The sequence below is a fragment of the Streptomyces sp. 147326 genome, from assembly GCF_045000215.1.
Classification (GTDB): Bacteria; Actinomycetota; Actinomycetes; order Streptomycetales; family Streptomycetaceae; genus Streptomyces.
This window is the reverse complement of record NZ_CP134201.1, coordinates 222,636-277,511: the sequence shown is the minus strand read 5'-3', so window position 1 is coordinate 277,511 and position 54,876 is coordinate 222,636. Positions and strand designations below refer to the sequence as shown.

The 54,876-nt window shown below is 73.7% G+C and carries 56 protein-coding genes, 1 tRNA gene and 2 pseudogenes (2 of these 59 running past the window's edge); 37 read left to right on the top strand and 22 right to left on the bottom strand.

Annotated features, from left to right (window positions below; genetic code table 11):
- A protein-coding gene (locus RIU97_RS01410) for a UbiA family prenyltransferase (protein WP_404952873.1) crosses the window boundary here: on the top strand, window positions 1–644 show its 3' portion. 250 nt of this gene lie to the left of the window's left edge; the window shows 644 of its 894 coding nt (coding positions 251–894); the start codon falls outside the window, past its left edge; it ends in the stop codon at window positions 642–644.
- Window positions 645–685: 41 nt separating this feature from the next.
- Window positions 686–1,309, top strand: coding sequence for an NAD(P)/FAD-dependent oxidoreductase (locus tag RIU97_RS01405; RefSeq protein WP_404952872.1), 624 nt, complete (start codon window positions 686–688; stop codon window positions 1,307–1,309).
- A gap of 93 nt (window positions 1,310–1,402) precedes the next feature.
- On the opposite strand, the gene RIU97_RS01400 is transcribed toward RIU97_RS01405, so the two are convergent.
- The 3 genes from RIU97_RS01400 to RIU97_RS01390 form a co-directional block, all read right to left on the bottom strand.
- Window positions 1,403–3,211, bottom strand: a complete 1,809-nt coding sequence (locus RIU97_RS01400) for an Ig-like domain repeat protein (protein ID WP_404952871.1) — start codon at window positions 3,209–3,211, stop codon at window positions 1,403–1,405.
- 190 nt (window positions 3,212–3,401) lie between these two features.
- On the bottom strand, window positions 3,402–4,436 hold the full coding sequence (locus tag RIU97_RS01395) for a PHP domain-containing protein (RefSeq protein WP_404952870.1): 1,035 nt from the start codon (window positions 4,434–4,436) through the stop codon (window positions 3,402–3,404).
- Between the two features lie 66 nt (window positions 4,437–4,502).
- Entirely contained in the window at window positions 4,503–4,988 is a 486-nt protein-coding gene (locus RIU97_RS01390) for a MarR family transcriptional regulator (protein WP_319732452.1), read from the bottom strand.
- 127 nt (window positions 4,989–5,115) lie between these two features.
- On the opposite strand from RIU97_RS01390, the gene RIU97_RS01385 reads away from it, so the two are divergent.
- Both RIU97_RS01385 and RIU97_RS01380 read left to right on the top strand, forming a co-directional pair.
- Window positions 5,116–5,526 carry an organic hydroperoxide resistance protein gene (locus tag RIU97_RS01385; protein ID WP_030770995.1) on the top strand — a complete coding sequence of 137 codons (411 nt, stop codon included), beginning with the start codon at window positions 5,116–5,118 and terminating at the stop codon, window positions 5,524–5,526.
- A gap of 76 nt (window positions 5,527–5,602) precedes the next feature.
- Window positions 5,603–7,258, top strand: coding sequence for an FAD-dependent monooxygenase (locus RIU97_RS01380; RefSeq protein ID WP_404952869.1), 1,656 nt, complete (start codon window positions 5,603–5,605; stop codon window positions 7,256–7,258).
- Between the two features lie 33 nt (window positions 7,259–7,291).
- Here RIU97_RS01380 and RIU97_RS01375 read toward each other — a convergent pair whose 3' ends face one another.
- Window positions 7,292–7,657, bottom strand: coding sequence for a DUF6204 family protein (locus tag RIU97_RS01375; RefSeq protein ID WP_404952868.1), 366 nt, complete (start codon window positions 7,655–7,657; stop codon window positions 7,292–7,294).
- 173 nt (window positions 7,658–7,830) lie between these two features.
- On the opposite strand from RIU97_RS01375, the gene RIU97_RS01370 reads away from it, so the two are divergent.
- Both RIU97_RS01370 and RIU97_RS01365 read left to right on the top strand, forming a co-directional pair.
- Window positions 7,831–9,108, top strand: a complete 1,278-nt coding sequence (locus RIU97_RS01370) for a VWA domain-containing protein (RefSeq protein ID WP_404952867.1) — start codon at window positions 7,831–7,833, stop codon at window positions 9,106–9,108.
- Complete coding sequence (locus tag RIU97_RS01365) at window positions 9,108–9,914, top strand: hypothetical protein (protein WP_404952866.1); 807 nt, start codon at window positions 9,108–9,110, stop codon at window positions 9,912–9,914. Before RIU97_RS01370 ends, RIU97_RS01365 begins: the two co-directional genes overlap by 1 nt.
- 113 nt (window positions 9,915–10,027) lie before the next feature.
- On the opposite strand, the gene RIU97_RS01360 is transcribed toward RIU97_RS01365, so the two are convergent.
- Window positions 10,028–12,628, bottom strand: coding sequence for a D-alanyl-D-alanine carboxypeptidase family protein (locus RIU97_RS01360; RefSeq protein ID WP_404952865.1), 2,601 nt, complete (start codon window positions 12,626–12,628; stop codon window positions 10,028–10,030).
- 221 nt (window positions 12,629–12,849) lie between these two features.
- Between RIU97_RS01360 and RIU97_RS01355 the strand changes: the two genes are divergently transcribed.
- The gene (locus tag RIU97_RS01355; protein ID WP_404952864.1) at window positions 12,850–13,524 is read left to right on the top strand and encodes a lysophospholipid acyltransferase family protein; all 675 of its coding nucleotides are present in this window, start codon (window positions 12,850–12,852) and stop codon (window positions 13,522–13,524) included.
- Here RIU97_RS01355 and RIU97_RS01350 read toward each other — a convergent pair.
- Window positions 13,521–14,279: a hypothetical protein gene (locus RIU97_RS01350; protein WP_404952863.1), complete on the bottom strand. Its 759-nt coding sequence runs from the start codon at window positions 14,277–14,279 to the stop codon at window positions 13,521–13,523. The genes RIU97_RS01355 and RIU97_RS01350 overlap by 4 nt on opposite strands.
- Before the next feature lie 328 nt (window positions 14,280–14,607).
- Here RIU97_RS01350 and RIU97_RS01345 point away from each other — a divergent pair, with 328 nt between their 5' ends.
- From RIU97_RS01345 to RIU97_RS01330, 4 genes are all read left to right on the top strand, one after another.
- Window positions 14,608–15,024 carry a YciI family protein gene (locus tag RIU97_RS01345; protein WP_404952862.1) on the top strand — a complete coding sequence of 139 codons (417 nt, stop codon included), beginning with the start codon at window positions 14,608–14,610 and terminating at the stop codon, window positions 15,022–15,024.
- Window positions 15,021–16,298 carry an RNA polymerase sigma factor gene (locus RIU97_RS01340; RefSeq protein ID WP_404952861.1) on the top strand — a complete coding sequence of 426 codons (1,278 nt, stop codon included), beginning with the start codon at window positions 15,021–15,023 and terminating at the stop codon, window positions 16,296–16,298. The genes RIU97_RS01345 and RIU97_RS01340 overlap by 4 nt, the downstream gene beginning before the upstream one ends.
- A 63-nt stretch (window positions 16,299–16,361) precedes the next feature.
- Window positions 16,362–16,544, top strand: a complete 183-nt coding sequence (locus RIU97_RS01335) for a hypothetical protein (protein WP_404952860.1) — start codon at window positions 16,362–16,364, stop codon at window positions 16,542–16,544.
- Window positions 16,545–16,705: 161 nt separating this feature from the next.
- Window positions 16,706–17,866: a serine hydrolase domain-containing protein gene (locus tag RIU97_RS01330; protein ID WP_404952859.1), complete on the top strand. Its 1,161-nt coding sequence runs from the start codon at window positions 16,706–16,708 to the stop codon at window positions 17,864–17,866.
- 31 nt (window positions 17,867–17,897) lie between these two features.
- On the opposite strand, the gene RIU97_RS01325 is transcribed toward RIU97_RS01330, so the two are convergent.
- A complete protein-coding gene (locus tag RIU97_RS01325) occupies window positions 17,898–19,430 on the bottom strand; it encodes an AMP-binding protein (RefSeq protein ID WP_404952858.1) in 1,533 nt (510 codons plus the stop codon).
- 62 nt (window positions 19,431–19,492) lie between these two features.
- Between RIU97_RS01325 and RIU97_RS01320 the strand changes: the two genes are divergently transcribed.
- Window positions 19,493–20,254 carry a class I SAM-dependent methyltransferase gene (locus RIU97_RS01320; protein WP_404952857.1) on the top strand — a complete coding sequence of 254 codons (762 nt, stop codon included), beginning with the start codon at window positions 19,493–19,495 and terminating at the stop codon, window positions 20,252–20,254.
- 79 nt (window positions 20,255–20,333) lie between these two features.
- A complete protein-coding gene (locus RIU97_RS01315; protein ID WP_404952856.1) occupies window positions 20,334–20,744 on the top strand; it encodes a rodlin in 411 nt (136 codons plus the stop codon).
- Between the two features lie 203 nt (window positions 20,745–20,947).
- Here RIU97_RS01315 and cynS read toward each other — a convergent pair.
- A pseudogene (cynS, locus tag RIU97_RS01310) lies at window positions 20,948–21,229 on the bottom strand (cyanase); the annotation flags it as partial.
- Window positions 21,230–21,235: 6 nt separating this feature from the next.
- Here cynS and RIU97_RS01305 point away from each other — a divergent pair.
- Window positions 21,236–21,928: a LysR substrate-binding domain-containing protein gene (locus RIU97_RS01305; protein ID WP_404952855.1), complete on the top strand. Its 693-nt coding sequence runs from the start codon at window positions 21,236–21,238 to the stop codon at window positions 21,926–21,928.
- An 81-nt stretch (window positions 21,929–22,009) separates the two neighbouring features.
- On the opposite strand, the gene RIU97_RS01300 is transcribed toward RIU97_RS01305, so the two are convergent.
- On the bottom strand, window positions 22,010–22,660 hold the full coding sequence (locus tag RIU97_RS01300) for a DUF4360 domain-containing protein (RefSeq protein WP_404952854.1): 651 nt from the start codon (window positions 22,658–22,660) through the stop codon (window positions 22,010–22,012).
- Window positions 22,661–22,937: 277 nt separating this feature from the next.
- Window positions 22,938–23,333 carry a two-component system response regulator gene (locus tag RIU97_RS01295; RefSeq protein WP_404952853.1) on the bottom strand — a complete coding sequence of 132 codons (396 nt, stop codon included), beginning with the start codon at window positions 23,331–23,333 and terminating at the stop codon, window positions 22,938–22,940.
- Window positions 23,334–23,432: 99 nt separating this feature from the next.
- Here RIU97_RS01295 and RIU97_RS01290 point away from each other — a divergent pair, with 99 nt between their 5' ends.
- The 3 genes from RIU97_RS01290 to RIU97_RS01280 all read left to right on the top strand — a co-directional run bounded on the left by RIU97_RS01290 (window position 23,433) and on the right by RIU97_RS01280 (window position 25,669).
- The gene (locus tag RIU97_RS01290; protein ID WP_404952852.1) at window positions 23,433–23,717 is read left to right on the top strand and encodes a hypothetical protein; all 285 of its coding nucleotides are present in this window, start codon (window positions 23,433–23,435) and stop codon (window positions 23,715–23,717) included.
- Between the two features lie 205 nt (window positions 23,718–23,922).
- Window positions 23,923–25,032, top strand: a complete 1,110-nt coding sequence (locus RIU97_RS01285; RefSeq protein ID WP_404952851.1) for a serine hydrolase domain-containing protein — start codon at window positions 23,923–23,925, stop codon at window positions 25,030–25,032.
- A gap of 97 nt (window positions 25,033–25,129) precedes the next feature.
- The gene (locus RIU97_RS01280; protein WP_404952850.1) at window positions 25,130–25,669 is read left to right on the top strand and encodes a hypothetical protein; all 540 of its coding nucleotides are present in this window, start codon (window positions 25,130–25,132) and stop codon (window positions 25,667–25,669) included.
- A 96-nt stretch (window positions 25,670–25,765) separates the two neighbouring features.
- Here RIU97_RS01280 and RIU97_RS01275 read toward each other — a convergent pair whose 3' ends face one another.
- Window positions 25,766–29,239, bottom strand: coding sequence for a M28 family peptidase (locus RIU97_RS01275; protein ID WP_404962721.1), 3,474 nt, complete (start codon window positions 29,237–29,239; stop codon window positions 25,766–25,768).
- A 178-nt stretch (window positions 29,240–29,417) separates the two neighbouring features.
- Here RIU97_RS01275 and RIU97_RS01270 point away from each other — a divergent pair, with 178 nt between their 5' ends.
- A complete protein-coding gene (locus tag RIU97_RS01270) occupies window positions 29,418–30,377 on the top strand; it encodes a LysR family transcriptional regulator (RefSeq protein ID WP_404952849.1) in 960 nt (319 codons plus the stop codon).
- A gap of 80 nt (window positions 30,378–30,457) precedes the next feature.
- Here RIU97_RS01270 and RIU97_RS01265 read toward each other — a convergent pair whose 3' ends face one another.
- The 4 genes from RIU97_RS01265 to RIU97_RS01250 form a co-directional block, all read right to left on the bottom strand.
- The gene (locus RIU97_RS01265; RefSeq protein ID WP_404952848.1) at window positions 30,458–31,288 is read right to left on the bottom strand and encodes a class I SAM-dependent methyltransferase; all 831 of its coding nucleotides are present in this window, start codon (window positions 31,286–31,288) and stop codon (window positions 30,458–30,460) included.
- Between the two features lie 88 nt (window positions 31,289–31,376).
- Window positions 31,377–31,637: a hypothetical protein gene (locus RIU97_RS01260; RefSeq protein ID WP_404952847.1), complete on the bottom strand. Its 261-nt coding sequence runs from the start codon at window positions 31,635–31,637 to the stop codon at window positions 31,377–31,379.
- A complete protein-coding gene (locus tag RIU97_RS01255) occupies window positions 31,624–31,908 on the bottom strand; it encodes a DUF6400 family protein (RefSeq protein WP_404952846.1) in 285 nt (94 codons plus the stop codon). Before RIU97_RS01255 ends, RIU97_RS01260 begins: the two co-directional genes overlap by 14 nt.
- 88 nt (window positions 31,909–31,996) lie before the next feature.
- Entirely contained in the window at window positions 31,997–32,572 is a 576-nt protein-coding gene (locus tag RIU97_RS01250; protein WP_404952845.1) for a GNAT family N-acetyltransferase, read from the bottom strand.
- Between the two features lie 148 nt (window positions 32,573–32,720).
- Between RIU97_RS01250 and RIU97_RS01245 the strand changes: the two genes are divergently transcribed.
- From RIU97_RS01245 to RIU97_RS01200, 10 genes are read left to right on the top strand one after another with little or no spacing between them, the layout of a single operon-like run.
- Complete coding sequence (locus RIU97_RS01245; protein WP_404952844.1) at window positions 32,721–34,001, top strand: ATP-grasp domain-containing protein; 1,281 nt, start codon at window positions 32,721–32,723, stop codon at window positions 33,999–34,001.
- Window positions 33,998–34,843, top strand: coding sequence for a Rossmann-like domain-containing protein (locus tag RIU97_RS01240; protein ID WP_404952843.1), 846 nt, complete (start codon window positions 33,998–34,000; stop codon window positions 34,841–34,843). Before RIU97_RS01245 ends, RIU97_RS01240 begins: the two co-directional genes overlap by 4 nt.
- Window positions 34,840–35,928, top strand: a complete 1,089-nt coding sequence (locus tag RIU97_RS01235; protein ID WP_404952842.1) for a PLP-dependent cysteine synthase family protein — start codon at window positions 34,840–34,842, stop codon at window positions 35,926–35,928. The genes RIU97_RS01240 and RIU97_RS01235 overlap by 4 nt, the downstream gene beginning before the upstream one ends.
- Window positions 35,925–36,980, top strand: a complete 1,056-nt coding sequence (locus tag RIU97_RS01230) for an enolase C-terminal domain-like protein (protein WP_404952841.1) — start codon at window positions 35,925–35,927, stop codon at window positions 36,978–36,980. Before RIU97_RS01235 ends, RIU97_RS01230 begins: the two co-directional genes overlap by 4 nt.
- Complete coding sequence (locus RIU97_RS01225) at window positions 36,977–38,287, top strand: MFS transporter (RefSeq protein ID WP_404952840.1); 1,311 nt, start codon at window positions 36,977–36,979, stop codon at window positions 38,285–38,287. The genes RIU97_RS01230 and RIU97_RS01225 overlap by 4 nt, the downstream gene beginning before the upstream one ends.
- Window positions 38,284–39,123 carry a class I SAM-dependent DNA methyltransferase gene (locus tag RIU97_RS01220; RefSeq protein ID WP_404952839.1) on the top strand — a complete coding sequence of 280 codons (840 nt, stop codon included), beginning with the start codon at window positions 38,284–38,286 and terminating at the stop codon, window positions 39,121–39,123. Before RIU97_RS01225 ends, RIU97_RS01220 begins: the two co-directional genes overlap by 4 nt.
- Window positions 39,120–40,688: an ABC transporter substrate-binding protein gene (locus RIU97_RS01215; RefSeq protein ID WP_404952838.1), complete on the top strand. Its 1,569-nt coding sequence runs from the start codon at window positions 39,120–39,122 to the stop codon at window positions 40,686–40,688. Before RIU97_RS01220 ends, RIU97_RS01215 begins: the two co-directional genes overlap by 4 nt.
- Window positions 40,685–41,632 carry an ABC transporter permease gene (locus RIU97_RS01210; RefSeq protein WP_404952837.1) on the top strand — a complete coding sequence of 316 codons (948 nt, stop codon included), beginning with the start codon at window positions 40,685–40,687 and terminating at the stop codon, window positions 41,630–41,632. Before RIU97_RS01215 ends, RIU97_RS01210 begins: the two co-directional genes overlap by 4 nt.
- The gene (locus RIU97_RS01205; RefSeq protein WP_404952836.1) at window positions 41,629–42,456 is read left to right on the top strand and encodes an ABC transporter permease subunit; all 828 of its coding nucleotides are present in this window, start codon (window positions 41,629–41,631) and stop codon (window positions 42,454–42,456) included. The genes RIU97_RS01210 and RIU97_RS01205 overlap by 4 nt, the downstream gene beginning before the upstream one ends.
- Complete coding sequence (locus RIU97_RS01200; protein WP_404952835.1) at window positions 42,453–43,865, top strand: ABC transporter ATP-binding protein; 1,413 nt, start codon at window positions 42,453–42,455, stop codon at window positions 43,863–43,865. Before RIU97_RS01205 ends, RIU97_RS01200 begins: the two co-directional genes overlap by 4 nt.
- Before the next feature lie 2 nt (window positions 43,866–43,867).
- Here the strand turns inward: RIU97_RS01200 and RIU97_RS01195 are convergent, their stop codons facing one another.
- The 5 genes from RIU97_RS01195 to RIU97_RS01175 form a co-directional block, all read right to left on the bottom strand.
- A complete protein-coding gene (locus tag RIU97_RS01195; protein WP_404952834.1) occupies window positions 43,868–44,158 on the bottom strand; it encodes an antitoxin MazE7 in 291 nt (96 codons plus the stop codon).
- Between the two features lie 79 nt (window positions 44,159–44,237).
- Window positions 44,238–45,491, bottom strand: coding sequence for a mannosyltransferase family protein (locus RIU97_RS01190; protein WP_404952833.1), 1,254 nt, complete (start codon window positions 45,489–45,491; stop codon window positions 44,238–44,240).
- A gap of 96 nt (window positions 45,492–45,587) precedes the next feature.
- A complete protein-coding gene (locus RIU97_RS01185) occupies window positions 45,588–46,001 on the bottom strand; it encodes a hypothetical protein (protein ID WP_404952832.1) in 414 nt (137 codons plus the stop codon).
- On the bottom strand, window positions 45,994–46,491 hold the full coding sequence (locus tag RIU97_RS01180) for a SigE family RNA polymerase sigma factor (protein WP_319729357.1): 498 nt from the start codon (window positions 46,489–46,491) through the stop codon (window positions 45,994–45,996). The genes RIU97_RS01185 and RIU97_RS01180 overlap by 8 nt, the downstream gene beginning before the upstream one ends.
- A 363-nt stretch (window positions 46,492–46,854) precedes the next feature.
- A tRNA-Met gene (locus RIU97_RS01175) sits at window positions 46,855–46,928 on the bottom strand.
- A 287-nt stretch (window positions 46,929–47,215) separates the two neighbouring features.
- Between RIU97_RS01175 and RIU97_RS01170 the strand changes: the two genes are divergently transcribed.
- The 4 genes and pseudogenes from RIU97_RS01170 (at window position 47,216) to RIU97_RS01155 (ending at window position 48,516) form a co-directional block, all read left to right on the top strand.
- Entirely contained in the window at window positions 47,216–47,419 is a 204-nt protein-coding gene (locus RIU97_RS01170) for a cold-shock protein (protein WP_030384970.1), read from the top strand.
- 130 nt (window positions 47,420–47,549) lie between these two features.
- Window positions 47,550–47,813, top strand: a complete 264-nt coding sequence (locus RIU97_RS01165) for a serine hydrolase domain-containing protein (RefSeq protein ID WP_404952831.1) — start codon at window positions 47,550–47,552, stop codon at window positions 47,811–47,813.
- Window positions 47,720–48,211 (top strand): annotated as a pseudogene (locus RIU97_RS01160) (serine hydrolase); the annotation flags it as partial. The gene RIU97_RS01165 and the pseudogene RIU97_RS01160, both read left to right, overlap by 94 nt.
- 119 nt (window positions 48,212–48,330) lie before the next feature.
- Window positions 48,331–48,516 carry a hypothetical protein gene (locus tag RIU97_RS01155; protein WP_404963115.1) on the top strand — a complete coding sequence of 62 codons (186 nt, stop codon included), beginning with the start codon at window positions 48,331–48,333 and terminating at the stop codon, window positions 48,514–48,516.
- A 71-nt stretch (window positions 48,517–48,587) separates the two neighbouring features.
- Here RIU97_RS01155 and RIU97_RS01150 read toward each other — a convergent pair whose 3' ends face one another.
- On the bottom strand, window positions 48,588–49,862 hold the full coding sequence (locus tag RIU97_RS01150) for an MFS transporter (RefSeq protein WP_404952830.1): 1,275 nt from the start codon (window positions 49,860–49,862) through the stop codon (window positions 48,588–48,590).
- A 50-nt stretch (window positions 49,863–49,912) separates the two neighbouring features.
- Here RIU97_RS01150 and RIU97_RS01145 point away from each other — a divergent pair, with 50 nt between their 5' ends.
- Both RIU97_RS01145 and RIU97_RS01140 read left to right on the top strand, forming a co-directional pair.
- Window positions 49,913–50,305: a MerR family transcriptional regulator gene (locus tag RIU97_RS01145; protein WP_404952829.1), complete on the top strand. Its 393-nt coding sequence runs from the start codon at window positions 49,913–49,915 to the stop codon at window positions 50,303–50,305.
- 163 nt (window positions 50,306–50,468) lie between these two features.
- A complete protein-coding gene (locus RIU97_RS01140; protein WP_404952828.1) occupies window positions 50,469–51,134 on the top strand; it encodes a 2-phosphosulfolactate phosphatase in 666 nt (221 codons plus the stop codon).
- Here RIU97_RS01140 and RIU97_RS01135 read toward each other — a convergent pair.
- Entirely contained in the window at window positions 51,131–51,784 is a 654-nt protein-coding gene (locus RIU97_RS01135) for a response regulator (protein ID WP_404962720.1), read from the bottom strand. The two genes, RIU97_RS01140 and RIU97_RS01135, sit on opposite strands and share 4 nt — an antisense overlap.
- Before the next feature lie 160 nt (window positions 51,785–51,944).
- Here RIU97_RS01135 and RIU97_RS01130 point away from each other — a divergent pair, with 160 nt between their 5' ends.
- The 3 genes in view from RIU97_RS01130 to RIU97_RS01120 are tightly spaced (at most 57 nt apart) and all read left to right on the top strand, a layout consistent with a single transcriptional unit that may run on beyond the window.
- Entirely contained in the window at window positions 51,945–52,967 is a 1,023-nt protein-coding gene (locus RIU97_RS01130; RefSeq protein ID WP_404952827.1) for an ABC transporter ATP-binding protein, read from the top strand.
- Between the two features lie 5 nt (window positions 52,968–52,972).
- Window positions 52,973–53,782 carry an ABC transporter permease gene (locus tag RIU97_RS01125; RefSeq protein WP_404952826.1) on the top strand — a complete coding sequence of 270 codons (810 nt, stop codon included), beginning with the start codon at window positions 52,973–52,975 and terminating at the stop codon, window positions 53,780–53,782.
- A 57-nt stretch (window positions 53,783–53,839) separates the two neighbouring features.
- A protein-coding gene (locus RIU97_RS01120; protein WP_404952825.1) for a sensor histidine kinase crosses the window boundary here: on the top strand, window positions 53,840–54,876 show its 5' portion. It continues 640 nt past the right edge of the window; 1,037 of the gene's 1,677 nt are visible here — the first part of the coding sequence; its start codon is at window positions 53,840–53,842; the stop codon falls past the right edge of the window.

Here is a 54,876-nt window from a genome sequence, read left to right as displayed (position 1 = left end):
ACCGGGCCGACCTGCGCCGTGACCTGGCCACCGGCCGACGGGACAAACCCCTGGTCGCCGGTACGGTGTCGGCCGCCGCCGTGACCCGGGCGGCAGCCGTCGCGCTGCTGCTCTGCGTTCCGCTGTCGCTGGCCGGCGGCCTGCTCGCCGGCGCCGTGCACCTCGTCGGCGTCGCGGCCGCCTGGGGCTACAACCTCCGGCTGAAGCGCACGGCCGCCTCCTGGGCCCCATACGCCCTCGCCTTCGGCCTGCTGCCCGCCTTCGTCACCCTCGGGCTGCCCGGCACGCCCTGGCCACCGCCCTGGCTCACGGCCGCCGCGGCCCTGCTCGGGGCGGGCGCGCACTTCGCCAATGTGCTGCCCGACATCGAGGGCGACCTGGCCACCGGGGTCATGGGACTGCCCCAGCGGATCGGCGTACGGCGCTCCGCCGCGGCAGCCGCCCTGCTCGTCCTCGGCTCGACCGCGGCCCTGGTCGCCGGACCGCCGGGGCGGGTGACGGCGTACGGCTGGGCGCTGCTGGCCGCGACGGCGGCGGCCCTGCTCCTCGCGGCCCGCCGGCCCGCCGGGAGGCTCCCGTTCCTGACCACGATGGCGGTGGCCGCGGCCGATGTGGTCCTGCTGCTGGTCGAGCTCCGCCCCTGAGCCTGCCGCTCTTCCGGCGGCACCTCGGGGAGAATGGGGCCATGGAGCCAGCCGCAGCGCAGCGGTCCGCCGGAGCAGCACTGGCGCGCCACGCGTGGGGGGACGTGTTCGTGATCCTCTCGGAGGCCGACCGCCGGCGCCCGCTCGATCCCGAGGATCTCGAGCGGCTCGCCCTGGCCGCGCACCATCTGGCCACTCTGGGCCTGGTTCCGTCCTTCGCCGACCGGGTCGCGTCGGCCCGCCGCGTGGAGCGTCTCGTCGGCGCGGCCGTTCCGAACTTCCTGCGCCGGCCGTACGGACCGGGCTGGGCGCTCGTCGGCGACGCCGGGTACCTGAAGGACTTCATCACGGCCCAGGGCATCCAGGACGCCTTCCGCGACGCGGAACTGTGCGTGCGGGCGCTCGACCGGACGTTCACCGGCGAACGGACCTTCGACGCGGCCATGAAGGACTACCAGGAGGGCCGGGACGGTCAGGTCCTGCCGATGTACGAGTTCACCACCGAGCTCGCCACGCTGGACCCGCCCCCACCGCAGATGCTCCAGGTGCTCGGCGCCGTGTCGCGCAGCGGCCCGGCCATGGACGGCTTCGCACGGGTCGCCGCGGGAGTCACCTCGCCCGCGGACTTCTTCGCGCCCGAGAGCGTCGAGGCGCTGCTCGTGTGAGGACACCGGCCGAGGCGGGGGCGGCGGCGGGGGCCGGCCGTGTCGGTGGCGACCCCGGCGAGCGCGTTCTCGCCGGGGTCGGCCTGCCGGTGGTTACGGGCAGCCGGGTCCGTTTCCGGGGTGGGCGCAGGCGTCGTTGCCGGGGCCGCCGTCCAGGAGGTTGGTGCCCGCGCCGCCGTCGAGCGCGTCGTTGCCCGGGCCGCCGGTCAGGGTGTCGTCACCCGCGCCGCCGCGGAGCGCGTCGTTCCCTTCGCCGCCGGTCAGCTCGTCGTTGCCGTCGCCGCCGACCACGTTGTCGTTGCCGGGGCCGGCATCGAGTGTGTCGTTCCCTTCGCCGCCGTTCAGGTTGTCGTTCCCGGCGGCGCCGTCGAGCGTGTCGTCGCCTTCGCCGCCCGTCAGGCTGTCGTTGCCGGCGCCCCCGCAGATCAGGTCGTTCCCGCCGCGGCCGTCGACGAGGTCGTTCCCGCCGAGGGCGAAGATCACGTCGTCGCCCGGCGTGCCGGTCAGGCCGTCGTTGCCCTGGGTGCCGCTGATCGTGGGCGTGGCGTTGGAGCACGTCAGGGCCTGGACGGCCTGGTTGACCACGGGGGAGGCGCTGGGGAGGTAGGTGGTGCTGCCGCCGTAGAGGGCGGTGACGGGGTGCGTGCCCACGCTCAGGGTGGAGGTGGTGAACGCGGCTTGGCCGGAACCGTCCAGGGCGGAGGCGCCCAGGACGGTCGCGCCGTCCTTGAAGGTGACGGTTCCCGTCGGGGTGCCGGATCCGCCGGTCACGGTGGCCGTGAACGTCACGTTCTGACCGGCGACCGACGGATTGACCGAGGAGACCAGTGTCGTCCCCGACGCCGGCTTCACCCTGGCCACCGTCGCCGCGAGCGGGAGGCTGCCGACGCCGACCGTGGCGGTGACGGTCTTGGTCACGGTGTCGATCACCGATACGGAATTCACGTTGCCGTTGGTGGTGTAGGCGTGGGCCCCGTCCGGGGAGAGCGCCACGTCGCGAGGGCTCTGGCCGACGGGGATCGTGTCGGTGACGGTGCCGGACACGGTGTCGATCACCGACACCGAGGAGGAGGCGAGGCTGCCGTTGGCGGTGTAGGCACGCGTGCCGTCCGGAGAGACCGCCACCCCGTACGGTTCCTCGCCGACGTCGATCGTGCCGGTGACGGTGTTGCTCACGGCGTTGATCACCGACACCGAATCGCCGTCGGCGTTGGCGGTGTAGACGCGGCTGCCGTCCGGTGAGACCGCCAGCCCCAACGGGCCCGCGCCGACGTCGATCGTGGCGGTGACCGTCTTGGCCGCGGTGTCGATCACCGACACGGTGGAGGCGTTGATGCCCGCGTTGACGGTGTACGCGTGGGTGCCGTCCGGGGAGAACGCGACCGCGCGCGGGCCGGCGCCGACGCCGATGGTGTCCGTGACGGTGTTGGTCGCGGTGTCGATCACCGATACGGACGACGCGAGCTGGTTGGCGGTGTAGACCTGAGCGCCGTCCGGGGAGACGGCCACTCCCACCGGGGAGATCTGTCCGGTGTCGATCGTGGCGGTGACGGCGTGGGTCGCGGTGTCGATCACCGAGACTCCGTCGGAGCCGAAATTGTCGTGGGCGAGGTAGGCGTGGGTGCCGTCCGGGGAGACCGCCACGTCGCGCGGGCCGGCCGTGACGCCGATGGTGGCGGTGACGGTGTTGGTGGCGGTGTCGATCACCGACAGCGAACCGGTCCCGCCGTTGTTGACGACGAACGCGTACGTGCCCGGCGGCACCGCCACCGCCTCGCCGGCCGGTAGGGCGACCACCGCCAGAGCCGCCACCGCGAGGGACGACAGCGACCGCCCCGCGTACCGGTACGCCCGCCGCCCACCCCCTCGTACACGTTCACGACGCACAACGACAGGCCCCATACCGAAGGTTCCTTCCACGGGAACGGCGACACCGACAGCACCGGGCGCGCCCCTACCGCGAACAGAACCCGACACATCAGAGCAAATGATGATCAGATATACATCCCATGCACCGTCGCCCCGGGCCTTCGGCAAAGGCGTCGCCCCGCACGCCACCCGCCCGGCCCTGGCGGAATCCGCCGTGCGGACCTCACCCGGCGCGTCGGGTGTCGGTCCAGGTCAGGAGCTGGTCCGCGGTCCAGGTGTTGATGATCCGCTCGACCGGGACACCGCATTCAACGGCTCGTTCGCAGCCGAGCACCTGCCAGTCCAGCTGGCCCGGTGCGTGGGCGTCCGTGTCGATCGCGAAGAAGGTGCCGGCCGCCACGGCCAGGCGCAGCAGCCGCCGCGGCGGGTCCAGGCGCTCGGGCCGGCTGTTGATCTCCACGGCGGTACCGGACTCCGCGCAGGCCGCGAAGACGGTCTCGGCGTCGAACTGCGACTCCGGCCGGGTGCGGCCGGTGACCAGCCGCCCCGTGCAGTGGCCCAGTACGTCCATCAGTGGATTGCGCACGGCCGCCAGGAGCCGCCGGGTCATCGCGGGAGCGTCCATCCGCAGTTTCGAGTGCACCGAGCCGACGACGAGGTCGAGCCGTTCCAGCAGCTCCGGTTCCTGGTCCAGCGCCCCGTCGTCGAGGATGTCGCACTCGATTCCGGTGAGCAGCCGGAAGGGCGCCCACGTGTCGTTGAGCTCGGCCACCACCGCCAGCTGCTCGCGCAGCCGCTCCGGGGAGAGCCCCCGTGCGACGGTCAGCCGCGGCGAGTGGTCGGTCAGTACGGCCCAGTCGTGGCCCAGCGAGGCCGCCGCCCGGCCCATCGCCTCGATCGGGCTGCCGCCGTCCGACCAGTCCGAGTGCATGTGGCAGTCCCCGCGCAGGGCCGCCCGCAGTGCGGTGGCCGCAGGGGTGGCCGGGGGCCCCTCGGGGAGGGCGGCGGCCTCGTCTTCCAGGGTCCGCAGATAAGCCGGCACCGTCCCGTCGAGGGCTTCCCGTACGACCTGGGCCGTCTTGGGGCCGATGCCCTTGACGGCTTCCAGGGTGCCCGCCGCGGCCCGCTCGGCCACCTCCCGCCCGCCCATCCGCGTGAGGGCCGCGGACGCCGTGCGGAAGGCCCGTACCCGGTAGGTGGGGGCCTGTGCGCGCTCCAGCAGGAAGGCGATCCGGTCCAGCGCCGCCACCGGTTCCATCGAGTGCCTCCCGACTTCGGCCTCCCGCTTCCCGCTTTCCGGACCAGTGTCCGGGGCGGGCGGGGCCTACGCCTCTCCGGCCTCCCGCGGCACGGCCGCGTCGAGCGCGGCGGTCAGGCGGTTCAGACGGGTCTGGAGGTCGAGGACCTCGGCGAGCTCGAAGCCGGTCGCGGCCGCGATCCGCCGCGGCACCTCCGCGGCGCGGACGCGCAGCGCGGCGCCCTCCTCGGTCAGGTGGGCGTGGACGGAGCGCTCGTCCTCGGTGCTGCGTTCGCGGCGGACCAGCCCGGCCGTCTCCAGCCGCTTGAGCAGCGGGGACAGCGTGCCCGAATCCAGCCGGAGGTGCTGCCCGATCTCCTTGACCGGCAGCTCGCCGTGCTCCCAGAGCACCAGCATCACCAGGTACTGGGGGTAGGTGAGCCCCAGGTCCTTGAGGACGACGCGGTAGAGGCCGCCGAACGCGCGGCTCGCGGCGTTCAGCGCGAAGCAGATCTGGCCGTCCAGGCGCAGGAAGTCCTGGTCGGGGTGGGTCGCGGTCGGCTGCTCGGTCATGACGGCAGTGTACCCGGAGTGAGCTTGCGAGGCATTTAATTGCGCACAACTGAATTGCGTGCTCTACTGGTGGAGCGCGGCCGACCACCGGCCGCCGCCACGGTTCATTTCTGCGAGAGGAACTCTCATGGACGCGCTCTACACCGCTGTCGCCACCGCCAACGGCCGCGAGGGCCGCACCGTCAGCTCCGACGGCCAGATCGACCTCGCCCTCGCCATGCCCCCGGCGCTCGGCGGCAACGGGCAGGGCACCAACCCCGAGCAGCTCTTCGCGGCCGGCTACGCCGCCTGCTTCGCCAGCGCGCTCGGCCTCGTCGGCCGCCAGGCCAAGGCCGACACCAGCGAGGTCTCCGTCACCGCGGAGGTCTCCATCGGCAAGGACGGCGCCGGCTTCGGCCTGGGCGTCACCCTGCGCGTCGAGCTCCCCGAGTCCCTGGCCGGCGAGACGGGCGCCCTGCTCGTGAAGCAGGCCCACGAGGTCTGCCCGTACTCCCGGGCCACCCGCGGCAACATCGACGTCGACCTCGTGATCGAGTAAAGATGCCGGACACCCGGCGCGCGGCGACCATAGAGGGGCAACGACCCTGAGGGGGGCCGCACGCCGGGAGGTGCCAGTGGCGCGCACGTATGCAACGGACGTCCTGGTCGTCGGCGCCGGCCCGGTCGGGCTGACCGCCGCCGCCGAGCTCCGCAGGCGCGGAGTCTCCTGCCGGATCGTCGACCGGCTGCCGGCCCGGCTGCCGTTCGCGAAGGCCGTGGGCATCCAGCCGCGCACCCTGGAGCTCTGGGACCGCATGGGGCTGGTCCGCGCGGCCCTCGAGGCGGCCGTCCCGATGCGCGGACAGTGCATGTACGTCAACGGCATCGAGCAGCCGCGCCTCGACCTCGTCCTGCCGCCCGAAGTGCCCTACGGGTTCGCGGCGCTGCCGCAGTACGAGACCGAGCGCATCATCGACGAGTTCCTGGTCCGCTTCGGGACCACGGTCGAACGCGGCACCGAGCTGGTGTCGTTCAGGCAGGACGCCGACGGGGTGACCTCCCGGCTGCACACCCCTTCCGGCGCCGAGGAAGAAGTGCGGACCCGGTTCCTGGTGGGCTGCGACGGCGCGCACAGCATCGTCCGCAAGGGGCTCGGGCTCAGCTACGAGGGCGGCGCCTTCCCCGAGGAGTACATGCTCGCCGACGTGCGGGTCGACTGGGACGTGCCGCACGGCTACGGCGTGCGCTCCGTGCACCGGGATGGCGACGGCGCCGTCGACGACTTGCTGGTGTGCATCCCGCTGCCCGGCCCGGGCCGGTACCGGATGTCCATGATGGTGCCGCCCGAACTCTCCACCGCCCGGCAGGCCGAGGCCGCCTCCGACGGCATCGCCCACGGTCTGCAGAGCAGCCGGGCCCCCGGACTGGCGGACATCCAGGCCGTCCTGGACCGGCTCTCACCGCAGCCGACCACCGCCTCCGACATCCGCTGGTCCTCGGTGTTCCGCATCAGCCACCGGATCGTGGACCGGTACGGGGACGGCCGGGTCTTCGTCGCCGGGGACGCGGCGCACATCCACCCGCCGACCGGCGCCCAGGGCATGAACACGGGGATCCAGGACGCCTGGAACCTGGCCTGGAAACTCGCCCTCGCGGTCCGGGACGCGGCCCGCCCCGGACTCCTCGCCAGCTACGACGCCGAGCGCCGGCCCATCGGCGAGGAAGTCGTAGGCCGCACCGTGCGCCACGCCGTCCAGGGAATCGAGTCCGACCCGGACGACCCGGAGACCCTGATGCTGCGCGAGGCCCAACTCCTCGTCGGCTACCGGGGAAGCCCGGTCGTCGACCCGCCCGGGGAGGGCCACGGGCCCCGCCCCGGCGACCGGGCGCCGGACTGCGGCGGGCTCACCGGGCACATCGCCGCCTACCCGCTGCGGCTGTACGACCTCCTGCGGGAGCGCGAGCACCTCCTGCTGCTGTACGGGACCGGACCCGGCCTCGGCGAACTCGCGCGGACGGCGGGGGAGTCCTCCGGCGGGCGCATGGAGGTCTGCGTGGTGCTCCCCGCCGATGACCCGCCCGATGCCCAGCCCGACGGCCAGGCCGGCGCGACCCCGCTGCCGGTCTACCGCGACGGCCGCGGCGAGTTCGCCCGCCTCTACGCGGCCGACCGGCCGACGGCCTTCGTGATCCGCCCGGACGGCTACCTGGGCGCCCGCCTCACCCCGCCCGCCCCGCAGTCGCTGGCCGCACACCTCGGGGCCGTCTTCGCCACCAACGGCGAGGCCTGACAGACGAGGCGAGGCGCGGTCGGCGGGCCGCGGTCAGGCCCGGCCGTCGGCGCGGGCCGCCTCACGGCGCCCGCGCTTGCCCAGCGGAGCCTGCGACAGGTCCTGGGCCTGCGACTTCAACTGCTTGAAGCCGTACCCGCGCTCGGTCAGCCAGCCCTCAGCCGCCAGCTCCGCACGGGCCGTCGCATCGAGGATGTCCTCCTCGGTCTCGCCCGATTCGAGGAAGCGGAAGGTGAAGAAGGGACGGGCCGCGAGGTCGTACGTGAGGTGCCCCTCGGCGGTGAACTCGGCGCGCAGCATGTCGTGCTCGGGCGCGGCCGCGAGCAGCTCGGCCCGCTGGTCGTCGGTCAGACCGTCGAACGAGCCGCGGATGGTGATGCGGAAGGTACGGGTACTCATCCCGGCAGAGTAGATCGGGCACCGCGCCCCATGCACCCGGATATCCGCCGGTCCGCCCCCGTCCGTCGGCCCGGTCCGCCGCCGGGACGCCCGGCGGAAGGCCGCGCACACCCTGAAAGCCACGGCAGGGACCCGGTTTTGGATTGCCGGACGATCCTCAATACGATCCGGCGATGATCACTAGAAAACGGCTGGCGGCCGGGGCGTGCGGCCTGCTCGCCGCCCTGGCCGTCGGGCTCTTCCCGGCGAGCGCCACCGCCGCAGACGGACCGACGGCGAAGGAACCCCCCAAGGTCGACCTCGTCCTCGACGTCAGCGGCTCCATGCGGGCGACCGACATCGACGGCCAGTCCCGGATGGCCGCGGCGAAGCAGGCCTTCAACGAGGTCATCGACGCCGTACCCGCCGAGGTGCAACTCGGCATACGGACCCTGGGCGCGACCTACCCCGGCGAGGACAGGGCGCTCGGCTGCAAGGACACCAAGCAGCTCTACCCGGTCGGGCCGCTCGACCGGACCGAGGCGAAGACCGCCGTGGCGACCCTCGCCCCCACCGGCTGGACGCCGATCGGACCGGCCCTCCAGGGCGCGGCCCAGGACCTCGAGGGCGGCAACGCCACCAAGCGGATCGTGCTCATCACCGACGGCGAGGACACCTGCGCCCCGCTCGACCCCTGTGAAGTGGCGCGCGACATCGCCGCGAAGGGCATCCACCTGGTCATCGACACCCTCGGCCTGGTGCCCGACGCCAAGACGCGGGCCCAGCTGACCTGCATCGCCGAGGCCACCGGCGGTACCTACACCTCGGTGCAGCACAAGGCGGAACTCTCCAGCAGAGTGCGCCAACTGGTCGACCGGGCCGCGGACCCGGTCGTCAACCCGGTCGCGACCGAGGGCGCCAAGCAGTGCCAGGGCGCCCCGCAGCTGAAGGCCGGCCTCTACAGCGACCGCGAGACCTTCGGCGAGCACCGCTGGTACCGGGTGGACGTCCTCCCGGGCCAGGAACTGCGCGCCTCGGTGAGCATCGGCGCCGACCGGGCCGTCAACAAGGACTACGGAGTCCTGCTGCGCGCCACGACCGTCCACGGGCGCGAGATCGTGCGCGGCTCGGAGGCGGGCGACGGCCGCACCGACGTCCTCTCGACCGGCCTGCGGTACCCGAAGGCCGAGATCGACGACGGGGACGGGGACGCGAAGCCCGCGGCGGAGACCGTCTGCATCCAGGTCAGCAACTCCTTCTCCGCTCCCGCATCCGTCAAGACCACCCCGGGCATGCCCGTCGAGCTGACCATCGACCTGGTGGACGGACCCGACGGGGCCTCCGACGTGGCCGCGTTCGGCCTCGGCCGCGGCTGGTGGCTGCTGGCCGTGCTGACGCTCGCCGGACTGCTGGCCGGTCTGGTGTGGGGCTGGATCTCGCGCTGGCGCATCTCCGTCTGGAGGACCAACTGATGCGTACCGTACGCACACTGACCGCCGCCCTGCTCGCCGGAGCCGCCGCCCTCGCGGTGGCGGGTACGGCCGTGGGCACGGCGGTCGCGGACACGCCCTCGGCGAGCCCCACCGCCACCCCGGCCAAGGGCACGGCCGACTCCGCCCCGACCGAGGCGGGCACCAGCTTCCGTACCGCCGCGGCGTTCCGGCCGGGCCAGAAGGCCACGGCCGGCGCGTCCACCGGCGACTACCTCTACTGGGTGCTGCCGCTCGACGCGCAGCAGCGCGTCACCGTGAAGGCCGCCGTCACGCTGCCCGAAGCGGCGACCCGGCACGGAGCCTCGACCTGGCAGCTCGACGTGTACGACGGACTGCGCCGCCGGCAGGCGTGCATGTACGGCACGCAGAGCGCGACCGCGGCGAAGGAAGCCGCCACCGTCGAACTGTCCTGCACCCTGCGTACCGTCCGGTCCGGCGCCGAGCCGTGGGCCAACGACCCGTTGCCGGGCAGCTACTACGTCCGCCTGACGGTCGTGGGCCTGCCGGAGGAGGACCTGGGCCTGCCGGTGCGCACGGCCGTCGAGGCCGACGTGAAGGAGACCGGCGGCGCCCACGCGGTGGACGGCGCCCTCTCCACGCCCCTGGTCGCGGGCACCGTGACCGCGTCCCTGCGCGAGCCGGAGGACGGCTGGTCCGGCGGCTGGTGGTCGGACCGCTGGATCTGGACCGCGATGGGCGGGTTGCTCGGAGCTGCCGCGGGCATCTTCGGGTACTCCCTGACGCGCGGCTCGGGCCGTCCGTCCCGGGTGCCGCACGGTGCCTGACCTGTCTGACCTGCCTGACCTGCCTGACCTGCTTCAGCAGGCCTGAAGGGTCCTGAACGGCGGAGGCGGTCGCGGCCATGGGGCCGCGACCGCCTCCGCCCCGGGCGGCCGTTCTAGCCGAGGCGGCTCATGCGGGTGCCGAACGACGGCTCGGCCAGGTCCTTCTGAACCGCCACCGGAACGCTCTTGGCCCCTTCGCCCTCACCGACGGTCAGTACGGCGACCTCGGCGCCGGCCTTCGCGGTGTGCGGCAGCGGCGAGGCCCCGGCGACGAGCGACAGCTTCAGCTGCTGGCCCGGTACGCCGACCACGTTCAGGTCCTTGGTGGCCACGAGCGGCATGCGGCCGCCGAGACCGTCGTCCAGGTACCCCACCGGCTGGCCCTTGCGGATGACCGGGGCCGACGCCAGGGCCCCCCGTACCGCCTCGATGATCTTCTTGCTGTTCGCCTGCACCAGAGCCAGGCTGTTCGTGGCGTCGGGGTCCGGGCCGTCCACGCGCTGGTCCATCAACGTGCCGAGGATCAGCTGGTCCTTGTCGCCGACCGACTTGTACGCCGCCCACATCAGGGCCCCGCCGGCGGGCGTGCTGGAGCCGGTCTTGATGCCCCGGACGCTCAGGCTCTGCTCCGTGAGCAGGACGTTGTTGTTGGTGAGCGGCTGGGGCAGCCCCTTGATGGTGGCGCTGGGCAGGGCGACGATCGCGCGGAACGTCTCGTCCTTCATGACGGCCTCGGCGAGCTTGAGCTGGTCCGTGGCGGTGCTGACGGTGCCCGCGTCCAGACCGCTGGGGTCCGTGTACGTGGTGCTGTTCATCCCGAGCTCCCGGGCGGCGGCGTTCATCTTCTCGACGAACGCGGTTTCCGAGCTGCTGCCGGTGTCCCAACGGGCCAGCAGCCGGGCCACGTTGTTGCCCGAGGGGATCATCAGCATCTTGAGCATGTCCTGCTGGCTGAACTTCTGGCCGACGGTGAGTCCCGAGATCCGGGACTCGTGCTCGGAGGTGCCGTCCGCCACGGTCTTCTGGTCGACCGTGATGTCGGGACCGGGGTCGGTCTTGCGCAGCGGGTGGCCCTTGAGGATCACGTAGGCCGTCATCACCTTGGCGACGCTGGCCGTCGGGACGGGCTTCTGCTCGCCGAAGGTGCCGAGGTCGCCGGAGCCGGAGACGCGAACGGCCCCCTGGCCCTTGGCGGGCCAGGGTATGGAGAACTGCCCGTCGACGGTGCGGTCGGTTTCGGCGGCGACCATCTGCGGGGCGGGCAGGGGGCGCAGCATCTGGGCGCCGACGTAGGCGCCGGCGAGGACCAGCAGGATGGGCGTCCACACCTTGACGCGGCGCAGGGCGGTCCGGCGGGGGGTCTCCGGCGGGGGAGGGGTGTTGGTGAGCTCGGCGAGCAGATCGAGCGCGGGCAGCGGCTGCGCGGTTGCCCCCGGCGGCCGGGGCTGGACCCGCGGCGCCGGCTTCGCCTCCGGCGCGGCGGGCGGGGGGACGTCGAGGTCCTTGAGCGCCACGAACTCGCTCGTCCGCTCCGCGTCCGCCTTCGCCCGCGCCCAAGCGGGCACCCTCGGAGAGGCGCCCCCCTCCCCGCCCGACGGGACCCGCCGCGGCCTGGGCGCGACGATGACCTGCGTCGCCTCCGCCCCAGCCCCGCCTTCGGCCTTGGCCCCGGGCCCGGCCGCAACGTCGGCCTCGGCGGCAGCAGCCGGGGCGCCGGTCCCAGCCACGGCTCCGCGGCCAGCTTCACCCTCCGGTTCGGCCTCGGCCTCCGCCCCGCCTTCGGTGTCGGCCTCGGCGTGGGCTGCGGGTGCCGCCTTGGTGGTGGGCCCGGTTGCGGCTTCGCCGACTGCCTCGGCCTCGGGTTCGGCCTGCGGCTCCGGCACGGCTTCGGAGTCGGCTTTGGCCTCGGGTGCCGCCGTGGTTCCGGGCTCAGCCGCGGCTTCGCCCGCCGCCTCGGCCTCGGCCTGACGCTCCGCCCCGCCTTCGGCGTCGGCCCCGGCCACGGCCACGGCCACGGGTTCGGCCTCGGCCACGGCCACGGGTTCGGCCTCGGCCCTGGTCACGGGTTCGACCACCGCGTCGGCTTCGGGTTCCGCCTGGGCCCCGGGCCCGGCCGCAGGCTTGCCCTCCGGTGCGACCTCAGCGGCAGGCTCCGCCCCGGCTTCGGCGTCGGCCTCGGGGGCCGCCTGGGTTGCGGGCCCGGCGGCTTCGTCGGCATCCTCGGCCGCCGATTCGGCCTCGGCGTCGGCCTGAGGCTCAACCACAGCTTCAGTGTTGACCTTGGCCGCGGCCTCGGGTGCCGCCTGGGTTGCGGGCCCGGTTTCGGTTTCGCCCGCGGCGTCGACCTTCGCCTCGCCGTCGGCCTCGGCCGTGACGTCGGCTACGGGGTCGTCTTCACCCTCCACCTCGGCGTCGGCCTCAGGTGCAGCCGCGCCTTCCTGGGCGGGTTCGCCCACCGCCCCGACCTCGGCTTCGGCGTCGCCCCGGGGCGTGCCCCCGACTTCGGCCCCAGCCCCGGCTTCCGCCGCAGCCCCTGCCTTGCCCCGCTCCGGTTTTCCCTCGGGGCCGTCTGCCCTGGGCCGGGGGGTGTTGGCCTGTGCCTGGTCGTGGCCCCTGCTGTCGGGGGCGACATGGGGCTCCGTCTCCGGGACGGTGGTCCCCTGTTCGATCTCCGGGTCGTCCGAGGAACCGCCCGCCACCGTTACCGCCTTCATCCCAGCCCCGCCTTGCTGCTCACACCGTTCCGACACTGTGCGGCGGGGCCCCGAGGAGCCCCGCCGCACCGGTAGATGTCCGTCGCGGCCCCGCTCGTTCCGTGTGCTTGATCCTGTGACAGTTCGGTCACATTCGATTGAGTACGCCTACTCATGACCGTGCCTCCCCGCCCGTCGACCATGGACCGCACCACCACCGCCGCACTCGAACGGGGCCGTCCATGCTCAGCCGAATCGCCGCCGCCCTCGTCCCCGCCTTCGGAAGGCTGACCGTCACCGCCGACCCGGGCGCGCGGCCCGCCGCCCCCAGCATCCTCGTCGCCAACCACACCTCCCTCGCCGATCCGGCCGTCGTGGTCGCCGCGCTGCGCCGGTACGGGATCGAGCCGGTGATCCTGGCCACCGGCGGCCTGTGGCGCGTACCCCTGCTCGGCTCCGCGCTCCGGCGCGAGGGGCACATCGCCGTCCACCGCGGCACCGCCCGCGCCGCCGACTCCCTGGACGCCGCCGCCGTCGCCCTCGCCTCGGGCCGCAGCGTGCTGCTCTACGGCGAAGGCGGCCTGCCGTCGCGCCACGACGCGGGGGAGGCGGCACCCGGCCCCTTCCGCAGCGGCCTGGCCCGGCTCGCCGCCGCGACGGGAGCTCCCGTCGTTCCCGTCGGCCAGGCGGGCGCCCGCCGCCTGTGCTCCGGCAGCAGCGCCAAGCAGCTCGCCGGAGTGGTCACCGCCCCGCTGCGCAGGCCCTGCCTGCACGTTCACATCGGCTCGCCGCTGCACCTCCCCGACCGGGTGCCGGAGGCGACGGACCGGGCCCGACGGGCCGTCACGGCCGCCTGGCGGACCGCCGCGCTCGCAGCAGGGGAGGCGTGCTCGGGCGATCCGAAGGAGACGGCCTAACGGGTGGCGTGCCCGAGGACGGCATGGGCGGCGGCCTCCCGGTCGGCGTCCGTGTCGATGAAGGACACCACCACCGGGCTGCTGCCCGTCGGGCCGCCGGCGGTCGCGCGCAGCCGGTAGCGCTCTACGCGCACGGCCTCGAGGGCGAGCGGGCCGCCGCCCGTGAACAGGGACAGCGGCTTGACGTCGTTGGCGATGCGGAACTCGGCCGGGCGCCACGTGCCCGAGGCCTGGTCGAAACGTTCCAGCAGGAAACCCGGCCCGCTGCCCGGCCGGTCGCCGGGTTCGCCGACCAGGGACTCCATCTGGAAGGCGACCAGCAGATGCCGGTACTCGGCGGAGTTCCCGTTCCGCAGGGTCACGGTGAACTCCTGCGCGACGCCCCCGCGTACGAGGGCGAGCCGGCCGCCCCGGGTGTCGACCGCGACGGTCAGCCGGGTCGGCGCCGGGGGTGGTGTCGCCGCCCGGGTCGTGGGTGCGGCCGGTGGCGCGGAGGAACCGGAAGGAGAGGCCGAAACGGGCGCGGAGGAACCGGAAGGAGAGGCCGAAACGGGCGCGGAGGCAGGGGCCGAGGAGGATGCGGCGGCGGCCGGCTCCGACGCGGAAGCGGACGACGACACCTGGGCGGAGGCCGGGACCGGGGCCGCCGCCGGGTCCTCGGCGCCCTTGTCCCCGCACCCCGTGGAACCCGCCAGCAGGACGGCGGCCACGGCCGCGGCGTACAGGCCCCTGCGGGGGCCTCGGGTTGCGGGCATGAGATCGGTTCCCCCCAGGGTCGGTCGGCTTCCGCAGGAACCTAGCAACCACGTGACCGGCCGACGAGCCCGATCGGGCCTCGGGGCGGCGACGGTTCGGTCACGGCCAGCCGCTCGCGGCAGCAGAAGCGGTGCGCGTCGGTGCGCTGGGTGCCGGAGCCGAGCGTGAGGGCGTTGAAGGGCAGCCCCCGGCCGTGTCCCGCGGCAGGACACAGCCGTATCGCGCGGCACCGGCCGACGTGTCGAAATGGGAAGGACGGCTCCGACGTCCCGTGCGAGAGGCTCCCGATCCCGGAGCCCGTGAGTAGAACAGAAGGAGTGGCACCCCATGAAGTACATGCTGATGGTCCTCGGGAAGCAGGCCGACTACGACGCCATGTACGGCAAGGCGAACAGCGGCGGCCCGGCATGGTCCGAGACGGAGCTGAAGGCGATGTACGAACACATGGGCGCCCTGAACGCCGAGCTCGTCGAGTCGGGCGAGTGGGTCGACGGACAGGGCCTTACCGAACCCCGCCAGGCCCGCCTGGTGACCGTCGGCGCCGACGGTGCCCCCGTGATCTCCGACGGACCTTACGGAGAGGCCAAGGAGGTGCTCGCCGGCTACTGGATCGTCGACGTCCCCGATTTCGCCCGGGCCGCCGAGATCGCGGCCCGCGCGTACGCCTGCCCGGCCCCCGAGGGCGCGCCGAACTACCCGGTCGTGGTCCAACCCGTCGACGCCGCCTCGGGAACCGAGATGTGAAGACGGAATCCACCCCCGTGAACGAGGACCTGCTGCGCCGGCTGGCGCCGCAGGTCCTCGGCGCGCTCGTCCGCCGCTACGGCAACTTCGACACCGCCGAGGACGCCGTACAGGAGGCCCTGCTCGCCGCCGCCCGGCAGTGGCCGGAGGAAGGCCGCCCGGACAACCCGCGCGGCTGGCTGATCCGCGTGGCTTCCCGCCGCCTCACGGACCAGCTGCGCAGCGAGGACGCGCGCAGGCGCCGCGAGGAGACCGCCGCCGCGCTGACCCCGCGTGACGCGTTCGTCGAGCCTCCACCGGGGGAGAGCCGCGCCCCGGGCGAGGACGACACCCTCGCACTGCTCTTCCTCTGCTGCCACGCGGAGCTGTCCCCCGAAGCACGGATCGCCCTCACCCTGCGTGCCGTCGGCGGCCTCACCACCGCCGAGATCGCCCGCGCCTTCCTGGTGCCCGAGACCACGATGGGGCAGCGGATCAGCCGGGCGAAGCGGCGCATCAAGGCCTCGGAGGCGCCGTTCGGCATCCCGCACGACGGACGGGACCGGGGGCGGGACCTCGACCCGGACCACGCCGAGCGGCTCGCCGACGTGCTCCACGTGCTCTACCTGATCTTCAACGAGGGCTACACCGCCACCTCGGGCCGCGATCTGCAGCGCGCCGACCTCGCCGCCGAGGCCATCCGCCTCACGCGCGCCGTCCACGCGCAGCTGCCGGACGACGGCGAGGTGGCCGGACTGCTCGCCCTCATGCTGCTCACCGACGCCCGCCGAGCCGCCCGTACCGACCCCGACGGCAGCCTGATCCCCCTCGCCGAGCAGGACCGCTCCCGGTGGGACCGCGCCGCCGTCACCGAGGGGGTCGCCCTGGTCAGCGACGCCCTCACCCGCACCCCGCTCGGGCCGTACCAGCTGCGCGCCGCGATCGCGGCCGTCCACGACGAGGCGGCGAGCGACGCGGACACCGACTGGGCGGAGATCCTCGCCCTGTACGAGGTGCTGATGCGACTCGTCCCCGGCCCCGTGGAACGCCTGGGCCACGCCGTCGCGGTGGCCATGGTGCACGGGCCGCGGGAGGCCCTCGCACTGCTCGCCGCGCTGGACGAGGACAACCGCCTCGCGGGCCACCACCGCCTCGAAGCCGTACGGGCCCACCTGCTGGAGATGGCGGGCGACCGGGCCGCGGCGCGCGCTGCCTACGCGAAGGCCGCAGGACTCACCCTCAGCCTCCCGGAGCGCCGCTACCTCCGGTCCCGGGCCGCCCGGATCGCGGAATGAGCGGGGCGTCCGCATTGCGGACATGGTCCATGGCTGTCCCACCCCCCGATTACTCTTGATCACGTGAGCCCGACCCCTGACGACCACTCCGCGGCCGAACGTTCCCTCGCCGCGATCAACGCCGACATCCGCTGCCTCTTCGCCCGCGCCGAGGGCCGCCTCTGCGACGCGGAGCGGATCCGGCACGCCACCCTGCTGCAGGAGTGGGCCGCGGCCATAAGGGCCTCGGTGGTTCCGGCCGCCTAGCGATGGTGGTTCGCTAGTGACCGCGGTCGCGTCCGACCGATGCGTGCCGGACCGATGCGTGCCGGACCGGTGCGTGCCGGACCGGTGCGTGCCGCACCGATGAGTGCGCGGCCCGGCGGCAGTCCTCCCTACGAGCATCCGCACGTACGAGAAGGTGGACCATGAGCGTGAGCGACCTGCGCAGCCTCCTGGAGACCCATGTCGGTGACGGATCGCTGCCCGGCGCCGTGGGCCTGGTGGCCCGCGGAGAGGACGTCGAGTTCGCGGCCGCCGGCTCCCTCGACACCTCCGGCACCGCCCCCATGGCCCGCGACTCCCTCTTTCGGATCGCCTCGGTCACCAAACTGGTGACCGCAGCGGCGACCATGATGCTGATCGAGGAGGGTCCGCTCGGCCTCGACGCCCCCGTGGCACGCTGGCTGCCGGAGCTCGCGGCGCCGATGGTCGTCCGTACCCCGTCCTCACCCGTCGACGACGTGGTTCCCGCCGACCGCCCCCTCACCGTCGCCGACCTCCTCACCTTCCGCGCCGGTTACGGCTTCCCCGCCGACTTCTCGCTGCCCGCCGTGGCCCCGCTGTTCAGCGAGCTCAAGCAGGGGCCGCCGCACCCCGGGCAGGTCGCGGCGCCGGACGAGTGGACGGCGATCCTGGCGCGCATCCCGCTCCTGCACCAGCCGGGAGAGGCGTGGCTCTACAACACCTGCTCCGACATCCTCGGGGTGCTCGTCGCCCGCGCGAGCGGACAGCCCTTCGAGGAGTTCCTGGCCGAGCGCGTCTTCGCACCGCTGGGGATGCGCGACACCGCCTTCGCCGTGCCGCCGGCGCAGCGCCACCGGTTGACCAGCTCCTACCGCGCCGACCCCGACGGCGGAGCCCTGGAGCTGGTCGACGCGCCCGACGGCCAGTGGAGCAGCCTCCCCCCGTTCCCGTCCGGCGGCGGCGGGCTGGTCTCCACCGTCGACGACGTGCACGCCTTCGGCCGGATGCTGCTCGCGGAGGGCGCGTACGAGGGCGGGCGGCTGCTCTCGACGGAGTCCGTACGGCAGATGACCACCGATCACCTCACCGCGCGACAGCGCGAGGAGGCCGCCCTGTTCCTGGAGGGCCAGGGCTGGGGATTCGGCGGTTCGGTCGACGTGGCCCGCCTCGACCCGTGGAACGTCCCGGGCCGGTACGGCTGGATCGGCGGCACCGGCACCGCCGCCCACGTGGTCCCCGCCACCGGGACGGTCACCGTCCTCCTGACCCAGCGGGAACTGACCGGACCCACCCCGCCCCAGGTGATGCGGGACTTCTGGACCTACGCCGCCACCCGGCACTGAGAGGCCCCTGCCCGCCGGCTACGCCCGTCCGCTACACCTCTCCACGACCGTCGCCGCCGTCGTCCTCCTCGGCGATCGCGGCCGCGGCGGCGCGCTCCCGCAGTCGGCGCTTGTCCGGCTTGCCCCGCGCGGTCAGCGGGATCGTCCGTTCCCAGAACACCGCGGTGGGCCGGTGTGCCGGGGACAGCTCCTTCTCCACCAGGTCACAGGCTTCGGCGGCCGCCTCCGCCCCGGTGGAACACCCGGCCGCCGGCACCAGGAAGGCGCACACCTCCTCGCCGGTGAGCTCGCTGTGCCGGCCCACCACCACGGCCTGCGCCACGGCGGGATGCCGGGCGAGCGCCGCCTCGACCGGCACGCAGTACACGTTGTCCCCGTCGACCATCACCACGTCCTTGACCCGGTCGTCGAGGTACAGGTAGCCGTCCTCGCCGAGGTGTCCCAGGTCCCCCGTCCGCAGCCATCCCTCCCGCAGCACCCCGGCCGTCAGCCCGGGCCGGCCCCAGTACCCGGCCATCATCGCCGCCGACCGCATCCACACCTCGCCGGTGTCTCCGGCCGCCGACGCCGCGCCCCGCTCGTCCCGTACCTCGACCTCCACCCCCGCGACCGGCCGTCCGACCGACGCGAGCAGCTCGGGCCGCCCGGCCACCGCCGCCTCGTGGTCGGCGGGGGAGAGGCGGCAGATCACCGCCGCCTCGTTCATGCCGTACCCCTGCTGCCACCGGCCGCCCCAGCGGGTCACCGCCTCCCGCAGCCGTTCGGGGTGGACGGGCGAATCGCCGTACGAGACGCTCTCCAGCCCGGGCATCCCGTGGGCCGTCACCGGGTCGGCCAGCAGCCGGTACACCATCGAGGTCGTCAGGTACGTGGACACCGGCCCCAGCCGCAGACAGGCGGCCGCGAACTCCCGGGTGCCGAAGGGGTCGAGGATCTCCACCCGCCCCCCGGCCCGCAGCTGCTCCAGGCACCGTCCGCCCGACCGCTGCGCGAGCGACGTGACCGACAGATACACCGACTCCGCCCAGCCCTCGGCGTGTACGGCGTTCCGCGCGGCCATCGCGCCGAAGGTGGAGGCCACCCCCTTGGGCCGCCCCGTGGTCCCGCCGGTGTACGTCACCCGCGCCACGTCGTCCTCCCGCGCCCCTACGGACACCTCTGCGGCCTCGCGGTGGGCGGCCCGCCGGAGCACCTCGTCCAGGGCGAGCCGCGGAGCCCCGGTCCCGGGCACCGCGACATCGTGCACCACCAGGTCCGGCCGGCAGTCCCGCAGGATGAAGTCCAGCCCGTACAGGGCCGGTCCGGCGAGCACCTGGGTCAGCCGCGCGCCCAGCAGGTGCGCGGCGATCCGTACGAGCAGCACCTCCGGCCGGTTCGTGCCCGCCACACAGGCCAGCCCCGAGCCGCGCCCGATCCCCTCCTCGGAGAGCACCACGGCCAGCCGGCCGGCGGCGTCCAGCACCTCCTGGAATTCCAGGACGACCGGGCCGGTCCCGAGCGCGGGCCGCCCCGCGTACCGCTCCAACGCCCCGACCAGCTCCGTGACATACCGTGCCGCCACCACGCGCCGACCCGCCTCTCGTGCCCCGCTCCACAGCACCCGGGGCCACCGGCATCATGGACGGCATGACGACCGAATCCCGTGCTCGTTCATTCAGCGCCGCGGCCGCGCGCTACGCAGACCATCGCCCCTCGTATCCGCCCGAGCTCTTCGACACGCTGGCGGAACTGGCCGGCTTTCCGCTGGCCGGCGCCCGGGCCGCCGACGTCGGGGCGGGTACGGGGATCGCCACCGCCCTGCTGGAGGCGCGCGGGGCCCGCGTGATCGGGGTGGAGCCGGGCGAGGGCATGGCCGCCGAGTTCCGGCGCCGCAACCCCCGTACGCCGCTCGTCCGCGGCGACGGCAACCGGTTGCCGCTGGCCTCCGGCTGCCTGGACCTGCTGACGTACGCACAGTCCTGGCACTGGACCGACCCGGCCCGTTCCGTCCCGGAGGCGCTGCGCGTGCTGCGCCCCGGCGGGGCGCTGGCGGTCTGGCAGAACGACCCGGACGTCACCGTCGGATGGATCGCGGATCAGCAGGCGCGCATCGAAGAGCGGTTCGGCCCGGGCTGGTACATCAACGAGCGCGCCCGCTCGCAGGAGGGGCTGAGCTTCGCCGTCCGCCACCTGACGTGGTCGCGCCGCGTCCCCGTCGAGACCCACCTGGCCAAGCTGTCCACGCACTCCCTCTTCCTCGTCGGCAAGCCCGGCACGGACGCCTTCCTCGCCGACGAACGCGCCCTCCTCATGCGCCGTTTCCCGGACGGCCGGGTGGAGGAGCGCTACGCCGTCGAGCTGAGTCTGGCCGTACGCGGCCCCGATGTGCCGGAGCGGCCGATCGGGTGAAGCGGCGGAACCTGTCGCCGCCCCGTGCGTTGATCAAGGCGCTCACCCACCATGCACTCGTGCGACATAAGGACCCCTGATGCTGAAGAAGATTGTGGCCACCGCCGCCGCCACCGCGTCCATCGTCGGCGCAGGCGCCGCCATGGCCGCCCCGGCCATGGCCATCGGCAACGACCAGGGCGTCACCACCGTCAACGGCAACGGTTCCCAGCAGATCTACGGCAACCAGAAGACCCACGGTGACCTGAGCCCGCAGCTCGGCGTGGTCCAGGGCACCCTGAACAAGCCCTGCATCGGCCTGCCGGCGAAGCTCAACGCCCAGTCGATCCTTGCCTTCGTCAACATCGGTGTCCAGGACATCCCGATCGCGTCGAACCCGCAGAACCAGCAGTGCACCGAGAACTCCACCCAGGCCAAGGGCGACGAGACGCTCTCGCACATCCTGGACAACATCCCGGTCCTGTCGGGCAACATCTCGTCGGGTAGCTGACGCAGTCCCCTTGTGCGAGCCGGGGCCTCCGACGCCTGCGCGAGTGCCCACGGGGCCCCGGCTTGTTCCACCCGGATCCGCGGATCCACCGTTCAACCGGCGCGCGCCGGCCCGATGGCCGTCACCGTGGGCACCGAACCGCACCTCGAAGAGCCTCTCGCCCGACCGGGCGGGAGGCTCTTCGGCGTGTCGGAAGGGCTTCGTCAGAAGGGCTTCGTCGGGAGGTACTTGCCGTCCAGGGTGATGACGGCGCGCTCGCCGCCCTCGGGGTCGGCGACCTTCTTCACGTCCAGCCTGAAGTTGATCGCGCTGATGATGCCGTCGCCGAACTGCTCGTGGACCAGGGCCTTCAGGGTGGTCCCGTACACGTGGAGCATCTCGTGGAAGCGGTAGATCGTCGGATCGGCCGGGACACCACCGGTCACCGGGCCGCGGGCCGGGATCGTCTGCAGGAGCAGCGCCGCGTCCCCGTCGAGGCCGAGCACACGACGATGCCGGTGGACCTCGCGGCCGCCGAGCGGGCCGTCACGGACCTCGCCGACCTCTCGCGCGGCCACCTGCGCCTCGCCCTGAGCCCCACCTTCACCGCGTACCTCGTGGGCCCGCTCGTCGCCGCACTCCACGCCGCCCACCCCGGCATCACCCTGGAGCTCCGGGAGATGCCCCAGGACCTCATCGAGGCCGGCCTGCTCGCCGACGACCACGACCTCGGCCTCGCCTTCGAGGGCCCGCACCTGCCGGGCATCGCGGCGACCCCGCTGTTCACGGAGACCCTCGCCCTGGTCGCCGCCGCCGACGCGGATCCTGAGCCCCTTGCCGTACGCGACCTGGCGGCACGCCGGCTGGCCCTGCTCAGCGGGGACTTCGCCACCCGCGGGCACGTCGACGCCTACCTCGCCGCCCACGGAGTCCGGCCGCCCGTCGCGGTCGAGGCGAACTCCGTCCAGGCCCTCACCGAAATCGTCCGGCGCACCTCACTGGCGACCGTCCTGCCCGCCGCGGTCACCGACGACCACCCGTACCTGCGCCCCGTCCCGCTGGACCCCGCCCTCCCGTCCCGCACGGTCGCCCTGCTGCGCCGCGAGAACGCCTACGAGAGCGCCGCCTCCCGCGCCTTCACCGAGCTCATCGCCCACCTGGTCCGCACCCGCGGCTACCACCCCGCCGGGGCGGCCACCGCCTAGCCCGCGGGGAAGGCGGTCCGCCTCCCCGCCGCGCCCGGGAGCGCGGAGCGGGGAGGCGGACGGGAGGGGGAGCGGGCGGGGTCAGTTGCGGGTGCACTCCCTCCAGGCCAGGTGGTAGACGGTGTTGATGCTGCCGTCCGTGGAGTCCATGGTCATGTAGCTGGTGGACGAGGGGGCCGAGGTGCCTCTGCTGACCCGCAGCTCGGTGTTGATGTTGAAGTTGCGCTGCACGCCGCACGGCGCCCACACCAGCTGGGCCCAGTCGGTCACGTCGGTGGCCTGCCAGTTGTCCTCGAGCGGGCCGTTGAAGTTGTGCGTGCGGGCGGCCGTGTCCGGGGAGCCCTGGAAGTAGTACGAGGCCTTCTCGGTGCTCTTCGCGCCCGGCGCCAGGGAGGCGTAGCCGCGGTAGTCGGCACTGGCGACCGCGTAGGTGAAGCCGTGGGGCACGTGCACGATCAGGCTGAGCTGGCAGTTCTTGCGCGCCGCGGTGGGCGGTGCGCCACCGCCGACCTGAGCGAGGTACTGGCTGTAGGTCACGGTGAACGCGGTGTTGTCCTGGGACACCGCCACCTCCGCGGTGTCCTTCGGACACCCGGATCCGTTGACGGTCGCGACCTCGATCACGATCCGGTCGGGCGGCGGGTCCACGATGGTCGAGGGGGCGGGCTGCGCGGGCAGGGTGGCGGTGAGCAGGGCGCCGATCGCGCCGCTCACGAGGAATCCACCGGACATGTCTCTCCAATCCACTGCTTCGGTACGGGCGGCGCGCGGGGGCGCGCCTGAAGTGCCGCAGGGTGGGGGGATGCGTCCGGCCAGAGCGGGGCCGGGTCGTCACGGACCGGTGCAGGACGGAACGGAACGCGCACATGCATGGGGACGGGGATGGGGCATGCGCGACGGGCATCCGGTCCGTGAAGACCGGGTGCCCGAATCGTAGGAACCCTTGGCGGGGTGGAACAGCGCGATGTCCGGCCAATCGCGCCGCCCCGTCCGGACCGACCGGATCAGGTCACGCGCCCGCGGTGTCCGGACTGGCGAGGCGTTCGACGCGGGCCAGGAACTCGGTGGGGTGGAACGGCTTCGCGAGGCACTCGCTCACCCCGGCCTCCAGCGCGCGGACCGTGCACTCCGGGTCCGCGGGCGGCAGCGCGAGGATCGGCACGCGCCCGTGGTCGGGGTGCCGGCGGATCTCCTCGAACATGGCCACCTCGTCCAGACCCGGACCGGTGCGCTCGCAGATCACCAGGGCGATCGGGCCGGCGCTGCCCAGCAGGGCAACGGTGTCCACCCCGCTCCCGCCGTCGACCACGGCGAACCCCCGGCCGACGAGGAGCCGCTCCAGCAGGCTCCGGAGGGTGCGCTCCTTCGCCACAAGGAGGATCTTGCTCGGGGAATCGCCGCTCATGGTGTTGCCTCTTCGTTCGCGTCCGGGGGTCCTGGAGAGCGTACGAGGTGGGGCGTGTGAGCGCCCGCTCCGGGGCACCTGATCAGGTAGCTTCGAGCCATGACCAATGAGCCGCAGAGCTTCCAGATCCTGCTGGTGCCCGAGCACATCGAGAACCTGCGCGGGGCCTCCGCCGCCGACAGGGCCCTGCGCGTGGCCACGGTCGAGGCGACCGGCGAGACCGGCTCCTCCGGGTACCCCCACTACCGGGGTGAGGGCATGGAGGCCGACATCGACCCGCGTACGCGCTCGATCGAGGCGCTGCTCGTCGACGGCGCGGAGCTGGACCTCGGCCTGACCGCCATGATCGCCCCCGAGCGGGGCGGGAGCGGCACCTCCAAGTGACGACGGGCCGCCGGCCCCGGCCGCGCACGGAACGGCTGCCGGGCAACCTTCCCGGATACCTGCTGACGCCGTAGAAGGGAAGAGCGGCAATCCGGTTGTCCCGGTCTTCTCGATGTTGGCCGGGAGCGGGCCAGCGCCGAAGGGCCCCGCGGCGTAGCGTTTTTCACTCAGGGAAGAACGCCGGAGCCGCATCGAGGAGACCGAGATGACCAAGTCCGTTCCCCAGGAGACGAGTTCGCGTTCGGCAGTGCAGGAGGTCCTGGACCGGGCCGTGAGCGAGAGCGGCCTTCCCGGCATGGTCGCCGAGGTCCAGGACGGCGCGGGCCGCTGGTTCGGGGCGGCGGGGGTGGCGGACACGGCGACCGGGCGCGCGCGGCTGCCGCAGGAGCAGTTCCGCATCGGCAGCGCCACCAAGACGTTCACGGCCACCCTCCTCCTCCAGCTGGCGGCCGAGCGCAGGCTCGGCCTGGACGACACCGTCGAGCAGTGGCTGCCGGGCCTGGTCAGGGGGAACGGCAACGACGGCGGCGGGGTCACGCTCCGCCAGTTACTCGGGATGACCAGCGGCCTCTTCAACTACGCCCAGGACGAATCGCTGACGTCCAGGCACTACGGCCCCGCCTTCCTGGAGCACCGCTACGACCGGTTCCGCCCGGAGGAGCTGGTGGAGGTCGCCATGTCCCACGCCCCCGACTTCGCGCCGGGCGAGGGCTGGACCTACAGCAACACCGGCTACATCCTGAGCGGCCTCGTCATCGAGAAGGTGACCGGCCGGAGCTGCGCCGACGAGCTCGAGCAGCGCATCGTCCGCCCGCTCGGACTGACCGGAACCTACCTGCCGGGCGATGACCAGCACGAGCTGAGCGGACCGCACACCCGCCTCTACAGCAAGAACCACCTGCCCGCGCCCGATGCCGAGATCCACGACGTGACCGAGCTCAACGCGAGCTTCGCCTGGACGGCCGGCGGAATGGTCTCCACCGTCGGCGACCTGAACCGGTTCTTCGGCGCGCTGCTCGGCGGCCGGCTGCTGCCGCCCGCCCAGCAGGAGGAGATGTTCACCGTGTTCCCCACCCCCGAGGGCAAGTGGATCCCCCACACCTCCTACGGCCTCGCCGTGGCCTCGGTGGAGCTGTCCTGCGGCGAGCGGGTCTGGGGCATGGGCGGCGCCTTCACCGGATCGTTCTGCTACACCTTCGGCACCCGTGACGGCGGGCACCTCGTCTCCCAGAGCCTCAACGGCGACTGGAGCGACCCGATCGGCCTCTTCACCGAGGTGCTCGAAGCCGAGTTCGCCCGGGGCGGATCCGTGTGACGAGGACCCCGCCTGCGGTCCTCCTCCCCCGCGCGGGGGAGCGGCACCGTACGCGGGGAGGAGGCGGCGGCGCGGGCCCGCGCAACAGGATGGGGTCATGACCCGATCACCGAGGACCCAGCGGACCGGCGCGCTCATCGCTTGCGCCGGTGCGCTCGCCTACACCGTGAGCAAGATCGACCTCGCCCGGGACGGCGAGCTGGGCATGCCGGGCTTCCCCGCACCGCAGGAGGCCTACGCCCAGGTCGCCGATGTCACGGTTGCCCAGCTGGGCAACGCCGGCCTCGGTCTGCTGATGGCCCTCGTCGCCCTGCTGCTGGTCCGCCCGCTCGCCGCCCGGTACGTCCGGTGGGCCGCGGTCGCCGTCTCCTGGGTGGGCATCGCGATGGTCGGGGCCGGGGTCGTCGGCTTCGGCGCGCGGGCGGCGGGTGTGGCCCCGAGCCTCGGCGACACGCCCCCCGACATGGGCACGGCCCTCGCGGCGCTGACGGTCGGCGCCGTCTGGGTGGCGGGTTGGAGCGTGGCCGCGGTCGGCGCGGTACGGGGCCGCGACCGGATCAGTGCCGCGCCCACCAGCGCGTACGCCGCGTCCCGTTCGGCCGAGAGGCCGTGGTCGAAGCCGCGCACGGGCCCCTGATCGACCGATACGTCCACACGGGAACGGTACGGAAGGCGTCCGGCCCGGCCCCCGTCGTACGGGGGCCGGGCCGGACATCGGAGGGCCGGGCGGGCGTCAGCTCACCTGGAGGGCGACATCGTCCACGACGAAGGAGGTCTGGAGGGACTGGTCCTCCACGCCGTTGAACTTCAGGGTGACGGTCTGGCCGGCGAACGCGGAGAGGTCGTAGGACTTCTCGGCGTAACCGGAGTTCGCGTCGAGGTTGGAGAAGGACGCCAGCGTCTGGCTGCCCGCGGAGACGGTGAACCGGTCGTAGACGACGTTCTCGTCCTCGTCCGTGTCGATGTGGAGGAAGAACGACAGCCGGTACGAGGCGCAGCCCGACGGGATGGCCAGCGACTGCGAGGCGCTGTCGGTGTGGGTGGACCCGTACCCGTTCAGCCACGCCTTGTAGGTGCCGCCGTGCGGGGCCTGCCCGGACTGGTTGGTGATGACGCCCGCGGTCGCGCTCCACGGACTGGCGCCGTTCTCGAAGCCGCCGTTGACCACGAGCTGGCGCGGCGTGCAACTGCCGCCGCCGGTGACGGTCAGGGTGTAGGTGGTGGTGTGGCTGACGGTGCCGGAGCCGGTGACCGTCAGGGTGTAGGTGCCGGGCACGGTGCTCGCGCCGACCTGGACGGACAGGGTGGAGGAGCTGCCGGACTGTACGGACGCGGGGCTCAGCGTGGCGCTCACGCCGGCCGGCGCGCCGGTGACGGAGAGGACGATGGTCTGGGCGGCGCCGCTCACGGTGGTGGTGTTCACGGTGGCGGTGGTGGAACCGCCGGGGGCCGCGCTGCCCGCGGACGGGCTGACACCGATGGAGAAGTCCTGCGCGGGGGTCTCACCGCCGACGGCCTGCTTCCACACGGCGTAGGCGACGCCGTCGGCGCTGCGGTCCAGCACGGTGGCGTTGATGTTGTTCGTGGTGTCGCAGGAGCTGTGGTAGCAGGGGTCGTAGGCGGCGTTCGCCGTGCCGCCCCACTTCGCAGCCTGCGCCGAGGTCTTGCGGGCGCTGGCCCCGGCCGCGTAGCCGGACGTGGGGATGCCGCCCTGCTGGAAGGAGTAGTCGTCGCTGCGGCCCTGGCCCTCGGTGTTCTCCTCGGGTGCCAGGTTCAGCGAGGTCCAGTACGCCTTGAGCGGGGCCGCGGTGGCGGAGTTGACGTTGTTGATGAAGTAGCCGCCGTTGGTGGAGCCGACCATGTCGAAGTTGTAGTAGCCCTTGATGGCCGCGCGCTGGGCGCTGCTCAGCTGGTTGACGTAGAACTCGGACCCGTTCAGGCCCTGCTCCTCGTCCGTCCACCAGGCGAAGCGCACGTGCTTGGTCATGGTGGGGTTCTTCTGGGCGAGGACGAGCGCGTTCTCCAGGAGGGCCGCGGAGCCCGAGCCGTTGTCGTTGATGCCGGGGCCGGCCGAGACGCCGTCGAGGTGGGCGCCGAACATGACGGTCTGGTCGGCCGGGCCGCCCGGCCAGTCGGCGATCAGGTTGTTCGACGGGTAGGTGCAGGAGGAGCAGTTCTGCTCGGTGACGGTGTAGCCGGCGGCCTGCAGCTTGCCCTTCACGTAGGCCAGCGACTGGGTGTAGCCGGCGCTGCCCGCACGGCGGTGGCCGCCGTTCTGGGAGGCGATGGTGCCGAACTGGGCCAGGTGCGCCTGCACGTTGGCGACGCTGATGTCCGGCGGGTCGTTGCCGGGTTGGGTGCCGCCGACGTTGAGCGTGTAGTCGACGGTGTGGGAGAGGGCGGCGCCCTGTCCCCTGACGACGACGGTGGACGCGCCGGGCGCCGCGTTGGCGGTGGCGGTCAGGGTCAGTACGGAGGACTGGCCGGACTGCACGGTGGCCGGGTTGAAGGAGGCGCTCACCCCGGCCGGCAGGCCGCTCGCGGTCAGCGTCACCGACTGGGCGGTGCCGGTGGTGACGGTGGTGCCGACGGTCGTGGTGACCGTACCGCCCTGCTGGACGGTGCCCGACGAGGGGTTCAGCGCCATCGAGAAGTCGTTGTTCTGGCCGCTCGGGGTGCAGGTCGGGTCGGCGGGCTGGGCGGGCACGCTGATCGCGTCCCAGGCGCCCTTGGTCTTGTTGAAGAGGTCGCAGGTGGCGTCGAGCGACTTGGCGGAGCTCAGCGTCGCCGTGCGGTACTTCTTGTAGGACATGCTGCTGGTCTTGAGCAGCATGCCGCCGTAGAAGATCTTGCCGGCGTTCTGGACGCCCACCCCGGTGACCGTGGACTGGTTGCAGGTGGGGCTGCTCGGCTTGCCGCCGCCCGGGTTGCTGCCCTCGGCCAGCAGGTAGAACCAGTGGTTCAGCGGGCCGGCGGCCTTGTGCACCTCGGTGCCGGGTATCGCGGAGCTGTAGCAGGCCGGGTCGTTGTTGACGGCCGGCGGGTTGTACATGTTGCGGATCGGGCCGCGGCCCTGCAGGTTGATGACCTCGCCGACGGTGTAGTCCGGGGTGTCGTACGGGGCCGGCTGGTTGATGTACGCCTCGGTCAGCGCGCCGAAGATGTCGCCGGTGGCCTCGCCGAGACCGGACTCCTGGCCGCTGGTGCCGCCGGGGGTGTTGGAGTCGATCGCGTGGCCGTACTCGTGGGCCACCACGTCCACGCCGGCGATCCACTCGTTGGCGCTGTTGTGGCCGATGGTGACCGAGCTGCCGTCCCAGTAGGCGTTGAGGTCGTTCAGGCCGACCTTGCCGGGGAAGCTGCGGCCGTTGCCGCTGATGCCGTTGCGGCCGAGCCACTGGGAGAGCATGTCCCACTGCTTCTGCGCCGCGAACATCAGGTCGACGCAGCCGGTCTCCTTGCTCGTGGGGTTGCCGGTGCCCCAGGAGTCGGAGGACTTGGTGAAGACCGTGCCATTGCCGTAGTCGGCGCAGCTGAGGCCGGTCCGGTTCGGGTCGCGCAGCGTGTACGTGGAACCCGAGCTGGTGGTGTCGAGGGAGATCGGGCCCGGCCCGTTCCACTTGCTGTTGCCGGAGCCGGCCACCACGTCGTCGTAGCTGTCGACGAAGGCGCCGGTCCGCGCGTCCGTGAAGACGTGCAGTCTGCTGGGAGCGGTCCTGGTACGGCCGCTGAGCACGGTCTCCCAGGCCAGCACCGGCTTGTCGTCCTTGAGCCGGACGACGAGCCGGCTGCTCTCGACCTTGTCGACCGAGGCCAGCCTCGCCCGTGCGGTGGTCTCGGCGTCCTTCGCGGAGACCGACGCGCGGGTCGCCACGTCGATCCGTACGGAGGAGGCCGACTGGAGGGCGCGCACCTTGCCGGTGCCGTCGGCGAGCACGACCGCGTCGCCGCCGACGACCGGCAGGCCGCGGTAGCTGCGCTCGTACGAGACGGAGTAGAGGTCCTTCACCCAGGGGGTGACGAGGCGCCTTTCGTACTGTTCCTGCGAGGAGTTGACCAGGGAGTCGAGACCACTGTCGACGGCCTGGTCGGCCGCCGCGACCGCACGCGCGGCCGGTGTGTCCTTCTGGGACGGTGCGGGCTGCGCCTGCTGCGCCGCCGATGCCGTCCCGGCCAGGGTGCCGGCGAGACCTGCGGTCAGCGCCATCGCCGCCACGGCCGCCGTCCATCTTCTGGGCTGCAACGTCCACTCCGATCGTGGGGGGTCGGGGATGAGTGTTCGTTCGCGGCCGAGTATGAGCGTGGACATGACGAGAATGGGACATCCCGGCGGGCATAAGGCCCGCGTTATGGTGCCGGAACGGGCGGCTGCGTACGCTGCCCGGATGCAGCTGGAGTTGAGGCATCTGCAAGCCGTCTGCCGGATAGCGGAGGCGGGCAGCCTGGGGGGCGCGGCGCGGCGGCTCGGTGTTTCCCAGCCCGCACTCTCGGCGCAGCTGCGGCGCATCGAGCAGGTCACCGGCGGCGAGCTGTTCGTGCGCGGCCGGGGCGGGGTGGAACCCACCGCGCTGGGGCAGTTCGTCCTGGCCAGGGCGCGCCGCGTGCTCAGCGAGATGGACGCACTGGGAGCGGACGCGCGCGCCCTGTCCGCCGGCGGTCCGCTGCGCCTGGGCTGCATCCTGCTCGTGCTGCTCGACGGCCTCCTCGCCCAGACCGACCTGTCCATGTCCGGCCGGGAGATCGCCGTGGACCTGGAGGACTCGGTGACCGCGCTGGCCCGGATGCTCGGCGCGGGGCGCTACGACGCCATCGTGTACGGCGAGGTCAACGACCACGAGGTCCCGTTACCGGAGGGGACCCTGGCCAGGACGCTGATCCCGAAGGAGCCCTTCTGCATCCGGCTGTCGGCGAAGCACCCCCTCGCGGGCCTCGACCGCATCGACCTGGCCGACCTCGCCGACGAGCCGTGGCTGACCCTGGTCGAGGACGACGACGGCGGTCCGGAGGCCCTCGTCGCCGCCTGCGCGAAGGCCGGATTCAGCCCGTCACTGCGCTACCGGATCACCGATCGAAAGATGCAGCACGACCTGATCGCGGCGGGCCGCGCGGTCTCGCTCTGCCAGCCGACGGCCCCGCCGGGGGAGGGTACGGTGATGCGCCCGCTCGTCGGCACCCCCATCACGGGCCGCATCCGCGTGGCCTGGAACCGCTCGGCGCTGTCGGCCGGGCAGGCGGAACTCCTCTACCGGGCCGCGGCCCGCGCCTACCTGGCCAATGTGGACAACAACGCCTTCCACAAGGAGTGGTGGGACGCGCACCCCGAAGTGCATCCGGCCGTCGACTGACCGGAGGGGCACCACTACGGGCACGGCTGCGGGGCACGGCTACGCGGCACGGTTGCGCGGCCGGTCGCGGGGCGGGCGGATCAGCCGCGGCGGTGGGCGGTCAGCAGGAGGTACTCCCACTCCATGACCCCGTCCACGGTGTGCTCGGCGGCGAGGGCGTCGAGCGCGGCGTCCAGGGCGGCGACCCGGTCCGGATCGTCGGCGACGGCGCGGTAGACGGCGATCGTCGGCCCGTAGCAGGCCTTGAAGAACTCCCGGAAGCCCGCGGGCTCCCCGAAGCGGTCCACGCGGACCGTCTCGCGGCGGGCGTCGACGTCGGTCACCGCGTCGCCCAGCAGCTCGTGGACGTGTTCCTCGTCCCCCCACAGGGGCGGCGGCTGGGCGCCGGGCGGCGGCGGGGGAGCGAAGGGCTTCATCGTGGCGAACAGCCGGCCCACGAAGCCCTGCGGAGTCCAGTTGGCCATCCCGATCGTGCCGCCGGAGCGGCACACGCGCAGCATCTCCTCGGCGGCGGCCCGGTGGTGCGGGGCGAACATGACGCCGACGCAGGACATCACGATGTCGAACTCCCCGTCGGCGAACGGCAGGGCCTCGGCGTCCGCCTCCCGCCACTCCAGCCGGGCGCCGCGTACGGCGGCCAGGTGCCGCCCGATCTCCAGCAGCTCGGGGGTGAGGTCGGAGGCCACCACATCGGCCCCGGCCAAGGCGGCCGGTATGGCCGCGTTGCCGGAGCCCGCCGCGACGTCGAGCACCCGGTCGCCCTGCCGGACGCCGCACTCCTGCACGAGCCGGGCCCCGAGCTCCGGGATGACGTGGGAGACCACGGACGGGTAGTCGCCCAGCGCCCACATCGCGCGGTGCCGGGCCTTCAGGGTGCGGTCGGCCTGGACCGCTTCGCTCGCCTCGGTCATGACAGCCTTCCTCCAGGGCTCGGAGCAGCACCTTCTTCGAGGATAGGCACCTTCCGCGGGCCCGGCCCGTCGGCTGCGGCAGGGCGGGTCAGGGGCGCGACGGGCCGTCGGTGAGGCGGCTCCACAGCGAGGAGCGGGTGGCGCCGAAGCCGCTCTCGTGCACCCAGACATGGGTGCAGCCCGGGCACTGCAGGTGGAGCAGGCTGCCCGTGTTCGAGAGCAGGTAGCGCCAGTGCGCGGAGCACGCGCCGCGCTCCCCGCACGGCTCGCACCCACGGGTGTCCTCGCAGTTCGGGCAGGCCACCCAGGCCCGGCGGCCGATGTCGGCCTGCGGGTCAAGCGGCAGCACGGCCGTGTCCTCGCCGGGGGAGCACGCCTGCCGCGACCAGGTCGTCGTACATGCGCTGCTGTGCCTCGTCGAGCCCCGAGTAGAGCAGGTCGTACGCCGCCTCCTCGCCGCGCAGCACCTCGATCGGGTCCCAGTCGGGGCCGAGGGCTTCCATCACCTGGGCCCGCCGGAGGACCTCCTGGGAGGTGAGGTCGACGGTGAAGCCGACCAGCGCGGGCTCGGCGGCCGCGTCGTCCGGGCCGGTGGGGGGAGTGGGGGGCTGCGGGCTCATGATTCGAACTTAGGTAACCCTTCCTTGATCGGTCAAGGGAGGGTGGGCGGAGTCACAGCACGGCCCGGAGTCACGTCGGAGCCGGGAGTCACGGCAGCGCCCCGGGCGCCGGGATCTCGAAGTGGACCGTCCCGAATCCGCCGTGCTCGCCCGTCGTGCGGGCGTCCCAGACCTCGGTGGCCATGCTGCGCCAGAACCGCTCCGCGCCCGGGATGTCTACGTTCGTGTGCAGGTAGACGCGCTCGTAGCCCGGCACGCCGGCCGCGAACGCGCACGCCTCCCGGACCATGGCCCGCGCCAGCCCGTGCCTGCGGTGGGCGGGGCGTACGTAGACCCGCAGGAGCTGGGCGGTGCTGCCCGAGGGGTAGCGCTCGGCGAGCCAGCGCGGATGCGGCGGGTGGGCCGGCCCGCGGGAGTGCACGGCGCACGTGCCCACCACCTCCCCCTCCCGCACGGCCACGACGAGGGTGTGGCGCGGGTGGTCGAGGTAGGTGCCGCGGATGTCGACGACGTCGGAGTGCCACTCGGGCACGTACCCGTACGTGAACTCCCGGTAGAAGGTGTCGAGCATGACGCTGCGCGCCCCCCGGACGTCCTGCGGCCCGGCGTGACGTACCTCGTACGCCCCCACGCGCACTTCCTGATGCTGTCTCAGTTCTTCCATGCCTCCGTACCGTACCCGAAAATCGGCGTATTGGAAATGAAAACGATTTCGGATAACGTCTGCCGGGTTCGGTTCGGGCGCCTCCTGCCGGGCGCACCGTGCCGCCCGCGCGCCCAAGTGCTGTCATGCCGGTCTGAGAGGAACTCCTGTGGGACATCTGCTGGTTGTCGAAAGCTGGGTCGGATCGATGAGCAGGCTCCTGCCCAGGGCGATCGGTGAAGGCGGACACACCTTCAGCTTCCTGACCCGGGACCTGCACCACTACCTGCGCGCCGCGCCGGCCGACGGGCCGCACCCGCTGCTCGGCGCGCGCAACATCGTCACGGCGGACACCAACGACACGGACACGCTGCTCCCGCTCGTCGAGCGGCTGCACGACGTGCTCGCCTTCGACGGAGTGGTCTCCTCCTGCGACTACTACCTGCCCGCCGTCGCACGGACCGCCGAGCGTCTCGGCCTGCCCGGCCCCACCCCCGAAGCGGTCGGGAACGCCTGCCGCAAGGACCGCACCCGCCAGGTCCTGGCCGGGGCCGGGGTGGACGGCCCGCGCTTCGCCGTCTGCGCGGACACCGCCGCGGCACTCGCCGCCGCCCGCGACATCGGCTATCCGCTGGTCGTCAAGCCCGTCGACCTGTGCGCCGGAATGCTGGTCCGCCGGGTGGACGACGAGGGGGAACTGGAGCGGGCCTGCCGGGCGCTGGCCGAATTCCCCGTCAACGCCCGCGGCCAGCGGCGCGCCCCCGTCCTCCTCCTCGAAGAACTGCTCACCGGCCCGGAGATCAGCGTCGAGACCGTCTCCCACGGCGGTGCCACGCACGTCGTCGGCATCACCGACAAGAGCATCGGCGGCGCGCCCGCCTTCATCGAGACCGGCCACATGTTCCCGGCCGGACTGGCCCCGGACCTGGCGAAGGAGGCTGCCGAGAGCGCCGTACGGGCCGTCGGGGCACTCGGCCTGGACCACGTCGTCTGCCACACCGAGCTCAAACTGACCCCCGCCGGTCCGCGCCTGATCGAGGTCAACCCCCGCCCGGCCGGCAACCGCATCACCGAACTGGTCCGCCACGTCACCGGCGTCGACCTGGCGGCGGCCTGCGTGGACCTCGCGCTCGGCCGCGCGCCCGACCTCGCCGTCCGTCCCACGGGGGTGCACAGCGCCGCCATCGCCTTCCTGCTGCCCGACGGCGCCGGCACCCTCACCGGCATCGACGGCGCCGACGAGGTACGCCTCCGACCCGAGGTCCTGGAGCTCACCCTGGCCGGACCGGGCCGCGCCGTACTGCCCGCCACCAGCAACAACGAGTACCTCGGCCACGTCATGACCGCCGACACCGAAGGCGGCGGAGCCCGGGCGGCCGCCGAGCACCTGCTGGCCGGACTGCGCCCCTCCTACACCTGTCCCGAGCTGCCCGCGGCGGTGACCGCATGACCGCCCCCGTTTCCCTCCCCGACCTCCCCGCACCGGCCGTGCGGACCGTCGACGAGCTCCTCGCGCGCGTCCGTGCGGGAGCCTACGGGCCCGACCCCGCCGGGCAGCGCGTCGCGCTCGCCTTCACCACCGCCCAGGCCGTACGCCACGAAGGCCGCTCCGGCGGCTACCGCAACGAGGTGCTCAGCATCCGGCTGGCCGCCGCCGTGGGCTCCTGCGCCGTGGAACCCGGCGCCCTGCCCCCGGCCGCACTCGAAGACTGCGCCGGAGCCACCGTCGCCGAACTGCTCGAGCACCCGCTGGAGCCCGTACGGATCGCCGCCCTCGACGCCTACCTGATGCACGTACGCCCGCACACGCCCGACAACGGCGCCCGCCCCTACCCCATCCCGGCCGGCAGCTCACTGCACCGCTCCCGCGCCCGCGCCCGCGCGGTCGCCGACCTGCTCCCCGCGACCGGACCGGAGCGGGTCCTCGTCGTCGGCGTCGTCAACTCCCTGCTCGAGCAACTGCGCGAGCGCGGGACCGCGTACGCGCCCTGCGACCTCAAGGGCGGCACCACCGAATGGGGCGAGCCCGTCCTGACCGACGCCCTCGCCGAACTGGAGCGCTGCGACGCCGTCCTCGCCTCCGGCATGACCCTCGGCAACGGCACCTTCCAACCGCTGCTCGACCACGCCGCCGCGACCGGCAAACCCCTCGTCATGTTCGCCCAGACCGGCAGCGCCGTCCTGCCCCACTTCCTTGGAGCCGGGGTGAGCGCCGTCTCGGCCGAGCCCTACCCCTTCTTCTGGCTCGACGGCGGCCCCGGCGTCGTCCACCGCTACGGGGGCGCCCGGTGACCCTCGCCCCGATCCTGCCCCGTCCGGCGGCCCACACCGCCAACCCCGACCTCCTGCCCCTGCTCGGCGGCACCCCGCTCGCCCGGATCCGCACCGACCTGCCGCACCGCCACCCCGGCTTCTGGGCGAAGCTCGAATGCCTCGGCGCCGGCGGGATGAAGGCCCGCGCCGCCGTCTCGATGCTCACCGGCGCCCGCGAACGCGGCGAACTGCTGCCGGGTGCCCCCGTCGTGGAATCCACCTCCGGCACCCTGGGCGTCGGACTCGCCTTCGCCGGCCAGGCCCTCGGCCACCCCGTCGTCCTCGTCGGCGACACCGAACTCGAACCGTCCATGCGCCAGTTGCTGCGCACCTACGGAGCCGAGCTCGAACTCGTCGACCGCCCGGCGGCGGAAGGCGGCTGGCAGGCCGCCCGGATCGCCCGGCTGCACGAGGTGCTGCGGCGGACGCCGGGGGCCTACTGGCCCGACCAGTACAACAACCCCGACAGCGCCGCCGGTTACCTCACCCTCGCCGCCGAGCTGACCACCCAGCTCGACCACCTCGACGTCCTGGTGTGCAGCGTCGGCACCGGCGGTCACAGCGCCGGCCTGGCCGGCCCGCTGCGCCGCCGCTGGCCCCGGCTGAAGGTCATCGGCGTCGACTCCGTCGGCTCGGCCATCTTCGGCCAGCCCGCCCGGTCCCGCCTCATGCGCGGGCTCGGCAGCAGCATCCACCCGGCCAACGTCGCCTACGAGGCCTTCGACGAGGTGCACTGGGTGGGGGCCGCCGAGGCGGTCGACGCCTGCCGCCGGCTCGCCCGCTCCGCCTTCGTCAGCGGCGGCTGGAGCACCGGGGCGGTCGCCCTCGTCGCAGCCTGGGCGGCCCGTACGCAGCCGGGCGCGGTCGTCGCGACCGTCTTCCCGGACGGACCGCACCGCTACCTCGGCACCGTCTACGACGACGACTTCTGCCACACCCACGGCCTGGACACCTGCGCCCTCGCCGTCCGCCCCCTGCAGATCCCGCACCCCCACGCGGCCGAGGCCGCCGGCTGGGCCCGCTGCGCCACCGTGCTCGCCCCCGCCCGAGGGGGCGCCGCGTGAAGCTCACCCGGCACACCGCCGACCTCCGCCTCGCGGAACCCCTGCGCATCTCCCGCTCCGTGATGACCCGCCGCGACGCCGTGTGGACATCGGTCGAGCACGGCGGACTGCGCGGCTGGGGCGAGGCCGTCAGCAGCGACTACCTCGGGCTCCCCACCGACCGGATCCACCGCCACCTGGAATCGGTGCGCGCCGCCACCGAACGCTTCCCCGACCCGGAGACCGCCTGGGCGGAGACCGGCGCCGGACACCCGGCCTGGCACGGCCTGCCACCGGGGGTGCTGGCCGCGATCGAGGCCGCCGTACTGGACCTGGTGGGCAAGCGGGCCGGCGAGCCCGCCCACCGCCTGCTGGGCACGCCCGTGGCCCCCGCCGCCGCGACCACCCGTACGATCGGCATCACCGGGCCCGTGCCGGCCGCCGCGCAGGCCGCCCGGCTCGCCATGAGCGGCTTCACCGCCCTCAAGGTGAAGGCCGGCTCACCCGACCCGGCCGAGGACCTCGCGCGCGTGGCCGCCGTACGCACCGGAGCCCCCGGCGCGAGCCTGCTGCTCGACCCCAACGGGGCGTGGACCGAACGCCAAACCCTCGACCTGCTCCCGCGCTTCGCCGAACTCGGCGTCACCGCCGTGGAACAGCCGATCGCGCCCGGCCGCCCCGACGCGCTCGCCCGCGTGGCCCGGGAATCGCCGGTCCCCGTCATCGCCGACGAGGACGCCGTCTCCTACGAGGACGCCGTCGCTCTGGCCGGACGGGTCCACGGGGTCAACGTCAAACTCGCCAAGTGCGGCGGGGTCCGGGCCGCCCTGCGCATCCACGAGGCCCTGCGCGGCACCGGCACCGAGCTGATGCTCGGCTGCCTCACCGCCAGCTCCCTGGGCATCGCCCCCGCCGTGCACCTCGCCGACCGGGCCCGCTGGGTGGACCTCGACGGGCACCTGCTGCTCGCCGACGACCCCTGGACCGGAATCGGCGGAAGCGACGGCACCGTACGCGCCGCGGACCGGGCCGGCCTCGGGGTCAGACCCGCCGACGGGGGGACGGGCCGGTGAAGACCCTCGCCGCCGTCCGCGGCTTCCCGCTCGCCGTGCGCCTGCTCCTGGTCAACCAGCTCGGCGTCAACACCGGCTTCTACCTGCTCGTCCCCTACCTCGCCACCCACCTCTCCGAAGACCTCGGACTCTCCGCGGCCGTGGTCGGCGTGGTCCTGGGCCTGCGCAACCTCAGCCAGCAGGGCCTGTTCCTGATCGGCGGCTCGGCCGCCGACCGGCTCGGCGCGCGCGGGGTGATCACCGCCGGCTGCGCGCTGCGGACGGTGGGGTTCGCCCTGTTCGCCCTCGGCGACACGCTGCCGCTGCTGCTCACCGCCGCGATACTCAGCGGGCTCGCGGGGGCCCTGTTCAACCCCGCCGTACGGACCTACGTCGCCCAGGAGGCGGGCGAGCGCAAGGCCGAGGCCTTCGCGCTGTTCAACGTGTTCGCCACCGCCGGGGCGCTGCTCGGCCCGCTGCTGGGCACCCTGCTGCTCCTCGTGGACTTCCGGGCGGCCGCCGTCACCGCGGCCGCGGTCTTCGCCGTGCTCACCCTCGCGCAGCTCCTGGTGCTGCCCGCCCGGCGGATCCCCGCCCCGGACACCGGACTGCTCGGCGACTGGCGGGAGGCGGCGCGCAGCCGCGGGTTCCTCGCCTTCTCCGCCGCCATGACCGGCATGTACGGGCTGCAGAACCAGCTCTACCTGTTGCTGCCCCACGCGGCCGCGCGTGCCTCCGGCCGGGACGGGTCGATCGGCCTGCTGTTCCTCGCCGGCACCCTGGCCAACCTCCTCCTCCAACTGCGCATCACCCGAAGGCTGGAGTCCGCGGGCAGCCGCGGCCGCTGGATCGCCACCGGCCTGGCCGTCATGGGGCTGGGCTTCGTCCCGCCACTGCTCGTCGCCGGCGCCCCGGCCCCGCACCCGGCGGCCCTGCTCGCCGTCCTGGCCGGCGCCCTGCTCCTGCACGTCGGTGTGATGATCGCCCAGCCGTTCGTGATGGAGCTGATACCGGCCTTCGGCCGGGAGGGCCTCACCGGCACCTACTACGGGCTCTTCTACGCGGTGTCCGGCACCGCTGCCGCCCTCGGCAGCGCGGCGGTCGGCTGGGCGATGGACACCGCCGGGCAGACCGGCGCCGCCTGGCTGCCCTTCGCCTGCTGCCTCGTACTCGGGCTGGCCTCCGCGGCGGCCGTCGCACGGCTGGACCGAAGACGGGCCCTGCCCGCCGCATCCGCATCCGCACCCGCACCCGCATCCGGGCCCGGCCCGGACCCCGGCCCCGCGTGCCACCGCGACGGCACCCGCCCGAGAAGCGAGAACCGATGAGCGCCGGCAACCTCCTCACGGACCATCCCGAACTGTACGAAGAGCGCTTCCCCGACCCGGCCCACCTGGCCGCCCGCTGGGCCGAGGACGTCCTCGCGCGCCACGGCGCCGGCCCCCGCGTCCTCGACGTCGGCTGCGGCACCGGCCGCGACGCCGCCTGGCTGCACCACGAGGCCGGCCGCCAGGTCACCGGCATCGACACCTCCGAGGCCATGCTGGCGCACGCCCGCACCCGCCACCCCGGCCCCGCCTACCACCGGGCCGACATGCGCGACTTCGACCTCGGAGCCCGCTTCGACGCCGTCGTCTGCCTGGACAGCTCCCTCCTCTACTGCCACACGAACGAGGACCTCACCGCCTTCCTCGCCCGCTGCCGCACCCACCTCACCCCCGGCGGGCTGCTCGTCGCCGAGATGCGCAACGGCGCCTTCTTCCTCGGCAACACCGAACTGCTCGGCGGCCCGCGCACCGCCGGCTTCACCCGGCACGGGACCACGTACACCTCGCACACCACCCTCCACATCGACCACGCCGCCCAGCTCCTGCGCCGCCGCCGGGTCTGGACCGCCGACGACGGCTCACCCCCGGCCGTCCAGCACTCCGCCTGGCGCCTGCTCTTCCCCCAGGAGCTCCGCCACTTCCTGACCACCGCCGGCTTCGAGCCCCTGGACCTCTACGACCGGCCCGGCCCCCGCACCGAACCGCCCTGGAGCGAAGGGGACGCCCCGCTCCCCACGGCGAGTTCCGACCGCCTGCACCTCGTGGCCCGCCTGCAACGCCCCCACCACCTCCACCTTCAGCCCCCTCACCACACCAACGGAGAAAGCACGTCATGAACGACCGCCCCACCGGCCCCGCCCGGAGAAGCCTCCTCATCGCCGGCGGCGCGGCCACCCTCGCCCTCGCCGCCGGCTGCGGGACCGGCTCCGGCACCGCCACCGGCCCGGAGAACACCGCGGACGCCACCCCCAGGCCCGGCGGGCGACTGCGCGCCGCCTTCGCGGGCGGCGGCCCGGGCGAGACCCTCGACCCCCACGCGGCCAGCCTGTTCGCCGACGCGGCCCGCGCCAAGGCCCTCTTCGACAAGCTCGCCGACTTCGGCGCCGACCTCGCCCCCGTGCCGCGCCTCGCCGCAGGCTGGGAGCCCAACGAGACCCTCGACACCTGGCGGATCACCCTGCGCCGGGCCGCCTTCCACGACGGCCGGCCCGTCACGGCCGAGGACGTGCTCTACAGCTACCGCCGCATCGCCGACCCCAGGGGCACCTTCCGTGCCAAGGCCTCGCTGGAGCCGGTCGACCTCGCCGCGAGCCGGGCCGTGGACGCCGCCACCGTCGAGTTCAGGCTCAAGCGGCCGTACGCCGAATTCCCCAACACCCTCGCGGCCTTCGGCGCCTACATCGTCCCCGAGGACACCACCGCCTTCGACCGGCCCGTCGGCTCCGGCCCCTTCACCTTCGTCTCCTTCAAGCCCGGCGCGAGCCTCCTCGTCAAGCGCAACCCCGCCTACTGGGAGGGCGCCCCCCACCTCGAAGAACTCGAATTCGTCATCGCGGGCGAGGAGTCCGCCCGGGTCAACGCCCTCCTGGGCGGCCAGGTCGAGTACGCCCACGAACTGAACCCGGCCACCGCCCGCGCCCACGAGGGCAAGGGCCGCATCGACGTCGTACGGCTGCCCGGCAGCGCCATGCAGGGCTTCGTCATGAAGACCGACCGGCCGCCCTTCGACGACAAGCGGGTCCGCCAGGCCTTCTTCCTCATCGCCGACCGCCGGGAACTCGTCGACGGCGCACTCTCCGGCGCCGGGGAGATCGGCAACGACCTCTTCGGCAAGGGCTGCCAGTACTACGCGTCCGGTCTGCCCCAGCGCGTCCAGGACCTCGAACGGGCCCGGGCCCTGCTCAAGGAGGCCGGAGCCGAAGGACTCGAGGTCACCCTCGACACCGCGCCCGCCGCCACCGGCTTCATCGAGGCCGCCGGCATCTTCAAGGAGCAGGCGGCCAAGGCCGGAGTCACCGTCGAGGTCAAGGTCGGCAACAAGGAGACCTACTGGAAGGACATCCTCGACTCCGGAACCTTCGCCTCCTACCGGTCCGGCGCCATGCCCATCGAATCCCACGTCTCCCAGCGGCTGCTCACCGCCTCCACCACCAACGCCACCAAGTGGCGGCACAAGGACTTCGACGACCTGTACCAGCAGGCCCAGTCCACCCCGGACGAGAAGGAGCGCACCGCCCTCCACGAGCGGATGCAGCGCCGGCTCCACGACGAAGGAGGCTTCCTGATCTGGGGCTTCGCCGACTGGATCGTCGCCACCGCGCCCAAGGTCCGCGGCGTGTCCGAGGCCGCCCCCGCCAACACCCTCGACTGGGCCCGCTTCGACAAGCTCTGGCTCGCGTGACGGGCCGCCTCCCCTGGGCCGGCCGCCGTCTGCTCCTCGGCCTGGGGCAGACGGCGGCCGTCGTCCTGCTCGTCTTCGCCCTCACCGAGGCGCTGCCCGGCGACGCGGCCGTCGCCCTCGCCGGCGACCAGCCCGACCCCGAACGCATCGCCCGCATCCGCGAGGCCATGCGGCTGGACCGGCCCGCCGCCGAACGGCTCCTGGAGTGGGTCACCGGCATGCTCCACGGCGACCTCGGCACCTCCCTGGTCACCGGACGGCCCGTCAGTGACCGTCTCGCGGAAGGCCTCGGCCCCACCCTGCTGCTCGCCGCCGCCACCCTCACCGTGCTGGTCCCGCTCTCCGTGGGCCTCGGAGTCCTCGCCGCCCGCCGCGAGGGAGGCGTCGTGGACCGGACCGTCAGCGCCCTGACCCTGGCCGTGCACGCCGTACCGGAATTCGCCCTCGGCGTGCTGCTGGCCGCGCTGTTCGCCCTGCACCTGGGCTGGCTCCCGGCCACCGCCGTCGCAGCAGACCCCTTCGTACGGCCCGAAGTCCTGGTCCTGCCCGTCCTCGTGCTGACGGCCCGGCCCGTGTGCACCCTCAGCCGGCTGGTGCGTGCCGGGATGATCGAGGCGATGGCCTCGCCGTACGTGGCCCAGGCACGCCGCTGCGGACTGTCCGGCTCCCGCATCCGCTGGGCGCACGCCCTGCCCAACGCCCTGGCACCCGCCGCCCAGCAGCTCGCGCGCACCTGCGACTGGCTGCTGAGCGGAGTGATCGTCGTGGAGGCGCTGTTCGTCGTCCCCGGGCTCGGGACCGTCCTCATCGAGGCCGTCGCCGCCCGCGACGTGCCCATCGTCCAGGGCATGGCAGTCGTCTTCGGCGTCGTCACCGTCCTCGCCAACCTCGGCGCCGACCTCGTCGCACGCCGTTTCGCCCCCCGTTCGGAGGTGGCCGCGTGACCCGCACCCCGGCGCGCTACGCCCTCGGCATCGCGCTCGTCGCCGTACCGCTGCTGCTCGCACTGCTCGGACCCCTGGCCGCCGGCCCCGCCGGACCGAGGTCCGTCTCCTTCGCCACGGGCCAGGGCCACTGGCTCGGCACCGACTTCAGCGGCCGCGACGTCTGGCGCCAGATCCTGCTCGGCGGCCGGTCCGTGGTCCTCGTGGCGCTCGGCGCGACCCTGCTCGCCTACCTCCTCGCCCTGCCGCTCGGGCTCGCCGCCGCCCTCACCCGCCGGACCTGGCTGGAGGAGGCCCTGATGAGACCGCTGGACGTGCTGGTCGCCGTACCCTCGCTGCTCCTGGTGCTGCTCGTCGCGGCCACCCTCACGCCGGGCCCCGCCGGACTGACGGCTCTGGTCGCACTGGCGGCCGTACCCGATGCGGCCCGGGTCGTCCACGCGGCGGCGGTCGAGGTCTGCGCCCGGCCGGCCGTCGAAGCGCTGCGCATGCAGGGCGAATCCTGGTGGCGCACGGCCCTCGGCTACGTGGCCCGCTCCCTGCGGCGCACCCTCGCCGCGGACGCCGGGATCCGGCTGACCGGGGCCCTGTACCTGGTGGCCACGGCCGCGTTCCTCGGCGTCGGCACCGCTCCGGACGCCGCCGACTGGGCGGTGATGGTCGACCGCAACCGGACCGGGCTGGTCCTGCAGCCCTGGGCCGTGGTGGTGCCCGCCCTGCTCATCGCGGCGCTGTCGATGGGCGCCAACCTGCTGTGCGACGCGGCGCTGGACGCGGGAGCCCCCTCCCCGCGGGGACGCCGCCGGAAGGGAGCACGGGCATGACCACCGTGGCAGAGGTGCGGGACCTGAGGGTCGAGATCGGCGGCCGGGCCGTAGTCGACGGGGTGAGCCTCACCGCCCGCGCCGGCCGGGTCACCGCCGTCATCGGCCCCTCCGGCAGCGGCAAGACCACCACGGGCCTCGCGCTCCTCGGCGAGTACCCGTCGGGCGCCCGCGTCGAGGGCGCCGTGCTGACGGAACGGGCCGGTGCGGTGGGCTACGTACCCCAGCACCCCGCCGCCGTACTCAACCCCGCCCGGCGCGTCGGCGCCCTGCTGGGCGAGGTCGCCGCCCGCCGGGGAGGCGGCCGCCGGGAGGTCCGCCGACGGGTGCTCGAAGCCCTGGAGCTGGCCCGGCTCCCGGACCCCGCGCAGACGCTGCGCCGCTTCCCCCACCAGCTCTCCGGCGGCCAGCAGCAGCGCGTGGTGCTGGCCCAGGCGCTGCTCCTGGGGGCCCGCGTGATCGTCGCCGACGAACCGACCACCGGACAGGACGCGCTCACCAAGCGGGCGGTCGTGGCGGAGCTGGCCGCCCTCGCCGGACGGGGCATCGCCGTCGTCCTGCTCAGCCACGACATGGACGTGGTGCGCCGGCTGGCCGACGAGGTCGTCGTGATGCGCGCGGGCCGGGTCGTGGAACGCGGACCGGTCCGCGCCGTGCTCGGCGACCCGGTGCACGAGGTGCCCGCCGCCCCGCGCGCCCCGCGCCCCGCCGGGCCGGTCGTCCTGGAGGCGCGGGCCCTGACCGCCGGGCACCGCGCCGCGCGCGGCACGGCCGACGTGCTGCACGACGTCGCCCTCACGGTCGGGTCGGGCGAGTGCCTGGCCCTGGTCGGCCCCTCCGGAAGCGGCAAGACCACCCTGGGGCGGTGCCTGGCCGGGCTGCACGCCGCCCACCGGGGCCGGATCCTGCTCGACGGCGAACCGCTGCCGAAGAGCCTGCGCGCGCGCAGCCGCCCCCAACTGGCCGCCGTGCAGTACGTGTTCCAGGACGCGAAGGCGGCCTTCGACGAACACCGGCCGGTCCTCGACCAGGTGGCCCGCACGGCCGTACGACTGCGCGGCGCCGGCGTGCCGGGCGCACGCGCGGAGGCCGTCCGGGCGATGGAGGCGCTCGGCCTGGGCGCGGGCGCGGCCGGCCGCCGGCCGGGGGAGCTCTCCGGCGGGGAACTCCAGCGCGCCGCGCTGGCCCGGGCCCTGCTGGCGCGGCCGCGGGTGCTCGTCTGCGACGAGATCACCTCCGGCCTCGACCCCGCCACCCGCGGGGCCGTGCTCGCCCTGCTCGCCGGGCTGCGCGAACACGAGGACCTCGCCCTGGTGTTCATCACGCACGACCTGGCGGCCGCGGCCGCACTGGCCGACCGTACCGCCGTCCTGGAGGCGGGACGCCTCGCCGGCACGCCGGGGCCGTGACGTCAGGCCCGGTCCTCGCGGCCGGCGGCCGGGCCCAGCGGCGGCCGGTTCCGGGTCTCGGTGAGCCGGTGCGTCACGAGGCCGCCGAAGTCACGGGCGAACCCCTCGCGGAAACCGGGCCGTTCGAGGGCCTTCTCGAAGGCGCGCGCCGCGCGTGCGAGGGCGGCCTCGTTCTCCTGGGCGGCGGTGAGTTCGGCGAGGTACGCCCGCAGGCTCAGTCCGCGGTCCGCGGCGAGCACGGCGAGCCGGTCGTGCACATCGGTGTCGACCTCGACTGTGGTGGTGTCGGCCATGCACCGAGTATGCGCGCCCGCGGACCGGGCGGGGGCCCGTTCGCCGCACGGCACGGGTGGCAGCGCGTTGACCGGGTCCTCAGCCGGCCCAGTGGCCCGTGAGGAAGGTGAGGGCGACCGTGATGCCCAGCGGGCCGACGACGTACAGGTAGGCGGACTGCACCCGCGGGCGGCGCAGGCTCCAGGCGGCCAAGGCGGTCCACAGGGGCCACCACAGCAGCGTGGAACGGGGGACCGAGGTGTACCAGTAGGAGGTGCCCAGGGCCCACAGGGTGAGGGCGATGTAGAGCGCCTCGGGCCAGCGGCGGCCCCGTACCAGCACGACGATCAGGACGACACCGACCAGCATGGCCAGGAGTTCGGCCTGCCACATCAGCGCGTATCCGGTGGGCTGGGTGTGGTGGAAGGCGGCCTCCCAGGTGTTCGCCCAGGCCGCCCACGGCGTGTGGAAGTCCCGGTACCAGCCGCGTTCCTGGGCGTGCTTCCAGGCCATCCAGTCCCCGGTCCGCGTCTGCAGGTACCAGGAGTACAGCGCGGGAGCGAGGGCGGGCAGGCACAGCCAGGGCGCCGCGCGCCAGGCGCGGCCCCGGGTGGCGAGGACGAAGTGGAGCACGAGCGCGGCCACGAGGAACAGCCCGGTGACGCGCACCGAACAGGCCAGGCAGGCCAGGACCGAGGCCGCCGGCCAGTTCCGGCGCTGCGCCGCCAGCCAGGCGGGCAGGGCCAGGGCCAGGAAGAGCGCCTCGGTGTATCCGGCGGCGAGGAACACGGCGCAGGGCGAGAGCAGGAAGAAGAAGACCGTACGCCGGCCCGCATCCTGGTCGGGCAGCCGGAGGCGGGCGATGCGGGCGAGGGCCAGGACGGCGACGCCGCCCGCGAGGAACGAGATCAGAGCTCCGGCCGCGGCCCAGTCGGGGACGACCGCGTGGACGGCGCGCAGGGTGAGGGGGAAGCCGGGGAAGAAGGCCTCGCGGTTGTCCCATCCGGCCGTCCAGGGTCCGGCCCGGCCGGGGAAGTAGCCGTCCCTGGCTATGTGCATGTAGTGCGTCCAGTCCCACTGCTGCCAGGGAGCGAGCGGCGAGGCGGGCCGGCGGGCGTTCCCGTCGGAGGGGAACAGCCAGCCGACGGCTCCCGCGGTGGTCCAGATGCCGACGCGGGTCAGCAGGTAGAGCCACAGCACCTCGCGGTCGTCCGGACCGAGCCGCGGCAACGTCCGGCGGGCACGGCGGGCGCGGTGGGTGCGGTCGGTGCGGCCCTCGTCCTCGGGGACGCGCGGCCCGGCGGTGCGCGGGCCGGCGACCTCGGCCGGCCGGTGCGGGGCGGAAACGGGCATACGGGATCTCCTGACCCTGTGAGGGCATGCGGAACCACCGGCCGGGGTGCAAGGCCGGGTCCGCGAGCGGTGATCGGGGAGTGGCGCGGGCGGGGGTTACCCGGGCAGCCGCGAGGAGGTGGCGGACGCACCCGGGTACGCCGCCCCGGTGGGAGTGCCCGGCGGCGCCGTCGTACGGCGGGGCGGGGTCGGGCTGGAGGTCGGTGTGGAGGACGGCGGGGTCGTCGGTTCGGAGGACGGCGCGGGGGTCGGCCCGGAGGGCGGGGCCAGGGGAGAGGGCGTGCTCGCCGGGAGGACGGGGCCCGGGCCGCCCGGCAGGAACGAGGCCAGGGCCGCGCCGGATCCGGCGAGGACGAGGCAGCAGGCGACGGCGAGGCCGGCGATCCGGCGCCGCCGTACCCGTTCCCCACGGTGCTCGATGACGCTGACGGGCGGGAGCGCGGTGCGGGTCTCCGCGGCGGAGGCGGCTTCCCGGAACAGGGACCGCAGCGGGTCGTGGGAGTCAGGCATCGGGGGCCTCCTCGGTGCGGGGGTCCTGCAGACGGAGGGAGAGCGCGGCCCGGCCCCGGGACAGGTGGGTCTTGACCGTGCTCGCGGACAGCGAGGTCTCGGCGGCGATCTGCTCGACGGTCAGATCGCACACGTAGTGCAGCGCCATCGTCCGGCGCTGCTTCGGGGGCAGCTGCCGCAGCGCCTCCACGAGGGCGACCGCCTCCGGCCCCGGCCCCTCCACATGGGTCGCGGGGGCCGTGCGCTGCCAGGCGTCGGCGGTCCGCCGCCGCCCACGCCAGCGGCTGACCGCGAGCCGCCAGGCGACCGTGCGGATCCACGCCTCCGGCCTGCCCTCCCGGTCCAGCTGACGCCGGCGACCCCAGCCCCTGACGAAGGCCTCCTGCACCACGTCCTGAGCCTCGTGATGGTCACCGAGCATCACGTACAGCTGTCCTGTGAGCCGTCCCGCCGCCTGCGCGTAGAACTCCTCGAATTCCTCGACGGTCAAAAGATCGCTCCTGAATCCATGTGCACCTCTCACGGGGCATACGCCCGCCGCACCGCATCCGGTTGACACCGGACGGCAGGTCGTCATGTGAGTGCCGTCACACCCCGGACGGCTCGGTTCCCGGACGGTGCCCGCCCCGGAGCCGCGTCGTGGGCGAGGGCGACCTGGACCCCGATCGCGCCGACCACGGTAGCCAGGCCCGCACGAGGTGGCCCCGCCGGTCGGCCGTACCGCAGCGGGTCCCGGCCGGGACCGGGGGAGGGGATCTCTGATGGACGCGCCGCCGCCTCACCTGAGGAGCGGTCAGCCGCCCGAAATGACACAAGGGCCCGGATCCATGAGGATCCGGGCCCTTGTGAGCAGTAGCGGGGACAGGATTTGAACCTGCGACCTCTGGGTTATGAGCCCAGCGAGCTACCGAGCTGCTCCACCCCGCGTCGGTAGACCTCACCCTACGGCATTCCAGGGGCCTCACTCGACACATTTCGGGACGGCCGGGTCCTTACGGTCCGCGCACCGGCGCGATCTCGCCGTTAAGGCGAGATCATTCCCCCTGGTGACAGTGCGTGCAGGCGTGTACCTTCACGGGTAGCTGTCGTGGTTCCAAGTGCCTTGCCCGTGCCTTTCGGTGTGGGCAGTTTTGCTGTGTTGTGCCGTAGGACCAGGGCGATCACCTCCGTCTTCCACGCCGTGTGGAAGACGTACGTCAACGGAAGGCATGAACATGGCTACGGGAACTGTGAAGTGGTTCAACTCTGAGAAGGGCTTCGGCTTCATCGCCCAGGACGGTGGCGGCCCGGACGTCTTCGCCCACTACTCGGCGATCAACGCCTCGGGCTACCGCGAGCTCCAGGAGGGCCAGGCCGTGACGTTCGACATCACGCAGGGCCAGAAGGGCCCGCAGGCGGAGAACATCACCCCCGCCTAGTCCCAAGACTGCCGGAGAACCGTTTCATCGCTGACGTCGTCACCATGTGACACTGACGTGCTGAAACATCCGACATGCGACACCAGGGCCGTGCGGCGACCGCCGCACGGCCCTGGTGCATGATGCACGGGTGAATCGCAGGGTGAGCGCGGAGGTCCAGGCGCGGGTCGGCGGGATCCTCGAAGAGCTGGTGGAGTCCGGTCAGGAGAGCGGCCTCCAAGTGGCGGCCTACCTCGACGGCGAGCCGATCGTCGACGCGCACGCGGGATGGGCCGATCGGCCCGGTGGCCGCCGGCTCGGATCCGACACGCTGATCCCCGGCTTCTCGACCGGCAAGGGCTTCACCGCGACCCTGTTGCACGTGCTCGCCGAGCGCGGGCTGATCGCGGGCTGAGCGAGCCGGGCACCGCGAGCGGGTACCACGGCTGGACCTTCGGCTGGATCCTGGGCGAGACGGTACGCCGGATCACCGGCCTGACCCCGGCCGAGGCCCTGCGCACCTACGTGACCGAACCGCTGGGCGTGGCCGACGAGCTCTTCTTCGGCCTGCCCGAGACCGAACTCGCCCGTACCGCGCCGCCCGTGGAGGGCAACTGGGCGGCGTGGCTGAAGGGCCTTCCGCCCACCGCGCCGTTCCGCCGGTACGTGGCCCCCAACCGCGCCGTGTGGACCGTCGTCGAGCTCGCCAACCGCAGGGCGTACCTGCTCGCCGACCTGCCGGCCGGCGGCACCACGACCGCGCGGGCAGCAGCCCGGCTGTACGCGGCGTTGTCGGGTGAGGCCGACGGGGTACGGCTGCTGTCGCCGGAACGAGTGGCGCCGGCCGCAGAGGTGGCCGTCGAGGGCAAGGACCTGATGCTCCTCGGCAGGTACGGCAAGGGGGGCTGGGATACTTCGTCGGCCTGCCCGCGATGGGCGGCGAACCCACGGCCTTCGGACACCACGGCAGCGGCGGCAGCATCGCCTTCGCCGACCGCGCGCGAGGCCTCGCCTTCCGCCTCACCCGAACCCGCCTGGTGGCCGGCGCGGCGGACACCGCGGCCCGGCTGCTGGCCGACCAGATCAGATCCGCCGTCACCCCGCCGAGCCCGCCCTGACGCGTCGGCCAAGGTGCACTGGTCACGGCTCGCGGCTCGCGGCTCACGGCTCGCGGCTCACGGCTCGCGGCTCACACGAGCCGGGACGCCGCCCGGCGACTGGTCCATGCCCGCATCACGGCCGCGACGAGGGCCAGTACGACGGTCGCGATTCCCGATGCCGCCAGCACCCCCCGCGGCCCCATGAGGGCGATGAGGGGCCCGCCGAGCGCGGTGCCCACCGGCCCGGCGGTGAGGAGTGCGGCGCTGCGGGCCGCGAGGACCGTGGTCAGCCAGGCGGCCGGCGTCCGGTCCTGGAACAGGGTGTAGGACAGCGCCGTGAACGGTCCGTAGATCAACCCGCCGAGCGTGAAGCAGGCGAGCGTGACGGCCGCGGGCGCGCCGAGGCCGAAGGGCACCAGAGCCAGCCCCCAGCCGGCGACGATGGTCAGGGTGACCGGCCAGAGCGGGAACCTGCGCAGGGCGCCCGCCGCCAGGCCGCCCAGCACGGCGCCCGCTCCGAACAGCGCCCAGTACAGGCCGAGAAGGCCCGCCCCCGCGTGCAGGTCATCGGTGACGTGCAGGGGCAGCGCGACCTCCGCCGGTCCGTACAGGAAGTTGAAGAACCAGGTCAGGGCGAGGACACCGAGGAGTTCGGGCTGCTTGCGCAGCAAGTGCAGGCCTGCGGCCGGCCGGTCGGCGTCGACGGGCGTCGTGCCCGCAGCGCCGTCCGGCCCCGCCTCGCCGAAAGCGCCCCGCACCCGGCCCACCTGGGCGGCGAGCACGGCGAACGACAACGCGTCCAGACCGATCAGCCAGGCAGGGCTGATCGCCGCCGCCAGGAATCCGGCGAGCCCGGGGCCGATGACGATCGAGGCCGAGGTACTGGAACTCACCAGTGCGTTGGCGGCCAGCCGCTGCTCCGGCGGCAGCAGCCCCGCGAGCAGCGAGTACTTCCCCGCGTTGCCCCAGGCGTGCAGGACCGACGAGCCCGCGAGCAGGGATACGTACAGCACGGGGTGCAGCACGTCCAAGACCCAGGCCAGCGGCACGCAGCCCAGGAGCACCGCGCGGATCCTGCTGTCGGCCGCCAGCAGCCGTGCGGCGGGAAGGCGGCGCAGCCACCGTCCGAAGAGCAGCGCACCGGCCGCCCCGGGCAGGGCGTACGCGGCGAGCGCGGCTCCCAGCAGCATCCCGGACCGGCCGGGAGGCGCGATCTCGATGGCCAGCCATGCCACCGCGACCACGCTCATCCCGTCACCGAGATCGGAGGCCGCCAGAGCGGGCAGGAGCCGCCGGAACGGGGGATGGGCGAACAGCGGCCGGTAGGCCTGCGGCAGCAGGCGAGTTGTCTGTGCGGAAGTCACCAGGTCAGACTCCTGGTTCAAGCGCGCTTGAAGTCAAGGGGGAATGACAGGTGCGAAAGCTCGGAATAGGGGAGCTCGCACGGCAGGTCGGGATGCGGCCGTCGGCCCTGCGCTACTACGAGAGCGTCGGTCTGCTGCCGTACGCCGAGCGGGCCGGGGGCCGGCGCGTCTATCCGGCCGGCACCGTGCGGCGGATCGCGCTGATCAAGATGGCCCAGCGGGCCGGGTTCACCCTGGCCGAGATCCGCGCCCTGCTGGATACCGACACCGACCGCGGAGCGACCCGTCAGTGGCGCGCGCTCGCGGAGCGCAAGCTCCCCGAACTGGACCTGTTCATCCGGCAGACGCAGCGCCTGCGCGACGCGGTCGCCGACTGCCTCGCCTGCGGATGCATGAACTTCGACAAGTGCCGCCTGCTCTCCGACGCCGCGCCCGGCTCCTGAGCCGTGACCCGTGAGCCCCGCCGGTGTGGACGTCCTGACGCCATGGCAGGCTCGTCACCATGGACGACTCGTTTGTGCAGCACGGCAGCGGGGCGCGCTTCGACTGGGTCCCGTCGGCGCGCAGCGGCTCGCGGCGGACGTCGCGTGTCTCGTGGTGGTCGACGTGCTGTCGTTCACGACCTCGGTGACGGTGGCGGTGGAACGCGGGACGCGCGTCTTCCCCTACGCCTGGCATGACGAGTCCGCGGCGGTGTTCGCGGAGGCGAGGGGCGCGCGGCTGGCCGTCGGACGGCGCGCGGCCACGCCGGAATCCCCGTGGTCCCTCTCACCGGCGGCGCTGAAGAGCGCCCCCGTCGCCCCGCGGCTGGTCCTGCCCTCGCCCAACGGCTCCTCGATCGCGGCCGCCGCCGGCGGGTCGACGGTGGTCGCGGGGTGCCTGCGCAACGCAACCGCGGTGGGCCACTGGCTCGCCCGGCACGGCTACGGAACCCCCGACCGCCCGGTCGCCGTCATCGCCTCGGGCGAACGCTGGCCCGACGGCAGCCTGCGCCCCGCGCTGGAGGACCTCCTCGGTGCCGGGGCGGCCCTCGCGGCACTGCGGAAGCTGGGCTGCGGCCCGCTCTCGCCCGAGGCGGCGGCCGCAGCAGACTGCTTCGAAGCGACGCCCGATGCCGTCGCCGCGGTCACCGACAGCGCTTCCGGCCAGGAACTCGCGGACGGCGGCTTCGCCTGCGACGTGGCCGTCGCGACCGAACTGGACGCCTGCGACCGCGTCCCGGTCCTCGTCGACGGCGCCTTCACGGCAGCGGAACCACACGCCGGGGCCTAACCGCCGGGCCTGTCGGCCAGGCCCGCCTCGTGGGCGGCGATCGCCGCCTCCACCCGGTTCCGTACGCCTAGTTTCCCGAGGATCGCGCTGACGTGGGCCTTCACCGTGCCCTCGACCAGGCACAGGCGAGAGGCGATCTCGGCGTTGGACAGCCCGACGCCGAGCAGCGCCAGGACCTCGTTCTCCCGCTCCGTCAGCCGCTCCACGGCGGCCCGCGGCGGCGCTCCGCCCGCCATCCGCCCGGTGCGCAGCCCCGCGACGACGCGGGCGGCGACCTTCGGCGAGAGGTACGCGCCGCCCGCGGCCACCGCGTGCACGCCCGTCAGCAGCTCCCTCGGGTCGTCCGCCTTGAGCAGGAAGCCGCTCGCCCCCTCGCGCAGGGCCCGCCCGATGAACTCGTCCTCGCCGAAGGTGGTCAGCATGATCACCGCCGTGCCGGGCAGCTCGCGGTGGATCCGGGCGGCCGCCGCGATCCCGTCGAGCCGGGGCATCTGGATGTCGAGCAGGGCCACCGCCGGCCGGAGCCTGCGCACGGCGTCGACGGCCTCGTGCCCGTCGGCCGCCTCGGCGACGACCTCGATCCCCGGATCCCTCGCCAGGATCGCGCGTACGCCCGCCCGGACCATCGCCTCGTCGTCTGCCACCAGCACCTGAACCACCGGCGCAGTCTAACGGGGGGCAGCGGCCCGGCCGTTCGGCGGGGACACCCGACGAAAGTAGGGGGGCGGATCGCCGACCTGCGGCCGATGCGCGGCGCACCTGGCGATTCCTACGGTCGTGGCAGTACCGCGAACACCGAAGGGACACCCTGTGATCACCCTGCGAGGCCTGACCAAACGCTACGGCGACACCGTCGCCGTGGACGGACTGACCCTGGACATCGAGGAGGGACGCGTCACCGGCTTCCTCGGCCCCAACGGCTCGGGAAAGTCCACCACGATGCGCATGATCCTCGGCCTGGACCATCCCACCGCCGGCCGGGCGCTCATCGACGGCAGGCCGTACGCCTCGATGCGCCACCCGGTCCGCGAGGTCGGGGCGCTCCTCGACGCGAAGGCCCTGCACCCGGCCCGCTCCGCGCGCAGCCACCTGATCGCGCAGGCCCGCAGCAACGGCATCCCCGTCCGCCGCGTCGACGAGGTCCTGGAGACGGTGGGCCTGGCCAAGGTGGCGCGCCGGCGCGCCGGGGCCTTCTCGCTCGGCATGTACCAGCGGCTCGGCATCGCGGGCGCCCTGCTCGGCGATCCGAAGGTGCTCGTCCTCGACGAGCCGGTCAACGGCCTCGATCCCGACGGGGTGCGCTGGGTGCGCGAACTCGTCCGCGCCCAGGCCGCCCAGGGCCGTACGGTCTTCCTCTCCAGCCACCTGATGAGCGAGATGCAGCTGACGGCCGACCGGCTCGTCGTCATCGGCAGGGGCCGGCTGCTGGCCGACACCCCCATGGCGGACTTCCTCGCGGCCAGCGCCTCGGCCTCGGTACGCGTGCGCACCGCCGACCCCGGCGATCTCGAGAGCCTGGCCGGCCACCTGCGCACGTACGACGGGGTGTCCGTCGAGTCCCCGGGCTCCCCGGGCTCCCCGGGCTCCCCGGGCTCCCCGGGCTCCCCGGGCGGTGAGCGGAACGAGATCGTCGTCCGGGGCCGGACCGCGGCGGAGATCGGCGACCTCGCCCACCGCCTGGGCGTCCGGCTGCACCAACTGCACAGTGTCTCGGCCTCATTGGAACAGGCCTACATGGAACTGACCGAGCACAGCGTCGAGTACGGGACGGCGGCGCGACCGCGGCCGCCCGTGTCCGCCGACTCCGTCCCGACCGCGACGACCGAGGTGTGAAACCCATGTCAGCCACGTCAGCCAAGTCACCCACGTCGGCCACATCCCCCACCACCCGTACCGGGACGTCCGGCGGCGGATTCGCCGGCGCGGTCGGCGCCGAGTGGACCAAGCTGTGGTCCGTCCGCGCGCCGTACGCCTGCCTGCTCGCCGGCGTCCTGCTGACGGGGGTCTTCACCTTCTACTACGGTTCGATCGCCCGGCTCAACGACAGACCGGTCCAGCCGCTCGGCAACGCCCCGGTCTCCTCCGTGGCCCTCGGACAGTTCGTCATCGTCGTCCTGGCGATGAGCACGGTCACCGCCGAGTACGCCACGGGCAGCGTCCGCACCTCGCTCCAGTGGGTGCCGGTCCGCCACCGCATGCAGCTGGCCAAGGCGGTCGTGGCGGCCGCGGTGGCCTTCACCGCCGGAGTCCTGTTCGCCGTCCTCGGCATGGCCGTGGCCTGGGCGCCCTTCCGCGGCCACGCCGTCTTCGAGCCGGCCGAGGCGCTCTCCCAGGTCCTGGCGATGGGCCTGTACTGCGCCCTGACCGCCGTACTCACGGTGGGGCTGTCCTTCACCCTGCGGACCGCGGCCGGCACGCTGTCGGCCGCCTTCGTCCTGATCTCCGTCCTCCCGAGCATGTGCACCGCACTCGGCGGCCCCTTCCTCCTGACGGTGTACGACTACCTTCCGCAGAGCGCCGGCGGCCACTTCATGCGGGCCGGCGACGACGCCCCCTACCCGACCGCGGCCGGGTTCCTGATCGTGCTGGCCTGGACGGCCGCCGCCCACCTGGCCGGCCGGGCCGTCCTGCGGCGCCGCGACGGATGACGTGAACTAGCCTCGGCCGGTGAGGTGGGGGAACACGAGAGGAAGGCTGGGGCACGCGTGAGGACGCCGAGGGCTCTGGTGGCCCGGGGGACCGGGCCGGCCGTGCGCGACGCCGCGCTGTGGGCGGCTCTCGCGGGCGCCGGCGTCTTCGCCTACCGGGAGCGCGTCGCCGAAGCCTCCCCGGTACTCGGCCTGGTCCTGCCCCTGTCGATCCTGGCGGTGGCGGTTCCCGGCAGCCGGAAACGGCCCGGCGCGGCCGTGTTCCTCGCCAACGCGGTGTGCGCGCTGGGTCTGGCCGAGCCGGCCGAGACGGCGAGCCCGTACCTGGCGGCCCTGGCCGTGCTGACGTACCTCCTCGGCGTCCGGTCGGCCCGTACGGGGGCGGCGCTCCTGCTGTTCGGGGCCTGCACGGCCGTCGACCTCGCGCTGTGCGCCCTCCTGGGCGTCGGCCCCGTGTACTGGTTCTACACGGTGTCGATGATCCCCTCGGCCCTCCTCCTGCCCTGGCTGGCGGGCCGCTACCGGCAGGCCAGGCTGGCCCTGGTGCGCGGGGGCTGGGAGCGGGCGCGCGGCCTCGAACAGCGGCAGCGGTTCGTCGCCGAGCAGGCCCGGCTGCGGGAACGGACCCGGATCGCCGCCGACATGCACGACTCGCTCGGCCACGAACTGAGCCTCATCGCCCTGCGCGCCGGGGCCCTGGAACTCTCACCCACCCTGTCCGGCCAGGACCGGGCGGACCTGGCCGTGCTGCGCGCGGCCGTCTCGGACGCCGTCGGCCACCTGCGGGACACCATCGGCGTCGTACGCGACGGTTCGGACGGCCCTGGCGGCTCCGGCGGCTACGGACCGCACGGGGATCCGACGGCCTCCTCCGTGGAGCCGGTGGAGGAACTCGTGGCCCGCGCAAGGGAGTCCGGCGTCACCGTGGACCTGCGGCGGGAGGGGCAGGCCGGGGCCCTCTCGCCCCTGGTGGACCGCACGGCGTACCGCGTGGTGCAGGAGTCGCTGACCAACGCCATCAAGCACGCCCCCGGCGCCGCGGTCCGGGTCCGCATCGTCCACCAGGGCGCCCGGACCGAGGTACGGGTGGCCAA

Coding starts and splice junctions, on each gene's coding strand:
- RIU97_RS01275 (WP_404962721.1), bottom strand. CDS start 29,239: ATGGCGCTGACCGCAGGTCTCGCCGGCACCCTGGCCGGGACGGCATCG.
- RIU97_RS01320 (WP_404952857.1), top strand. CDS start 19,493: ATGACGACCGAATCCCGTGCTCGTTCATTCAGCGCCGCGGCCGCGCGC.
- RIU97_RS01190 (WP_404952833.1), bottom strand. CDS start 45,491: ATGCCCGTTTCCGCCCCGCACCGGCCGGCCGAGGTCGCCGGCCCGCGC.
- RIU97_RS01240 (WP_404952843.1), top strand. CDS start 33,998: ATGACCGCCCCCGTTTCCCTCCCCGACCTCCCCGCACCGGCCGTGCGG.
- RIU97_RS01270 (WP_404952849.1), top strand. CDS start 29,418: ATGCAGCTGGAGTTGAGGCATCTGCAAGCCGTCTGCCGGATAGCGGAG.
- RIU97_RS01255 (WP_404952846.1), bottom strand. CDS start 31,908: ATGAGCCCGCAGCCCCCCACTCCCCCCACCGGCCCGGACGACGCGGCC.
- RIU97_RS01170 (WP_030384970.1), top strand. CDS start 47,216: ATGGCTACGGGAACTGTGAAGTGGTTCAACTCTGAGAAGGGCTTCGGC.
- RIU97_RS01200 (WP_404952835.1), top strand. CDS start 42,453: ATGACCACCGTGGCAGAGGTGCGGGACCTGAGGGTCGAGATCGGCGGC.
- RIU97_RS01350 (WP_404952863.1), bottom strand. CDS start 14,279: ATGCCCGCAACCCGAGGCCCCCGCAGGGGCCTGTACGCCGCGGCCGTG.
- RIU97_RS01395 (WP_404952870.1), bottom strand. CDS start 4,436: ATGGAACCGGTGGCGGCGCTGGACCGGATCGCCTTCCTGCTGGAGCGC.
- RIU97_RS01360 (WP_404952865.1), bottom strand. CDS start 12,628: ATGAAGGCGGTAACGGTGGCGGGCGGTTCCTCGGACGACCCGGAGATC.
- RIU97_RS01250 (WP_404952845.1), bottom strand. CDS start 32,572: ATGGAAGAACTGAGACAGCATCAGGAAGTGCGCGTGGGGGCGTACGAG.
- RIU97_RS01330 (WP_404952859.1), top strand. CDS start 16,706: ATGAGCGTGAGCGACCTGCGCAGCCTCCTGGAGACCCATGTCGGTGAC.
- RIU97_RS01400 (WP_404952871.1), bottom strand. CDS start 3,211: ATGGGGCCTGTCGTTGTGCGTCGTGAACGTGTACGAGGGGGTGGGCGG.
- RIU97_RS01370 (WP_404952867.1), top strand. CDS start 7,831: ATGATCACTAGAAAACGGCTGGCGGCCGGGGCGTGCGGCCTGCTCGCC.
- RIU97_RS01215 (WP_404952838.1), top strand. CDS start 39,120: ATGAACGACCGCCCCACCGGCCCCGCCCGGAGAAGCCTCCTCATCGCC.
- RIU97_RS01195 (WP_404952834.1), bottom strand. CDS start 44,158: ATGGCCGACACCACCACAGTCGAGGTCGACACCGATGTGCACGACCGG.
- RIU97_RS01280 (WP_404952850.1), top strand. CDS start 25,130: ATGACCCGATCACCGAGGACCCAGCGGACCGGCGCGCTCATCGCTTGC.
- RIU97_RS01285 (WP_404952851.1), top strand. CDS start 23,923: ATGACCAAGTCCGTTCCCCAGGAGACGAGTTCGCGTTCGGCAGTGCAG.
- RIU97_RS01345 (WP_404952862.1), top strand. CDS start 14,608: ATGAAGTACATGCTGATGGTCCTCGGGAAGCAGGCCGACTACGACGCC.
- RIU97_RS01305 (WP_404952855.1), top strand. CDS start 21,236: ATGCCGGTGGACCTCGCGGCCGCCGAGCGGGCCGTCACGGACCTCGCC.
- RIU97_RS01300 (WP_404952854.1), bottom strand. CDS start 22,660: ATGTCCGGTGGATTCCTCGTGAGCGGCGCGATCGGCGCCCTGCTCACC.
- RIU97_RS01315 (WP_404952856.1), top strand. CDS start 20,334: ATGCTGAAGAAGATTGTGGCCACCGCCGCCGCCACCGCGTCCATCGTC.
- RIU97_RS01155 (WP_404963115.1), top strand. CDS start 48,331: ATGGGCGGCGAACCCACGGCCTTCGGACACCACGGCAGCGGCGGCAGC.
- RIU97_RS01265 (WP_404952848.1), bottom strand. CDS start 31,288: ATGACCGAGGCGAGCGAAGCGGTCCAGGCCGACCGCACCCTGAAGGCC.
- RIU97_RS01385 (WP_030770995.1), top strand. CDS start 5,116: ATGGACGCGCTCTACACCGCTGTCGCCACCGCCAACGGCCGCGAGGGC.
- RIU97_RS01375 (WP_404952868.1), bottom strand. CDS start 7,657: ATGAGTACCCGTACCTTCCGCATCACCATCCGCGGCTCGTTCGACGGT.
- RIU97_RS01125 (WP_404952826.1), top strand. CDS start 52,973: ATGTCAGCCACGTCAGCCAAGTCACCCACGTCGGCCACATCCCCCACC.
- RIU97_RS01405 (WP_404952872.1), top strand. CDS start 686: ATGGAGCCAGCCGCAGCGCAGCGGTCCGCCGGAGCAGCACTGGCGCGC.
- RIU97_RS01295 (WP_404952853.1), bottom strand. CDS start 23,333: ATGAGCGGCGATTCCCCGAGCAAGATCCTCCTTGTGGCGAAGGAGCGC.
- RIU97_RS01220 (WP_404952839.1), top strand. CDS start 38,284: ATGAGCGCCGGCAACCTCCTCACGGACCATCCCGAACTGTACGAAGAG.
- RIU97_RS01185 (WP_404952832.1), bottom strand. CDS start 46,001: ATGCCTGACTCCCACGACCCGCTGCGGTCCCTGTTCCGGGAAGCCGCC.
- RIU97_RS01390 (WP_319732452.1), bottom strand. CDS start 4,988: ATGACCGAGCAGCCGACCGCGACCCACCCCGACCAGGACTTCCTGCGC.
- RIU97_RS01290 (WP_404952852.1), top strand. CDS start 23,433: ATGACCAATGAGCCGCAGAGCTTCCAGATCCTGCTGGTGCCCGAGCAC.
- RIU97_RS01355 (WP_404952864.1), top strand. CDS start 12,850: ATGCTCAGCCGAATCGCCGCCGCCCTCGTCCCCGCCTTCGGAAGGCTG.
- RIU97_RS01365 (WP_404952866.1), top strand. CDS start 9,108: ATGCGTACCGTACGCACACTGACCGCCGCCCTGCTCGCCGGAGCCGCC.